We start from the raw sequence: 57671 nt of genomic DNA, 5'->3' as shown, positions 1-57671 counted from the left end.
CGTCTGGGGACGAGCGCGGTGGCGTCCGCCGGGCAGGGCGGTCTTGGCCGTCAGCCCGCGTGACTGCCAGGCGTTGTCTCGGAGTTTGAACAACGCCCAGTAGCGGGTGGGGCACAGCAGCACGACGTTCATGAACACGGCCGCGGGTGTCCCGACGAGCCATGAGTGCCACCGTTGGCGTGTGGTCAGGTCCGGCCGCATGAGCACGTACAGGCCTGCTTGGCCGTACCGGACGACGATGTACGTGCCGAGGTACACCAGCGCCACGCCGGGGTTGTGGTAGCGGCCGCCAAGTGTCAGGACCGTCATGACGACGGTCCAGGCCAGCATCACCGGGGTGATAACGAGCTGCAGCAGACCGAATGTCGGTGATATGAGCTGCTTGAAGGACAGCCGTGAGTACACAAACGGCAGCATCCACCACCAGGACCGGGCCCAACGCAGGCGCTGGCGGTATGTCTTGCGCAGGGTGGTCGGCATGTCGGTGACTACGCCGGCCTCGTTGACGGCTACGACCTCGCCGCGCATGAGGGCTCTCAGTGCGAGCCACCGGTCGTCACCTGTGCCACACTCCACCTCGTAGGCGTCCAGGTGGTCGTAGAGCAGTTCGGCCCGGTAGAGGGCCAGTGCTCCCGAGGTGGTTTCCAGGGCTCCGAGCATGGAGCGTGAGGAACGCATCATCACGCAGGATGTGCCGATGTCGATGTCCGCGGCCCGGGAGACCCAGGTCTCCTCGAAGTTACGGATGTAGATCATGCCGGTGGTGGCCTGGATCTTCGGGTTGCTCATGGCGCGGAGCTGCTGCTCCAGAGCATCCGGGAAGGGCTCGCCGTCCGAGTCGATGGTGAGGACGAAGTTGAAGTGCTTCCCCTCCTCGTGGAGGTGCCGGAGCACAGTGACCTGGGCTCCGCGTTTGCCTTTGTTGTCCTGCCGGTGCCAGAACACCCGGGGGTGGTTGAAGGGCTCCACGGGGTGTTGCCGGGAGCCGTCGTCGATCACGTGGATCTCGTCGATGGGATGTGTCTGGGCCAGGAGCGAGCGCACGGTGCGGTGCAGGTTCTCAGTGGGCTCCTCGAAGGCCGGGATGATGGCGACCGTCCGGCCGTGAGCGACAGGTAGGTGCGCGAAGGAGCGGCCCTTGAGGAACGAGAGCAGGCAGAGCAGGATCACGACCATGCCCAGCCACCAGTAGCACGTCAGGATGGGGCTCTTGGACTGTAGGTGGACCACCACGGTGGCAGCGGCGAGGGCCGCCGCCACCACTGCGGTCACCACGGTGAATCTGGCCCGTGATGCAGTGCTCAAGCGGACACCCGCCTGCTGCGGGTCGCCAGGCGGAAGACCGCCGCGCCGCTGAGCACCAGGAGCATCGCTCCCAGGACGATCCATCCCAGCCCCGTGCCGCCGGTGGCGGCCAGTGCTGCTCCTCCTGCTGCGGTGCCTATCGCGGCACCCGCACCGTTGTGTCCGTACATGTTTCCGTCCTTCTCGAGGGTGTCGAATGCGCCGTCGGCATGCCCGAGCGCGAGCCGTCCACTGCGAAAGAAGTGGGGGCTGCGTGCCCTGTGCCGTTCGTGGTTCGTGAAGTTGACCGACGACTGCATGCCGCTGCTTGGCCGGGTTGCGGTTCGCTGGGGGCGTCAGAGCCGCTCGACGTGTGGTGCGGGTGCCATGACACCGCGTGTGTCGAGCACGTAGGCGGCCTCGTCGGCGAGCTGGGTGAGGTCGAACTCGGCGTGGGATGTGAGCAGGACGACGGCATCGAAGTCGGCCACGCTCTCATCGCTCGGCGCTCCGGCGAAGGGAATCTGTCGGCGGCTGTGGTCGGGCAGATACGGATCGACGACGACGACATCGGCGCCCATGGCGCGCAGCCGGTCGATGACCTGGACAGCCGGCGACTGCCTGGTGTCGGACGTGCCCGGCTTGTAGGCCGCGCCAAGGGCGAGAATGCGTGCCCCGTGCACGCTGCGACGCAAGCGGCTGCTGAGCGCGTCCTGCAGACGCCGCACCACGTAGTCGGGCTGGCTCTCGTTGATCTCCTGGGCCAGCTCGATGAGCCTGAAGGTCTGCCCGTGCCGTGCCTTGACATGATGGCTGAGGTAGACGGGGTCGATGGGAAGACAGTGTCCGCCCACGCCGGGGCCGGGCTGGAACTTGGTGAACCCGAACGGCTTGGTCGCGGCCAGGTCCAGGGTGTGCCACACGTCCACGCCGAGCGTGTGAGCCATGCGCGCAAGCTCGTTGACCAGCGCGATGTTGACGTGCCGGTAGGTGTTCTCGAAGACCTTGGCCAGTTCGGCCTCCTCCAGCCCGGAGGCCGGAACGGTGACGTCGGTGACCGAGTCGTAGAAGGCCTTCACACGCCGCAGGCATGCCTCCGTGAGCCCCGAGACGATCTTCGGTGTGTTCTCCAGCCGCCAGTCGGGGTTGCCCGGATCGATGCGCTCGGGACTGAACCCGACATGGAAGTCCCGCCCCGCGATCAGGCCCGAGCCGTCCTCCAGCAGGGGTATGAGGACGTCGCGGGTGGTGCCGGGGTGCGTGGTGGACTCGAGCACCACGGTGGCCCCCGGCTCCAACCATCCGGCCAGCGTGCGCCCGGCCTCTCGCACGCAGGCGAGGTCCGGGGCTCTGTCGGTCAGTGGTGTCGGCACGGTGATGACCGCGACGTCGAAGCCCTTGAGGTCCTTGGGATCCGAGCTGGGCCGGTAGGCGCCCGAACGCAGTACGTCCTGAAGGTGGGCGGATGAGATGTCCTCGACATACGACACGCCGGCAGCCAGCAGGCCGCAACGCTCGTGGTCGGGTTCATAGCCGGTCACGATGTGTCCGGCCTCGGCCGCACTGAGAGCTAAGGGCAGGCCGACATAGCCCTGCCCGAGCACGCAGATGTGCATGGTGGTGGTCCCTCCCCTTGAGCCGGCCTGCGGACATGCGCAGACCGGGAAACGGCGCCCCTGAAGTGCAGCTGCCTGTTCCTGAAGCAGGCAGCCGCGGCGTCGGGTACTGCATGAACCGGTGTGTGTCAGCGACTGCGCCAAGCCCCCGTCGGGCCGGGGCAGTCACAGGTTTCGATACACCACCGTCGATCGCGGGTCTGAGGACCTCATGTCCGATGCCAGACACGCACAATGATCTTCACAATTCCCCCTTATTTGTGGACCTTAAGGATTCAATAAGCCTTCCCGATACGGAACCCTCTTTACCGAGTCGATACCCGTGAACTCTCCCTGAGGCCGCAGGACGCCCGGGCGATCCGCCAGCCCGCCCGTGATCAGCATCCTTGCGTTCAACGCTCGGTAAACGCCTGCAGCTTGGCGCTGCCCTGCATCGGTGAATGGCCTACGATCCAATGACGCAGCCGAACCGGGACCTCGCCAATCGATCTTCACAATTCCTTTTCCTGTCCGCGCCTGGTCAGGGTTGCAATAGCCGTCCCTCAAACGAAAGCGCTGTTCCCGGATCGCCACACATGGGCTGAAGCACGATTGGAGGCCGCGCGCTGTTTCGCGCGCCCCCTGTACCACCGCCCTGGCTGACTGGGTACGGCCGCTTCTCGGCCGCTGACGAGCCGTGAGCGCGCGACCGGACCAGGTCCTCTCGTCGGTGTTGGGGGTCAGAATGAGTAACGGGGGCATGCCATGACCGCACACTCCTTCAACCGAAGGTCGGCTCTGCGCCTCGCAAGAGCGTCTGGCCTTGTCGTAGCAGGGGGAGCCCTTTGGGGAAGGCCTGATGCGAGCATCACGGACCGCCGTCCCGGCTACCGCCGGGCCGTGTGGTCACAGCAGTTCCAGTCAGGCCACGGGTGGACGGTTGCCGGGGCGGGCACCGCCTCCAGCGGTCTCAGCGACACAAGGGAGTTCGCGCGCGGCAGCCAGTCGCTTCGGGTGACCACCGCCGGCAGCGGCCAGCAGTCGTACGTCCGCAGGACCGGCAGGACCGAGCTGAACCTCTCCGGCAAGATGATCCGCCTGATCTTCCGTGTGGACGACACCGCCCACCTGTCCAGGCTGGCCTTCTATGTGGGGACCGGCTCGTTCAGCAACTACTTCGTCTGGCAGTTCCACACGCACTCCGCGGCGGCGACCAACTACGTCCAGCCGGGGGAATGGGTGACGGTCCACCTTCAGTGGGCCGACGTCACCTCAGCAGCGGGCGCCTACTCGATCACCCCGACCGGGGCACCTTCCACCAAGAGCGGCTTCACCGACATGTCGTTCGCCGTGTACGACAGCGGTGGAGGCCCGGTGACGTACCGCCTGCAAGCCGTGGACCTGATCCCCGACACCTCGTCCGTGTTCCCCAAGGGCGTCGTCTCCGTCACCTTCGACGACTCCCACACCTCGGTGCACGATCTCGCGCGGCCCGTGATGGACCCCCACGGATTTCCTGCGACGAGTTACAACATCGCAGACACCATCGGTGCCGGCGGGTCCCTCACACTCGGCAAGATGCGGTCGTTGCAGAACCACTCCGGCTGGGAGATGGCGGGGCACGCGTACGCGACGCGCGCCCACACTGCGAGCTACAGCAAGCTGTCCGCCCAACAGGTCGACGACGACTTCCGCAAGCTGCGCGAGTGGCTGGTGTCGAACGGCTTCACCAGCGAGCATTTCGCCTACCCACACGGCGCTTTCGGCAAGACAACCGACGGAGTGCCAGTGGATCTCATCGCCGGCAGGCACTTCAGCACGGCCCGGTCGATCATCTCCGAGACCACCGAATCATTCGCACCAGCCATGCCGTACCGCCTCAAGGCCCTGACAGGCATCACCGACGGCAGCGGCATCGGCGGCACGCCCCTATCAAGGCTGACGACTCCCGGCGGCCGGCTCGACCGCTGCGCCGCCAGCGGCGACTGGCTCATCCTGTGTCTGCACCGGGTGGTGGCCGGGCCGCCACGCAGCAGCACCGAACTCAGCCAGAACGGCCTGGCAGCACTGATGAAGGCGATCTCCGATCGGGACATCCCCGTAGCGACAGTCAGGGAAGTGATGGAGCACTACGCGTAACGGATCCGGCAGGTCATGTGACCTGCGACGACCCTGGACCGGTTACCGCGGCGGCGGCCGGGAGTGCCAACTTAACGGCAGATCTTGGTTGTTGAGGTGGTCAGCGGTTGCTTGGGCTCAGTCGATGGCGAACATACGGGTCAGTTCGACATCTTGTAGGCCGACTTCCTCGTTCAGTTCGCGTACGCCGGTGGCGCACGGGTCGGCGTCCTGCGGCTCGGCGCCGCCGCCCATGGGCGTCCAGGTGCCCGGCGCCCAAATTCCTTCCTTCTCATCCCTCTTGTGCATGAGCGCCTCGCCAGCCGCGTTGTTGATCACCACCAAGGTGCCGTGTGGGTCGTCGGTGGCGGGTCGATCTGGCTGCGGCCGTCCCAGAGCGGTGAGGACGCGGGCCCGCAGCACCGGGTCGCCGAGCTGGGAGGGACCGCACCACTCAGCCCCCGCCACTTCCTCGGCCTGCAGCGTCACCTCGGCCGGTCCTCGGGTCCGGAAGAGGTATCGGATGTCGAAGTGTGTGTGGGCCGGTTAGGCCTTGGCGGGACGGGCCTCGATCGGGTCGACATCTATCTGGATCGGCGCGCCGGCGCAGTACGGCTCGAGCTCGGTGACGCCTGTCTCCTCGGCGATCTCCCGCCGCACGGCGTCCGACAGCGTGCGGTCGGACGGCTCGCAATGACCGCCGGGTTGGATGCGTCGCCCCGAGGCGCGGTGGTGGATCAACAGCACCTCGCCGGCGTCGTTGACCACGACGCCCGAGGTTGTGACATGACCGCCGAGTTCGGTGCGCCAGGTGAGGTCATGGCCAGCTTCGATGCGGTCGAGCAGCGGCCGGAGAAGCTCTTGCTCCTCGGGATGCCGACACAGATAGGCCGTCACAACATCCTGAGTGTGCGACGCGGGAATGCCCATGCTGCTCCTTCGTCAACTCCCCGAAGTGCCACCCGTTCACGGCCGCGCGACGGCATGCAGGCGCGTCGACTGAACGCGGCACGGATTGCACCAACAACTCCATGCTGGCGTCCGTTCTGGAAGGTGCTGATGCTAGCCGCGGACGTGCCACTTCAGAGGCCCGCCATGCCGACTGGCGCGATGGTCGACACCCCGGTTCGGGCACTTCCAGCCATCTTGGTTGGCGCTCAACTTCGCGGTGCCGCGACCTAGTTCGAGAATCCTTTCTCCGGGGTTCTTCCCAGGTCATCGGGCCACAGCATCACGGTCCGCCCGCTGTCGAACGGCCGCTCGGATTGTCCGGATCGCAGCCTGGGGCCCCGCCGATTGTCCGTGCCGTGCACGAGGGTTCCTTCCGCACCCCACACCCACGCCTCGCTGCCGTCTGGGACACGCAATCCCATTCCCCCGAGCACGGCACCGCAGATCCGGAGGACCCTGTTGACGGCCGCTACGGCGACGAAGAGTTCGTGGCATCTGCGTGCGGGAGATCGCTACCGCCGCTTCACTGAGACGGCGTGCCGCGCACCACCAGCTCCCCAGCAGCCCTGGCTACTGGCGGCCGGCGCGCTTGCCGTCCGCCACGTCGGCCGCCCGCATCAATCGCTCGACCAGGTGACGATCCCCTGAGCGAGTGATCGAACAGTGCATCACGGTCGCATCACCCAGTCCCCGCAAGGGACGCCTCGCATTTTCGAACTTTTGACCGACGCTTCGCCTGCTCTTGCCCGTAACGGCCTTTCCAGTAGTCGAGTTGTCGTGGCGCCAAGCCGCTCGACCTTCCCCGGAGGAACCATGAATCCCGTTGCCGCCCTCACCCTTGTTCCTCCTGCCTTCGAACAGCCGGTCCGGCTCTCCCCTTCCCCCCTGGCCCACCTCGGGCACGGTGTTGACGCCGCTTGCCCGTTCGCCGCGGATCCGTCACGTCCGGAACCGAGGTGGGGGGCATGAGCGTCGCAAAGCCGATTGCGCACGCTCTGCTGGCGTGGGTCCAGAACATCGTCGGCCCTGCGCACTTGGACCGCGGCATTTCCAATGGCCGCGACAACTCACGTGTGTGGCAGCTTGGTTGCGCCACCGGGTCTGTCTTCGCGAAGGTGGCGCCGAGCCCGGCGTCATTCGCCCGCGACACCCGCGCCCTGAGGGAAGTAGCGCCGGGCATGGAACCGGGCACCGCGCCTGTGCTGCTGGCGGCCGACCCCTTCCAGCAGGCCCTGTTGCTCTCCCCGGTGGCCGGCCGCATGGTGAAGGCGCTCTCCCTCACCCCCGCCGAGCAGCGCACACTGCACCGAAAGGCCGGCATCTGGCTGCGGCGCTTCCACGGCGGCACCGGCGAGCTGTCGCCCCAGGACCGTGCCGATGCCGTCGCCGAGGTCGCCCGAGCCGCCGCTGGCGCAGAGAAACACCTGGGCCGGGCCCGGGATCTGATCGCCCCGCAAGGGCACCGGACCGTACGGTGGCACGCCGCAGCGCTCGGCCGGCTCGGGCCGCTGCCTGCCGGATACATCCACGGCGACTTCCAGGAACGCAACTGGCTGCTCGATGCCCGCCCCGCAGCCCGTGTGTTCGGGGCGGTGGACCTAAAGCGGGCCCGTCCGCACGCCGCGGTCGCCGACTTCGTTCCCCTCGCCTGCGGATCCTGGGTCGGCCGCCCCGACCTTCAGGAGGCGTTCCTCGACGGGTACGGGCGCGCCCTCACCGCCGAGGAGCGGTGGGCGCTGCGCTGCCTGTCCGTGCTGGACGCCGCGAGCGCCATCGCGTGGGGCGTTGCCAACGTCGACGCTGAAATCGTGGCCCGCGGGCGGGCCCTGCCGGCCCGACTGGAGGTGCAGGCCGCGTGAGCGAGCAGCACTTGAGCCCGGCGAACGCCATGGTCCTGCTCCAGCGCGACGACGGGCGGGTCCTGGCGGTGCGGCACAACGACACGTCCGAGACCTCTGCGAACCAGGTCACCGTGATCGGCGGAAAGCTCGAGCACGGCGAGTTCCTCGACGAGGGCGCGGTGCGCGAACTGCACGAGGAGACCGGCGTCCGTGTCGCCGTAGAGGACTTGGAGATCTGCCAGACGGTGCACTACCGCGGTCCGGACGGTGTGCGGGTGATCGGTGTGGTGTTCACCACGCTGCGGTGGCAGGGCGAGCCGCGCAACGCCGAACCGGACAAGCACCAGGCCGTCCTGTGGATTGATCCCGGCAACCCGCCTACGGACTGCCACCCCTACACCCGGGAAGTCCTGGCCACCTTCATGGCCGGGCGGCTGTACGGGAACGTCACCGTCCCGGCGAGCGGCGGTGCGGCATGACGGCCACTCCTGATCCCGCCCCGCGCCGGGTCGCGGTCTGCGCTCCCCCTCAGGCCGACGAACCCCGGTCTTCGTGGCGCCACCGCCCGTACGTGCTCTACGTGGCGGGCGAGGCGACCAGTGTGGCCGGATCGTCGGTCAGCGCCGTGGCCGTGCCCTATCTGGCCGTGGTCGAGCTGAACGCCTCCACCGCTCAGGTGTCCGCGCTGGTGTTCCTGACGCAACTGCCCAGCCTGTTGTTCGCCTTGCACGCCGGGGCGCTGGCCGACCGGCATCCCAAACGACCCCTCATGGTCAGCGGTGATCTGGTCTGCGTGATCGTCCTGCTCACGCTGCCGCTTGCCGCCGCGTTCGACCGGCTCACCTTCCCGCAGCTGATGGCGGTCGCGTTCGTCCAGGCCACCGCCGGGGTGGTCCACGATGCCGCCGCCATCGCCTATCTGCCCACCCTGATGGACCGATCGCTGCTCCAGCAGGGCAACAGCCGGATCGGCGGCCTGTTCTCCCTCTCCGCCACGGCTGGCACCAGCCTCGCCGCGGTACTGGTCTCCGCTGTGGGGGCGGCCCGCGCTGTCCTCGCGGACGCCCTCTCCTACGCCGTCAGCGCCTGGTGCACGACGCGGATCCGCGTCACCGAACCGCCGCCGTCTCCTCGGACCGGACGGGCCCGGCTGCGTACGCAGATCGCGGAAGGCGTGCGGTACGTGTTCGCGGAGCCGACCCTCGCCGCCCTCACCCTCACCAACTCGAGCATGAGCTTCGCCCTCGGCGTGCTGAACACCGTGTGGGCGCTGTATCTGCTGCGTGAACTTCACTTCAGCTCGACCGCGTTCGGGCTCGTCATGGGTGGCGCCACCCTAGGCAGCTGCGCCGGCGCGCTGCTCGCCCCGCGCATGACCCGGTGGTTCGGGCCCGGCCCCATGATGCTCACCGCGCTCATCCTGACCCCGCTCGCCCAGATCCCGCTGCTGATCGCGTCCCCGGGGCGCTCCTGGCAGATCGCCATCGGCGCCGCCCTTGCGGTCCAGCTCTTTTGCGCAGCTGCGGTGGGCACCACCCAACGGTCCATCCGGCAGATGATCACCGCGGCGCGTCTGCAGGGACGCATGCAGGCGGTCAGCACGTGGCTGACAGGCGGGAGCCGCCCGTTCGCCGCACCGCTCGCCGGCGCGATGGGCACCCTGCACGGAGTGCGCAGCGCCCTGATCGTCGGCGCCTTCCTCCTCCTCGTCCCCGTCGCCGTCCTGGCTTTCTCCCCGGTGCGCTCCCTGCGCGCCCTCCCCGTGCCGGCACCCGATCCCAGTGGCGATCCCTGGGCACCGGCTGACGTTCCGGCCCCCGCCCACGAGCGTGCCCCGCTGGAGGAGGAAGGAGACAGGCCGTGACAAAAACCGCCGACCGGCTGCATGATGAGGGCGGCGAGGCCGACGACGAGACGGTGGCGCCCGCAGCCGAGGAACAGTTGGCCTTCGACCACCCCGGCGGGGACAGCATGGAGCTGGCGGACCTGCTCACCGGGCGCACCATGGCCCGTCGCCTTCCCTCGCTGATCCGCCGAACCTTCTCCCTGGCCTGGGAGGTCGAACGCAGGACCGTCGTCGCTCTGCTTGCCTGCCAGATCGCCTCCGGGATCTCGGGAGCGCTCGGCCTCTTCGCCACCACCGCAGCGCTCTTCGTGCTCATCGAAACGGCCGACGATCCGAACCGGCTGGACTCGGCGATCCCGGCCGTGGCCGTCCTGGCCGTGACGGCCGGTCTGCGGGCCCTGCTCGGCATCGCCATCCAGGCTTTGTCCAACCGGCTCTCGCCGCGGATCTGCCGCCAGGCGGAGTACAAGATGCTGGAAGCGGCCACCAACGCGGAGCAGGCCGCCTACGACCACCCGGGGTTCAACGACCGGTACGACGCCGCCGAGCGGGGCGTCGACGTCAGCCGGGACATGATCGGCCAGTCCCAGAACTACGTCTCCTGCCTCACCACCTTCATCGCCGCGGCCGTGGTCATCGCCAGCCTCTACCCGCTGCTGTTGCCTCTGCTGCTCCTGGCCGCCGTGCCGCAGGCGATTGCCGGCATCCGCGGCGAGCGCGTCACCTATCTGGCGGTGGTCGCCACCCACAAGGACCGGCGGGTGATGACCATGCTGCGCTGGCATCTGATCGCCAAAGACCAGTCCGACCAGGTCCGCACCGATACCCTCGCCCCCTACCTGCTGGCCAAGTACACGGCCAGCGCCGAGCGGGTGGAAGCCACCAGCGACACCGCCGCCTGGAACCGGGCCAAGATCGCCGTCGTCGGCGCCGCCGCCGCGGGACTGGCCTCCGCAGTGCTGTGGGCTGCGGTGTTCGGGCTGCTGACGACCGGCCGGATCTCGCCGGCCGCGGCCGGCACCGCCGTATTCGCCCTGCGCTCCGCAGCCACCGCACTGCAGGGACTCGTCGGCTACGGCCGGGATCTGCTGCGCACCGGCCTCTACCTCGACGACTGGGAGCGGTTCGTCACCGAGGCCGCCGGCCAGCGCCTCGACCGCGGCACGCTCACCCCCCTGCGCCCGCGCCACGTCGCCCTGCGCAACGTCTCCTTCCGCTATCCCGGGGCGGACGAGGACACGCTCCACGACGTCGACTTTGAGGTCCTCCAGGGCGAGATCGTGGCCGTCGTCGGGGAGAACGGCTCGGGCAAGTCGACCCTGATGAAACTGCTGTCCGGGCTGAACCTGCCGACCAGCGGCGTCGTCACCTGGGACGGCGTTAGCGTCGCCGACCTCGATCCTCACGCGATGTGGCGGCAGACCTCCATGGTCCCGCAGGACTTCGCGCGCTGGCCCATGACCGCGCGGGAGAACATCACCCTGGGTCAGCCGCGCGCCGCCGGTGAGGCGGCCGTCATCCGCGCAGCCCGGGCCAGCGGCGCCGACGACGTGATCAAGACCCTCCGTTCGGGGCTGGGCACCCTGTTGGCACGGCAGTGGTGGGGAGGCGTGGCGCTGTCGCCGGGGCAGTGGCAGCGGATCGCGGTGGCCAGGCCGGCGCACCGCGACGCGGGACTGCTCATCATGGACGAGCCCACCTCCGACCTGGACGCCCGGGCCGAACATCGGATCTTCACCGGCCTGCGCGACATGGCCGGCGACCGCGGCGTTGTCCTGGTCACACACAATCTCGCAAACACCTCCGTCGCCGACCGCATCGTCGTCATGGCCAAGGGCCGCGTGGTCCAGGAGGGCACCTTCCATCAACTGGTCAACCAGCCCGGGCTGATGCAGGAGCTGTGGCGCCTCCAGCAGGACCGAGCCGCCTACCGCACCGAAGGGAACAGCGCGTGATCGCCTCCCCCCTTGACTACTGGGAGCCCTTGCGGGCCTCCGGCCGCCGCTACCGGGAGATCACCGACATCGAGGCCCAGCTCCTGGCCGACCATCTCGGGCCCGGCCGTGGACGGCCGGCACTCGACGTGGGGTGCGGCGACAATTCCCTTACCCGACATCCACACGACCAGCTCGGCTACCGGGCCAGCGGCATCGACTGTGCACCCAGCGCCATCGCCCTCGCCACAGGTACCGCCCCGGCGGCCCACCGCCCCCACTTCCAGGTCATGGACTTCGCCACCGACCGCCTGGGCGAACTGCCGGACTCGGCATACGCGGTCATCACCTGCCGGCTCGTCTTCCGGTTCCTCACCCACAAGGACATCCTTCTAAACCGCATCCGCCAACTCCTCGTCCCCGCAGGAACGTTCTGGGTGGTCACCGAGCCCGCCGACCGACGAGCCGACGACGATCCCCTCAAGAGCCCGGGCATCACCGCGCCCGACGTCGCACTCCTCACCTCACACAGGTCCACCGTGACGGCCGCCGACCTCGACCGGCCGGCCAGCTTCGCGCTACGCCCACGACACCGCACCTCCGATCAGAGAAGACGCCTTTGAACAGCGAAGAGACCAACCGCACGGCATGGACGGCGTACGGAAGGCACCACATCGACCAAGCCACCGACGTCCCCGATGCCGCCCGTATCTCCTGGGGCTTGTGGCCGAACGGCCCGGGCGCCGAGGTCCTGGGCACCCTGCCCGGCAAACGGGTCCTCGACCTCGGCTCCGGGACCGGCAGGCACGCCGCCCACCTGGCACGGGAGCACGCCGCGGCGGTCGACGCCGTCGAGGCCTCCCCCACCCAGCACGAACGAGCCCTCGCCCGATACGGCACCCTGACGGGACTCAACCTGATCCACGCCGACGCCGTCGAGCACGTGGAAAGGGCCGATCCCTATGACGTGATCTACTCGATCCACGGCCTCGCCTACATCGACCCCCACCGACTGCTCCCGGCCCTCCGCAACGCGCTGAGGCCCGGCGGACGCCTCGCGTTCTGCGTACTTCACACAAACTCCGACGGCCGCGGCCCCTCACCAAACGCAGACGCACGCCCCGAGGTACTACCGCTTGCCGACGGCGCCCCGCTGACCGTCCACATGTGGGTACTCACACCGACATTGTGGGAGGACCTCCTCGTGGACAACGGCCTCCTCGTGGACTCGGTCGACATCCTCGACGCGCCCGAAGACGGCAACCCGGTCTCCGTCCGCCTCTACCGAGCCCACCGGCACACCTGAATCAGCAACACCGGTCACATACGAGCCCCTGCCCAACCGAAGGACCGAGCACACGACGAGATCCCCACCGGGCAGGCGGAGATCCCGTCAGGCCGACAGACCAGCAGTCTGAGGCGATTGAGACCGAACGTCGAACCCTGCAACTGAGCTTTCGATCACGCAACACAAGCCACGGAGCCAGCTTCGATCACGTTCGCTCCGGCCCGCACCAATAGATCGCTCGGAGGGATGTGACGAGTGTCACGGCTTTTGTCAGATTCGGCGAAACTCATGAAAACTACAGCACCTGCGCCGTAAACCCGCAGGTCGCACAGTCTGCTCCCCGCACCCGCGGGGATGGTGGCGGCTCTCAGGACCCTTACGCCATCTGGTCTGGCTGCTCCCCGCACCCGCGGGGATGGTCCCTACTCGCGCTCCGGGTCCAGCGGGTTGCCGTCGGCGTCGATGTACTGCTCGACGTTGGTGTAGCCCATGTTGAGGCTGTTGTGAAGTTCCCCCTTGGGGCTGGACAGCCTGATACTGGGACGGTCGGTCCCGGAGGAAGCAGTTCCAGGTAGTGAGCAAGAAGAGCAACATGAGCAAGCGGTACACGGCCGAGTTCAAGCGGGACGCGGTCGCGCTGGTCCATTCGTCGGGTAAGACGGTGACCGAGGTTGCCCGGGAGATCGGCGTGAGCCCGGAGGGGCTGCGGAACTGGGTGAACCAAGACAAGGCCGACCGGGGTCAGGGCCCGACGGGCGCGCTGACCAGCGACGAGAAAGAAGAACTGCGCCGCCTGCGACGGGAGAACCGGGAACAGCAGCAGACCATCGAGGTCCTGAAAAAAGCCGCGGCCTTCTTCGCGACGGAGTCGACGAAGTAGCCGTGCGCTACGCGTTCATCGACGCGGAGAAGGCCACCGAGAGCAACCCCGGTGGTCACAGTGTCACCCTGATGTGCAAGGTGCTGGGCGTGTCCCGTTCGGGCTACTACGCCTACCTCGCCGCCCGGCCCACGGCAGAGGAACGCGCCCGTCGGGAGGACGAACTGGTTGCCGAGATGCGGCAGATCCACACTGCGTCCCGCCGCGCATACGGTGCCCCGAGGATCACGGCGGCGCTACGCAGGAAGGGGCGGCGGATCAACCGGAAGAAGGTCGAGCGGTTGATGCGCGAGCGTGGCATCAGCGGGATCACCCGCCGCCGGCGCCGTGGCCTGACCCGGTCGGACAGGAAGGCGTCCGCGTCGCCGGACCTGGTCGGACGTGACTTCACCGCCACCGAGCCCGGCACGAAACTGGTCTCCGACATCACCTACCTGCCCACACTGGCCGGCTGGTGGTATCTCGCCACGGTGATCGACCTGGCCACTCGCGAGGTCGTCGGCTATGCGATGGCCGACCATCATCGGGCCGGGCTCGTCGTCGATGCGCTGAGGATGGCCGCCGGCCGAGGCGGGCTGAAGGCCGGCTGCATCGCGCACTCGGATCGCGGTTCGGAATACACCTCACGCGAATACCGCACTCTCGTAAGGGAGTTGGGTGTTCGGCAGAGCATGGGAAGAACGGGCTCATGCTACGATAACGCCGCAGCTGAGAGCTTTTTCGGGCTGCTGAAAGCGGAGATCGGCACCACGATCTGGGCATCCCACGAGGTAGCTCGCGCCGATGTCTTCCGCTTTATCGAGGTCGAGTACAACCGCACCCGCCTGCGGAAGCATCCCGTCTACGGATACGTCACCCCGGTCGAGACCAGGGCCCTGACGGCACAAGACCTCGCCCCCGCAGCGTAACCATCCGCTGTCCACGATCACGGGGGAACTTCAGTTGCGGCGCCGCTTGCCGATGGAGATGACGCACAGTGCCAGGCGCTTGGTCCAGGCGGCCACGTTGGCCGGGGAGACCGGCCCGATATCGCACTGGGTCAGCCAGAGCACGGGGGCGAAGCGGGAGGTGCCACCCGCAGGACACGGAGGGGCTCGTCTTCGGACGGGCCCCTCCGTACTGCCGCCCATGAAGCTCATCGTGCCAGCCACCCAGCGCAGGTCGGCGAGGATCCCCTCGAACGTGGTCGGCCCCGTCCACTGCGGCATCGTCGCCAGCGAATCATCCCGGCACAGCTCCACCCAGCGCGGGCCGGCATCGGGGAAGACGATCACGCGGGAGGTTCGGCAGTCCTCCCCCTTGCCGCAGGCCGAACACGGCCTCTCCAGGTGCAGGGCGTAGCGGGCCCTCGTCTGCGCGTGGGATGGGTCGGCCGGCGCGGGATCCAGGCGGGCCGGATCCACAGCGTGGCGGGCCAGCAGGTCCTCGACCGTGACGCGTTCGATGTCCACCCGGCCCCTCTGCCCGTCGCGCTGGCAGGACGTACTAGCCACTAGAATCGAACACGTGAACGAAGCGCGTCCGCTGACCCGTCTCGACATGCTGCGTTTCGTCCGCCGCGTCGTTGAGCAGCAGGCCACCCGGGAGCTGGCCCTCATCGACCGGTGGATTGCGGACGAGGAGCAGCGGGAGGCAGGGCAGCGAGCCGCCGTGGCGCGGAAGGCCCGGGCGGCGGACTGGCTGATCCAGTACGGCCTCAACAAGACCAACGTGGACGCCGTGCACATCGGTGACTGCTGGGCAGCGAAGAAGAGCGGGCGGTGCCGGGCTGTGACCCGGGAACAGGCGGTGGAGGCGCTTAGGCAGCAGGTGCCGGCGTGCCCGCACTGCCGCCCCGACACCGAGCTGGGCATCCTCGACTAGAGGCGCTGCGTGGTCGCCGGCCAGTCGTCTTCTTCGCGGTCGTCTTCTTCGCCGCGGCCTTCTTGGCGGGCTGCTTCTTCGCAGCGGTCTTCTTCGGCTTCGGCAGCTCGTGCACCTCGGCCTCGCCGCGGGCCGCCTTCACCTTCGACACCGACTCCTGCAGGGCGGCCATCAGGTCCAGCACCTGGGTCGGCTGTTCCGGCTCGGGCACCTCGGGCAGCGGCCTGTCCTCGCGCTTCGCCTCGATGCTCTGGGCGATCGCCTCGGTGTAGCGGTCCTGGAAGTCGGGGCCCTCCAGCCTGTCGACGGTCAGGGTGTCCATGAGGGCGAGGGCGCCCTCGATCTCCTCGTCGGACACCGGGACCGGCGGCGGAAGCAGCTCGGTGGGGTCGCGGATCTCGTCCGGCCAGCGCATGGCGTGGAGCACGAGGACGTCGTCGCGGACGCGGAGCAGGCCGAGTCTCTCCCTGCCGCTCCATGCGTACTTCGCGACGGCCACCTTGGCCGAGTGGCCGAGGGCCTGGACGAGGAGCTTGTACGGCTTGGCCGCGACCTGGCTGGACGGCTGCAGGTAGTAGCCCTCCGCGATCCGGATCGGATCGATCGATTCCAGCGGCACGAACGCGTCGATCTCGATGGCCTTCGCCGTCGGCAGCGGGAGGTTGCTCAGCTCCTCGTCCGTGATCGGGATGACCTGGGTCTTGGGTCAGCTCGTAGCCCTTGCCGATCTCGTCCTGGGAGACCTCTCGGTCCTCCAGCTCGCACACCTTGCGGTACCGGATCCGGCCCTGATCGGCCAGGTGGTACTGGTGGAAGTGGATCGAGTGGTCCTCGGTCGCGCCGACCACGTTGAGCGACCGTCTGCGAGAGGGTCCGGACCTTGCCGCACAAGGCGAGTTCCCGCTCGTCCGGGAACCGGTACTGGCGGTATCCGGTGGTGACGAGGTCGAGGTCGCGCAGGACCTTAAGGGCATTCTCGATGGTCGCTCGGCTGACCGAGAGGGAGTCGGCAAGGTCGGTCTGCGACGGGCCCTCGATCATGCGGCCGTATCTCGTGCAGGGAACGACGCACCGCTCGAGGAGGTGGACGAACAGGCCGGCGAGCCGCTGCTCGGGCCGGAGACTGCGGCGGTTGTAGACGCGCTCCGCCGTGACGAGTTGGTCCGCCAGCACCTTGCCGAGGGCGGCGCCGATTTGCCCACTGTGCTCGACGATGGAGCGCATCCGGGCCAACGGGATGCTGAGCGTAAGGGTGGAGTTGAGGCAGCGAGCCGTCGGCGCGTGGAGATCGGGGTTGAAGATCTCCGTGATGCCGAGCACGGCGCCGCTGCCGTGTATGCGCACCGTGGTGTCCTCGCCGTACGACTCCTCGTACACGCAACCGGACAGCACTATGTGCACCGCTGAGCCCACGGAGCCCCTCAACTGGGTGTTTCGGATGCTGTGTCGGGTGGACATCGCGCCGGCGAGCTCCTGGCGGGTGCTGCGGGAGAGTTCGGCCAGAAACGGGTTGAGGTCGATGAGCGCCCGCATCTCACGGGAACCGGAGAGGCCGTGGCCAACCCGGCCCGTCTCCTCGTCGAAGGCGTACACCGAGTTGCCCAGCACCATGGGCTGCAGTCCGTCCCTCGTCCGACGAACCGGCCCGAGCGTCCTCTGCGGAACGACCCTGAAAACGCCGGCCGTGCGGTCGTCGGGAAGACTCATCACGAGATCGGCGAGCAGGTAGGGCTCGGCAGCATCGGCTCGGTGCACTACCACCTGACACAGCTGGAGAAGAAGGGCGTCATCGTCCGCGAACGGTGGCAGCCGCGCAGCATCCGGCTCACGCAGTGACGCCCTGCCACCTGCCTAGGTGGCAGGGCGAGAGCATGTCACTCTTCCCGAGGGACACACGAGACCGGCCTTGCCCCCTACCCTGGCAGTGACGAAGCTGCTAGGAGGGGCAAGGCCGTGATGTCTTCAGATGCTACCCCGGACCTGTACGCCGATCCGCTGAAGTTTGGCCAGAGGGTGCAGATCCTGCGCGAGCGCCGAGGGATGACGCAGACCCAGGTCGCTGATCTTCTCGGCGTGTCGCCGCATACCTACCGCAAGATCGAGAACGGACAACAGAAGGCGCCCGGCCTGGACACAGTGCTCCGTATCGCCGAGATCCTCCGGGTGCGCGATCTGGCCGATCTCACGGGGCGGCCGGATGCACACGTGGATCTGTTCGTCGGGCCGGGCCATCCACGGCTCGCCGCCGTCAAGGCCGCCATCGACTCGTTCCCGCTCACCACGACAGTCGAGCCACCGCCCGTAGCGCACCTCGAAGCCCGGCTCCACGCTGCATGGAAAGCGCGGCACGCGTCGAAAAACCACCGAGACGCCATAGGCAAACTACTGCCCGACCTGGTCAGGGACGCCCAGGCACTCGTGCGCCACGCCGACTCTGCCGGCCAACGGCGCCAGGCGCAGGCCCTGCTCGCCCAGACGTACTCGCTCTCGCAGTTCTTCATCGCCTACCAGCCCGACAGCTCACTGCTCTGGCGCGTCGCCGAGCGCGGCATGATCGCCGCTCAGGAGAGCGAAGACCCGCACACGATCGGCGTGGCCGCATGGCTTCTCGCCCAGGCACACCGCGATACCGGCCCTCGCCACTACGACGCCGCCGACGCCGTCAACTTGGAAGCCGTCCGCTACCTGGAACCCTTGCTGCCGGACGCCAGCGACGACGTCCTCGCCATCGCCGGCGCACTGCAATTCGAGCTCGGGTACACCGCGGCCCGCCGCCAGGAGACGGGAACGGCATGGCGGTACTGGGACAGGGCGAACGACATGGCCTCCCGGCTGCCCGCCGACTACTACCACCCCGTCACCTCCTTCTCCCGGGCCGTGATGGGCGCACATGCGGTGACCGTCAGCGTCGAGCTGCGCCAGGGCGGCGAGTCGGTGCGGCAGGCCGCCCGGGCAGACCGAAGCGTCATCAAGTCCCGCCCGCGCCGCGCCCGGCACCGGATCGAGGAGGCCCGCGGCTACCAGCTGGACAACCAGCCCGACGTCGCCATCGCGTCGTTGGAGAAGGCCTTCGAAGCCGCACCCGAGACGATCCGGTACAACGGCTACGCCAGGGCGATCCTGCTGGAGGAAGTGGAGTCGACACAGGCGCCGCGCCGCCGCCGGGCGGCCGAACTCGCGAGCAAGGTCGGCATCCTCGCTGCCTGAGAGTAGCGACCGGATTACGGTCGGCGGTGACGTGTAGGCGCTCCTACGGTCGAAGCGTCAGGCCCCGACGAGGTGGTGAGACCTCGCCGGGGTGCCAACGCTGCTTGGAGCGTCGACATGTCTGAGACTACGTCCTCCACAGGGACATGCACGTCACTACCACTCTTGTCCCCGGACAACGCTGTGCAAGCGTGGCTGGCCTCCGCCCACCCCTCGCCGGACAAGGTGCGCCAGGAGTGGAGCAGCGCCGCGAAGCTCGCGCTGATTCCCCTGGGTAGCCGCTTCGATGCGGTGCGCCTGCCCGACGACATCGTGCACGCCGCGGCCGGAAGCGATGACCCCGCCATCGTGCGCGAGCGGCTCATCAATTACCGGGCTGGCGGACCGGTCATCCATGACCCGCGCGGCCGCCGGTACTACGCGCTCGTGCCGCCGGCCACCGCTGCCGACTGGACGTCCCCGGTCGTCGAGTGCCTGGGCATGGGCACCTACTTCGGCGTGCCGCGCACCGACTTCACCGCTCTCGACGAGCACACGCTGTCCTCGTACTGGGCTGTGCCGGTTTCCTTCGCCGGCGCCCTGTGCCGTCCGGCCGACGTCCTCGCGCTCGTGATGGTGGGCGGCGTCCTGGGCAGCGAGGACGAGTCATGACGGCCGCCGCGCACACGCTGCCGCTCGACTTGGAGGCGATGCGGGCGGCCGTTGACCGTCTGCTTGCCGACGATGCCGAACCGCCCATGCCCGAGGAACTGGAGACGCTCACGCTCCACCTGCGCGGGTACATCATGCTCCTCATCCCGGGAGTAGAGACAGCCGCCGGAGGCGCCGACGAGGACGGACCGCGCGAGGCCGCGCGCGCATGCATCGGAGAGGCGCGGCGTCGGCTGGACGTCGAGCCGGGGCGCACGCTGCCCGCAGGGATCGCGCATGCGCAGCGTCTCGCCCGCTCCGTCAACGCTCTGTGCGTCCACTTCGAGAACCTCGGTGCACGCACATGAGGGGCGTCTTCGGTCTGCTCGTGTACGTGGCTGCTGTCTCGGCCCCGGTCCTCGCCCTGGTGCTCGCGAGGAAGCCGCACTGACGCACCCCCATGGCGGCCGCTCCGGGTCAGGGCCGCACCCCCGAAGACGCCCGCCCCTCCGGTGTCCCGCAAGACGTCGGCGGGGCGGGTCACGTCCGTCAGACCATCAGCAACCCAACGAGGAGAGACAACGTGACCGTTGCAGACCTGCGGGAAGCCTTCCCGCTCGCACCGGAAGGCGGCCGCATCCCACACAGCACGGAGCCGCCGACGGGCCCCGACAACCGCCCGTGGATCCTTCGCTTCGCCCGCACCCCCGACGCCTCGCAGGCGGTCGTCCTGCCGCTCGCCGTGTACGACGAGGAGTTGCAGATGTCCGTCGGCCTGTACGACGGCCCGCTGCCGTACATGCAGACGCACACCCCGACCATCCCGGACGGCAGCACGACGAACCCGCCGCCGCTCGACGAGGGCACGAAGGACTGATGCCGTGATGTCCGCCGTTCTCGTGATCGCGGCCCGCGACGACTGGCCGACCGACCGGGTCGTCAAGGCGCTCACCGACGGCGGCGCGGGGGTGCTCCGCATGGACACCGCGGAGTTCCCGATGGACCTGACCCTCGCCGGGCGCATCGACGCCCGGCGAGGCTGGTCCGGCGGACTCGCCACTCCGCTCCGAGCCGTCGACCTCGCTGACATCGCCGCGGTGTACTACCGCGCCCCGAACGCCTTCGCGCTGCCCCCGACCATGTCTGAGCCCGAGCGGCGGTTCGCCGCCGCGCAGGCCCGCTCCGGTCTGGGCGGCATCATCACCGCACTCGACTGCCGGTGGGTCAGCCACCCGGCCGCCATGTCCCGCGCCGAGTACAAGCCGCTCCAGCTCGCCGCCGCGCGGGCCTGCGGGCTCGCCATCGCACCCACCCTCATCACCAACAGCGCCGATGCGGTCCGCGACTTCGTCGGCGAGATCACCGACCTCGGCGGCCAGGTCATCTGCAAGCCGGTCGCCAGCCCCGTCCTGATCGAAGACGACCAGCTCAAGACCGTTTACACTCGCCTGCTGACCGAAGACGACCTCGACGACCTGCGCGGCATCGAGACCACCGCCCACCTGTTCCAGGCCTGGGTCCCGAAGGCGTACGAGGTGCGGCTCACGGTCGTCGGGCACCGGTTGCTGGCCGCAGAGATCCACGCGGAAAGTGACGCGTCAGTCATCGACTGGCGCAGCGACTACGCGTCCCTCACCTACGAGGTCGCCAAAGTCCCTGATGCCGTCGCCGCCGGAGTGCGAAGCTACATGGACCGGCTCAACCTGCGCTTCGCCGCCATGGACTTCATCGTCGGCCCGCTCGGCGCCTGGACGTTCCTGGAGGCGAACCCCTGCGGGCAGTGGGACTGGATCGAGCACGCCACCGGCCTGCCCATCGCCCAGGCCATCGCCGACGAACTTCAAGGAGTTTCCTCATGAGCCTTTCCGCCCACGACGTGGCCCGGCCGTACATGGCCGCACTCGCCGAGGAACTCAAGGCCGCCGACGCGATTCGCACCCGGCCCTGGGCCGACGCCTTCGCCAGCGTGCCGCGCCACGCGTTCGTCCCGAAGTGGTACGCGCAGGAGACCAACGAGCGCGGGATCACCGTGTGGCGGCAGCGTAGCGCCGCCGACGAAGGAGCCCTCGCGGCCGTCTACCGCGACGTAACCCTCGTGACCGGCCTGGACCCGGCGACGGCCGATCAGGTCGACACGGACGCCTGGACCGGCATTCCCACGTCGTCCAGCACGCTGCCCAGCCTCATGGCCAGGATGCTCGAAGAGCTGGGTGTCGAGGACGGGCACCGGGTCCTGGAGGTCGGCACCGGCACCGGCTACAACGCCGCCCTGCTGTGCGCACGTCTGGGCGATGAGCGGGTGCACTCGGTGGACGTCGGCGAGGGCCTGGTCGATGTCGCGCAACAGCGTCTCAGGGACGTCGGATACGTTCCCCACCTCATGACGGGCGACGGAACGCAGGGCTTCCCCACCGGTTGGACGTTCGACCGGATCATCTCGACCTGCTCCGTGCCGTCCATCCCCGCCGCATGGATCCACCAGCTGCGCCCCGGCGGCGTCCTGCTGACCGACGTGGCACTCGGGATCGAGGGCGGCCTCGTACGGCTCTCCCGCGGCGCCGACGGCCTGGCGCGCGGCTTCTTCACCACGACGACGGGCCGCTTCATGCCCGCCCGCAGCGACGCCATGAACTACCCAGCCCCGGAACGCCCGGAGCGGCCGCCGGCGACCGGGGCCCGGCCGACGGGGCTCATGGCGGCGGAAATCCGGCGCAACTACCCGCTGCGCCTGGTCCTTGCCTTCCAGATGCCTGGCACGGAAGTCGTGTACTACGTCGACGACAGCACCGGGGAGACGTCGTTCCAGCTTCAGCGCGGTGACGGCTCATGGGCCCGCGTCCCGCTCGCCGGCGACGACCAGGGCATGGTGACCTTCGGCGGCGACGAGGGGCTGTGGAAGCAGGCCGAGGAAGCCTGGGCGTGGTGGAACAACGCCGGCCGCCCGGCCCAGGACAGTTTCGGCTACGCGCGGGAGGCGGACGGGAGCGCCTACGTCTGGCACCTCCCGGACGGATCACGCTGGAACCTCGCCAGCTGACCGCTCAGACCGGCCCCGCTCGTCTGCTTCCCCCGTGGCGGATGGGCGGGGCCTTCCCATGCGTGGGGTCAGCGCGTGAGGTCGGATACCGGGATGCCGAGAATCGTGGCGATCCTCAGTAAGTCGCTGTAGCGGGCGTCCGCCTCACCTGACTCGATGCGCTGGAGATGACTTCGGCTCAGGCCGGTGGCCTCCGAGAAGGACTCTTGCGTGTGGTGGGCTGCGGCCCTGAGGTCGCCGACGCGTTCACCCAGCTCGCGGCGCCGGTTCGTGATCCATTCAGGTACGTCGCGAGGCACTCGACAAACGGAACACCCCCGCGTCGGCGGGGAGGACGCTGCGGGTCGTGCTCGGCTGGGACAACCCGGCGGAACACCCCCGCGTCGGCGGGGAGGACGACAGTCACTGGTTCGGTTCGGGCGGGATCTCCGGAACACCCCCACGTCGGCGGGGAGGACACGGTGGCGCCTTTTGCGGCGGTCTCGGTGAGCGGAACACCCCCGCGTCGGCGGGGAGGACATGGAAATGGCCATGGCGCTCCGTGGACCCTTCGGAACACCCCCGCGTCGGCGGGGAGGACGCCCAGAGCCGCGTCACCGGCTCGGCGCACGGCGGAACACCCCCGCGTCGGCGGGGAGGACATCGGGTTCCACCCTGGCTTTGAACAGCGCGACGGAACACCCCCGCGTCGGCGGGGAGGACGTTCGCGGCCGGCCGCGAGATGTCTTCGATGTCGGAACACCCCCGCGTCGGCGGGGAGGACATTTGGGCGACGTCGTACGCCTGGATGAGTCCCGGAACACCCCCGCGTCGGCGGGGAGGACGCCATGCGCGACCGGTACGGCTCCAACGTCCGCGGAACACCCCCGCGTCGGCGGGGAGGACAGGATCTCGCCGCGAGAGGTGGAAGCCAGGGTCGGAACACCCCCGCGTCGGCGGGGAGGACCGAGCCTTGGGATCCCACACCTCGACCCGCGACGGAACACCCCCGCGTCGGCGGGGAGGACGCAGGACACTGACCTGGGGGAGCGGGCGTGGCCGGAACACCCCCGCGTCGGCGGGGAGGACCTCCGGGGCCGAATCGTTGAATCAGTCGCCGACGGAACACCCCCGCGTCGGCGGGGAGGACCTGCCGAGCTTCCCGGCCAGCCACCCCGGCAACGGAACACCCCCGCGTCGGCGGGGAGGACCACGGGGAGGCGGGGCCGATGGAAGATCCAGACGGAACACCCCCGCGTCGGCGGGGAGGACTACCACATCCGTGACGCCGAGGCCGGAACCTACTGGAACACCCCCGCGTCGGCGGGGAGGACTCACCGGCCCAGATGCTGTTCCCGTCGCGGTACGGAACACCCCCGCGTCGGCGGGGAGGACATCCGCTCGTGCTCCACGTACAGGGCGAGCAGCGGAACACCCCCGCGTCGGCGGGGAGGACTACGGCCTTGTCGTCTTCCGGGGGTCTGACTTCCGGAACACCCCCGCGTCGGCGGGGAGGACGCAGATCGCCGCCATTCTCGCCGCGCAGCAGCTGGAACACCCCCGCGTCGGCGGGGAGGACGACAGGGCCCATCACGCAGGTGACGCGGGGGCCGGAACACCCCCGCGTCGGCGGGGAGGACCCACTCCCGAGGAACTGGCCCGTTTCCGGGACCGGAACACCCCCGCGTCGGCGGGGAGGACATTGAAGTCCACCTCTCTTACGTCGTCGGTTTCGGAACACCCCCGCGTCGGCGGGGAGGACGCCGTAAGGCCCGACCTCCGGGACGCCGACAACGGAACACCCCCGCGTCGGCGGGGAGGACGTGGCCATGTAGGTGTAGCGGCTCACCAGTCACGGAACACCCCCGCGTCGGCGGGGAGGACTGCCGGGCCGGACTCCCGTCCGAGGCGTGCCACGGAACACCCCCGCGGACGCGGGGGTGTTCCGCTCCGGGCCCGGGTGCCGCTCCGGTGGCGACCGTCCTCCCCGCCGACGCGGGGGTGTTCCATCTGCCCCTTGGACTCGAAGTGCCGGAGGATCGTCCTCCCCGCCGACGCGGGGGTGTTCCGTTCCTGCCGGGGGCGTGATGTTTCTTCCTCAGGTCCTCCCCGCCGACGCGGGGGTGTTCCGGTCATCGAGGGCGGCTACCCGGGCGCCATCATGTCCTCCCCGCCGACGCGGGGGTGTTCCGCCGAGGCCGAGCGCCTGTGGGCCGAGCGTGACGTCCTCCCCGCCGACGCGGGGGTGTTCCGTAGGTGTTGCCGTACCGCGTGATGCTCCAGAAGTCGGAAGTGAGGGTCTCGCGGACCACCCGGTCCAGGGCGGTGGTGAAACCGCGCGAGTCTGCGGGCTTGAGGTCCCGCAGCAGGGCCAGATCCTGCTCCATCTGGGTTTCCACGGAACCGGAGTAGCGGCCCGTGAGCTGTGCCATGAAGAACCAGCGTGCAATGGTCGAGCGCAGCTGGTCGATGGGGACGGAGTAGTGGACGCGGCCGATGAGCCAGAGCGCGTAGCTGTAGAGAAGCGTGTTCTGACTGGAGATCATCTTCTCGCCGCGAAAGCCGGCACGCTCCAGGCAGAGGAAGAACTCGTGCCAGTGCTTGAGGTCGAGGACGTGTTCTTGTGCCTGCTGCAGCCGTGCGAAGCGTTCTTCACGCCGTGCCGGGGACAGTTTGCCGCTGGTGTCGCGGCCTCGTAGGGCGGCATACACCTGCTTGAGCACCGCGGAATCCAGGCCGACGGCTGCGACTACGCGCAACAGCTGGGGCGGCTTGGGCTTGATGTACCAGTTGAAGGGTGACGCGGCGTGGAGGGAGGGGAGCCGTGATGCACGGCAGAAGCCCTCCAGAGCGCGGCGGCCCTCGTCCCAGAACACGGAGGTGAGCGTGAGGATGAAGTCGGCCTGGTCGAGCTTTACGCCCTCGCTGTTGATCCGCACGAAGATCTCGGCGACCTGCTCCTCGTCGATGTCGGAGGAGAGCACGACTCCCTTGAAGGGGTAGCTCTCGAGGTCGTGAAGGTGGTCGAGGGCGTCCTGGATCTGGTCTTCTTCGGCCTCGAGAAGCGGGCGCTTGCCGCTCAGGCGGGCGAGGAAGTCGCGGATGACCTTCCGGCGGCCCGTGGCGCTGTCCCACAGAACGCTGATGTCGGGGAGGTATTCGGGGTCCTTCTCGATCGCCGCATCGGTGACCGCGAAGGTGGCGTCGGCGGGACGGAAGGCGAGGCGGATACGGGTGGAGCGGTAGTCCTCCCGCAGGACCGGGGTACCGGTCATGACGGCGAAGAGTGAGGTGAGGCGCTGCTGGCCGTCGACGATGAGCCGGCGAGCGGCCTCGGGTTTGTTTCCGTCGCCGATCTGCCGGGCGCCGGCTTCGACTCCGGTCTCCCAGAAGAGCAGGTAGCCGACCGGGAACCCCTTGTACATGGAGTCGAACAGCTCACGCGCCTTGGCCGGCTCCCACACGTAGGGCCGTTGCAGGTCGGGCAGAGCGATCTCGCCGCGTCGGATGTCGGTGATCAGGTCGGCCACCTGGTGGGTGGTGTCTTTGAACAGCACGGTGGCCATCGACAGGGACTCCTTTGACGCGGCAAGGACGGACTACGGAACGGGTTTCGTGCGGTTTACCGCGGGGTCAGTCGGCCACGGCGAGGAACGGGCTGGGCTGACCGGTCCAGGTGATGGCGAGTTGCTCACGTGCGCGGGTGGCGGAGACGAACAACAGGGAGCGCTCACGCTGGAGGTCACGGGCGTACTGCAGCGGGTCCTCGGCCTCGTCGACGACGGCGTTGGGCTGGGGGACGTAGTCGGCGCCGGCACCGACGATGGCCACCGCTCGGTATTCCAGGCCCTTGATGCGGTGCATCGTCAGGACGTGAACGCCGGCGTCGGCCACGGGAGCCTGCCGAGACTGGACATGCACCGCGTCGACGCCCGCCTGGGCCAGAGCCTGAACGGCAGCCAGGGCCAGGGCGTTGGTACGGGCCACGACCGCAATTTCGTGGCCCTGGATGCCCTCCTGCTTCCAGCCCTCGATGCGCGCGGCGAGCGCCTGGAGCTCGGCGGACTGCGTCGGATAACCGGCCAGGTGGGGGGTGGCTCCCTGCAGGACGGAGCGGTAGCCGCCGAGGTCCTCAGTGCCCTCGTCGAGATTGTCGAACTTCTCCTCACCCAGCAGCCGTAGCGAGGCGGCAAGGATCTGGCGGGTCGTGCGGTAGTTGAGGGTGAGCTTTTTGGAGCGGCCGACGACGTCGATGCCGTGGCTGCGCAGCGAGGTCTTGTTGTCGTAGATGCGCTGGTGTGCGTCGCCGACGATGAACAGGTCGTCTTCGCCGGCCGGGACGAGGGCGCGCAGCAGTTTCCAATGCGCGGGGTGGAGGTCTTGGGCTTCGTCGACGACGATGTGACGGTAGGGGCGGGCGTCGTCGCTCCATCCAGAAGCTATGCGGGCGGCCTGGGCGGCGAGCTGGGTGATGCCCACGGCCTTGTCGCGGTCCAGGCGCCGTTCGAATTCCTCGATGAGGCTCCATACCTGGGCCCGCTGAATCCGGTTGAGGCGTCGGCCGCGTCCGGCCCTGCTGGCGGCGAAGTACTGGTCTCGACTGCGGACGTCCTGGGCCAGGACGACCTGCCTCCACTCCGCGTCCAAGAACCGGCCGTCCCAAAGCAGCTCGTCTTGTTCCTCGGCGAGTTCCTCCCAGCGTCTGCGGATCTCGGCGTCGTTGAGGGTGTGGAAGCTCTTGGCGCCGAAGGCGTCCTTGACCGTGCCGTAGGCGACCTTGTCGATGTTGCGGACGTCGACGCGCGCGGTGAGCTGGGCGCCGCCGAGGTCCTCCAGGAGGGAGCGCAGGAGGTCGGCAAGGGTGGTGGTGTAGGTGGTGAGCAGGATGGCCTGGCCGGGGGGCAGCCGGTCGGCGAGGGCCTTGACGCGGTGGAGGGCGACGACGGTCTTGCCGGTACCGGGACCCCCGGTGACGCGTACGGGGCCCTTGTAAGGGGTCTTGCGTTCCGCGAGGGCGCGCTGTGCGGGGTGCAGGAAGACGCGCCAGGCGGACAGCGGCTCGGTCATGATGCGGCTGAGGGCGGCGACGTCGCCGGTGACGACGAAGGCCTCCTTGGTGGCGGCGCGTTCGTTGGCCGCCTCGTAGTCCTGCGTGTCGACCTCGTCCGGGGTGGCGGCGGGGGCGCTGATCTCCTCCCAGACCTTCTGCACGCTCCAGCCGTCGGCGAGGCACAGGATGACGTCGCGGGCGAGTTTGGGCAGGTGCTCTACAAAGCCGAGTATCGCCTCTTCGCTGTGGATCTCGCGCAGGGCCGGGATGATGGCCGAGTTGACGCCGAGTTTCTCGAAGTCGGCGTCGGTGACGTCGGCGAAGACGGAGGGCGCCTGTTCCGCTGCCGTGGGGGCGGGTTGGCCGCTGAGGGTGCCGGTGAGGCTGCCGAGGTTGATCACCTCGATGCCGCCGGTGACCTTGTTGATGTCGAAGATGATGTTGGAGGCGAGGTCGTAGGCCTCGTCGTGGGGCTTGACCGCCACGAGGTAGTAGATCTTCTGCGAGTGGTGCATCAGCACGGCCCGATAGTTGTCGTTGACCCGTGCGGTGCGCACCCGCGCGTCCTTGGCGCCCTTCGGGGGCTTGAGGTTGAGCCCCTTGGTGTCCTTGTTCTGCTGCATCTTCATGATGAACTGCAGCACCAGAGGCTGGACCGATCCGTCGAGCGCGTCGTAGGACTTGCCGAAGGTGTCCGCCATGATCACTGTCGCTCCGGACATCAGCATCTCTCCAAACGCTCCATCAACTCGTCCGCCGTCACGCTCTGCGCGTGCGCCACATGCCATCCGGCCGCCGCGAAGACGGCGTCGCGGTGCGCGTCTTCGTCGACGAAGACCGCCACCTTGCAGTCGGGCCAGGCCAGTTCGGCCTGGAAGGTGCCGTCGTCCCACTCGTAGCCGACTTCCGGTACGTCGATGCAGTGCCGGTGCGCCTTCTGGGCGAGCTCGGCCAGCAGTTCCTGCACATGGGGCGAGGCGTACTCCATGGCCTGGGCCCATGCTTCCGGCAGCTTCTCGGGAGCGCCTGCGGTGGTGGGCAGTGCCCCGGCGAAGAGGGCGACTGTGTGGGGGTCGACCTGATCGGCGGTGGAGAGGGCGACCTGCTGGAAGAAGCGCGGCAATTCGTCGGCGCCGCTGGGGACGAGGAGTTGCAGCAGGTTGGACCAGCGCAGCCAGTCCGCCCACCGGCCGCGGTGGTCCGGATCGGTGAGGGCGTCGGCACGGTCGTCCAGCACGGTGAACACCGACCAGGCATGCATGCTGGACCGCTTGATCGTCGGTTCGGGGCGGTAGTCGAGGAAGCCCACGATGCGCAATCCGCCGGTGGTGCGGACGTCGATCGCGCCGGCGTCCCCGGCCGTCTGGGTGGGCAGCGGGGTCGCGCCGGTCAGAATCCCGGGCAGCAGTTCACCCAGCTGCGCCCGGGTGACCGGATGTCGCAAGGTCGTCGCGTAACCGGCCAGCAGCGCCGCTGCGCGCCGCGACCACCGGGAGGGGGTGGGATCGGCGAGGAAGGCCAGCAGCGTCTCGAGGGGATTGCGCAGGGCAGGCTCGAGAATGTCGTCGGCGCCGGTCGCTCCGAGCACCTGGCGGTGCACCTTCTGGGCCGTGGTGAGCAGCGTGTTGCCGACCAGGGGGGTGGATGCGGCTTGGGCTTGGCGTCCGGGGGCGGCTTTGTCGACCGCTTCGGTCCATGCCTTGACATCTTCCCAGGTGAACTGCCACACGTACGTGCCTGCGGCGCGCAGCGCGGTCCGCTTGCCGGCGTCGTCCGCGATCCGGTTAATGTGCGTGCTGGCGTGGTATGCGTACCCGTCCAGGAAGACGGCGATGCGGGTAGCCGGCCCGTCGGTCCGGGTGAGCAGGTAGTCGGGCTCGCTAGGCTCGGTGGTGTGCTGCCGGACGTGGTCCTGCAGCAGCCAGCGGGTCGTGCCACCGCTGGAGGTGGTGAAACGCAGCTCGTACTCCAGGCCCCGCTCCCCCGCCCTCGGCGTCACCGAGCCGCACTCCTCGGACCGGCTGCCCCATTTCACGAGAGTGCGCACGAACTGTGCCTCCAGCTCGCTGTCGGCAAGCTGGTCGATGCGTACACCGGACAGGGTGTCGACACGGTCGGTGGCCCACTCCTGCAGCAGTTCCTCCAGCAGTTCCTTGGCGACCCTCAAGGAGACGTGCGGGTGCTCGCTGCTGGAGGCGTGCGGCAGCAGGCAGCGGTGGCAAGGCGTGCGCTGCCCCTCCTTCTGGCAGGGGCAGTCGCGCAGCGCGGCGTAGGCGAGGGTGAGCACGCGGTGCAGGACGGCCGGGTCGGCGAGGTGCTCGAGATAGCCGGTGCCGCCGGGCATGGAGTCGTGCATCACCAAGAACCGGCGGCGCAGGTCCTCGGTACCGGACGGCATGGAGTCCTCGACGATCCGGATGTGGTCGGGCGCTCCGCCAAAGTGCTGGGTGATGCCGAGCAGCAGGGCGGCCTTGAAAGAGGCGAGCTTGGTGTCCAGGTCCATGGCGGAGAACGGCAGCAGGATGCGCAGGGCCTGGGTGGTCAGCTCATGGGCCAGCACCAGGCGGACCACCGGCTCGGCCGTGATGCCGTCGTCCCGGTGACTGCACCAGCCACTGTGGCGTGTACCGATCCGCTCGGCGACAGGGTCCCAGGCTTGAGGGTGCGCGCCGCGTACGGCGCCGCACTCGGGGCAGGTCTCGAAGCCCGGGACCTGCTCTTCACTGCCCGCGATGCTGTGCTCCGGACCGGAGCTGGTAGCGGGGCCAAGGTTGAGTGTGCGGATGGTGGCGACGCGCGCGAACTCCACCCCGAACGGCACACTGCCGCTGCGCCGCCAGGCGCGCAGGCCCTGCGGCTGGTCCGGGTCGATATCCACCAGGGTGACCACGGCGAAGCGCCGCTGCTCACGCTCGTCCCGTTCGTCGGTCAGCCGGGCGTCCTCGCGCCGCTCACGCGCCGTGACACGCTCGGGCACGAGAACATTGTGGACTGCGCCGGGGTCGGCGATCCGGGGGGTGCGGCAGCGGGGGCAGGCCGTCACGGCCAGGCCGGTCTCCTCGGTGGCGACGAAGCCGCACTCCGGGCACAGCCGCCACTTGGCGTACGCGGTCTGGCCCTCGCCGGCGGACGAGCCGAGGTCGAGGCCGTTGACGATGTACTTGTAGCCGTCGGTGTGGAAGAAGTTGCCGGGGGCCAGCTCGGCGAGGGCCAGCCGGGCGCCGCGTCCGTACTCGGTCAGCTGCTCCTTGAACTCGCCGTCGCTGTCCTTCCACCACAAGGTGGCGTCCAACAACGTGGCGTCGTCGTGCAGGGTGTAGTTGGGCAGCAGACCGAGGCGGACCATCGCGTTGATGGAGTTCTCCGCGATCAGCGCATCCCGTCGCCTGCGCACCGACGTCTGCTCGGCATACAGCTGGCGGCGTAGCGCATCGCGGTTGGCATCGCCGGTGGCGGTGGCGAGTTCGTCGAAGGCCCGGCCGATCTGTCGCAGCCGGGCGGCCAGGGCGTCCACGCGCTTGCGCCAAGCGGTCGCGGCGGTGGCGACGGCCTGTTCCAGCCCGCCGGCTGCGAAGACCTCAACCCCCTGCTTCGCCACCGGCGTCATGGCGGGGAAGAGCGAGGTGAAGGCGTCGGCGAGTTCGGCGTGCCGGGCCTGGGCGACGTCCAGGAAGCGACGGAACCAGCCATCCTCGGCAAGACCGCGTCGGAAGAGCTCCCCGATCCGCGGCGGCATGGGCCGCTCGGGGATGGCGGTTGCGTGCCACAGACTGCGGTCGGCTGCCCGGTCCAGCAGGAAGGCCAGGTACTGGCGATGCAGGATCTCGGAGGCATCCAGGTAGCAGTCGGGCGGAATGATCCGCCCGGCCAGCATCTGCTCGGGGGCGTGCAGGTAGTACTGGTTGCGGGCGCCGCGCGGCACGAAGGTGACGGCGAGCGAGTTGCCGGTGCGGCGGCCGGCCCGGCCGATGCGCTGCGCATAGTTCGCGGGCGCGGGCGGCAGGGAGGCCAGCAGGACCGAGGACAGGTCGCCGATGTCGATCCCGAGTTCCAGGGTGGGCGTGCAAGTGAGCACGTTCGGGTCGAAGGCGGAGGCCCGGTGCTTGAACGCCTGTTCGACCTCCTCACGGCGGGTGCGGGTGAGCGCCCCGGTGTGCTCGGCCGTGAGCACGTCGCCCGGCCGGTCGACCGAGTACAGGTGCCGGTAGTAGTCCTGGGTGTAGTCGCGGTCGTCGGGCACGAAACGTCCGCCGCACTGGAAGCGCAGGCAGGGCGTGCCCAGCCAGGCGGCCTGGCGGCCGGGCGGTACGGTCTGCCGCCAGGTACAGGTGTCGCAGCGCACACCGCAGTCGTTGACGCCCGGGCCGCCGGTGCTGGTGGCGGTTGCCTCATCAGTGAGGCTGTGGATGAGGACATGGCGGGGCCGCAGTGCATAGACGGTTGCGCCGCCATCGGCCGGGTAGGTCGCCAACAGCTCACGCTGAGCAAGGAGTTTCATCGCCGCAGCGACGACGGCTCGCGCTTCCTTGCGGTCGCAGCCGAGCACCCGGTGCCCCCAGTCGGCGAACCAAGTGCCGTCGCGGTTGAGGGAGTCGAAGTCGGTCCGTCCGGTCTTGCCGGAGATCGGGAAGGTGGGGGCCGCCAGGCCGCGTGGGAAGGCCGGCATGCCGACCGGACGGCCACCCCAGATCGGCCAGCGCCGGGCACCTGCCTGCTCGATATACGTGCTCAGCCACGGGTGGTACAGGGCGCCGCGCAGCCGCATCCGCTCCAGCAGACCGCGCACGAGGACCAGGTAGTCGGCGTCGTCAGGGGGCAGGGTGATCTGCCCCGGCAGGCGCTGGTGCATCTCCCGCAGCAGGCCGCACACCGTCTCGGGTTCGGGCAGGTGCACCTCCGCGGCAGCAATGCGGGTCAACTCCAGGGTGCGGCCCAGCCGGGAGCGCAGGCCGAACTCCAGAAGGCTCTGGAAGACCATCCGGCCGTGCAGCATCTCCTCCCCCGCCTCGCTGAAGCTGTCAGAGCCGTCCAGCAGGGTGCATATCTCCGGGTTGTCGCGCAGGTCCGGCGGCACGATGGAGGCCAGTTGCGCTCTCTCGCCCTGCCCCGCGGCCTTGACCACGGCATCGGCGGCGTCGGCGGCCAAATCGTGTACGGCGACGGGCGCACCGGGCTTGAGCTGCGCGGTGAGCAGACCGCGGAAGGTGAAGCCGAAGCTGCGGTTGGCGATGAAAGCGGCCCGGTGGGTGGCGTCCTGCACCGAGTCGGTGAAGACCAGCAGCTTGCGCTCGTTGCCAGCAAGGCCCCGATCGGAGAACAGCTGGGTGGTGGTCACGGACGCCAAGGTGGCGGTCCCCGCGCCCAGGAACCGCATACCGTCGTCCAGCCCGCACGACGGGCACCGGTCACCAGTCCCGGCGGGCAGGGGGCCGAGCGGGGTGATGACGGGGACGGTCTCGTCGGTGGGGACGGTGCGCAGCGCCTGGTCCTCCGCGTGGAGGTGGACCACGGCTTGTTCCCCGGGCCGGGCGCGCAGCATCCAGCGTACGGCGCGGTTGCCCTGGGCGGAGGCTCGGTAGATCTCCAGCGGCTTGATCTTCAGCTGCTGCCACTCCAGATCCGTGGACAGCGCGGCCCATCCGGAGCGCCCGCAGTGGCGGCAGTAGACCGCGGGCAGGTGAGCCCGGTAGGCCGGTGCGACAACCCCAGAGGCGCTGCCGGCCAAGGTCGCCACGTCTGCCGCGGCGTCGACCTCGGCCGGCGGATAGACGGCAAGGTTGGCGGCGTTGGGCGGGGTGTCGCCGGTCGGGCCATCGTCGTCGAACCAACGAAAGTGCGGCTCGGGCGTGGCCGCCCGGATGACACGCCGTACCTCACGGACCCACAGTTGGGCTTCCACCCGCAGGAACGGCATCAGCCGACCGGTGTCCGCATCGAGGATGCGCGCCTCGGACACCAGGGCAAGCAGGCGCGCCAGGCCGATCGCGACCAGCGGCATATCGGTACGGGCCGCCTCGTCCCAAGCGGCACCACCGCCGCGCTTGGCGAACTCGCGGGCGATGTCGGGAACGGTGACCGGAGTCGCACCGGCGACGTCCAGCAGGGCCTTGATGAGGTTGTGTTTACGCAGCGCCAGGCCGAGGGCAACGGGGTCTGCATGGTCCAGGCCCACGACCATGCGAGCCAGCTCGTCCAGCGCGGATCGATCGTCGAGGGGGTCGGGGACGGCCGCGAGGTCCGCCGGAGCGGGAAGCGGCAGGAGGAAGTCCGGTTCGGCGACGAACTCGGCAGGCGACTGCCGGTCGTCGCCGATCAGGGCACTGTCGGCGAAGGGTGTGCCGAAGACCTTCTCCGCGAACTCCAAGAGCAGTTCCCTGTCCGACTTCTCCGGGCCATGCAGGGTCTCGTCGACGGACGGGCTGCCGCCGAGCGTGGCGGACGTGGCGACAGGCGTGATCGAGCCCAGGGGACGCTCGGGGCGGGCAGCGCGCGTAGCTGCACCCAAACGGCGCAGCAGCATGGCCACGTCGGTGCCCTGGGCCCCGTCGTAGGTGTGGAACTCGTCCAGGACGACGTACGTAAGGGAATCCGTCTGCCACAGCGGGACATCGGGGATCCGCTGGAGGAGCAGGTCCAGCATCTTGTAGTTGGTCAGCAGGATGTCCGGCGGATCGGCGCGGATCGCGTCCCGATTGGTGATCAAACGGGTGATAGTCGGGTCGCCGGCGAGCGTCGTGGAACCAGTATCGCGTCCGTATGAAGCAGGGTCGTCCCCCTCCTCGTCCACGGCGCGGCGACCGGAGGTACCGCCGATGTAGATGCCGGCGGTGACGTCCTCCAGGGCGGCGTTCTCCGTGAGCAGTTCGTCGATGCGCCGTGCCTGGTCATCCGCCAGGGCATTCATCGGGTACAGGAGCAGCGCCTTGACTCCCTTCTGGCCAACGGCGCGGGCTCGAGCGCAATGATCCAGGACCGGGATAAGGAACGACTCCGTCTTCCCGGACCCGGTGCCCGTGGTGACGATCGTCGGCTCGGGGGTGTGGCCATTCTTGGTGGAGAGGCGCCGCCAGGCAGCAGCCTGGTGGGTGTAAGGCTTGAAGCCCATGGGCCACCAGTCCAGGGCCTGCTCCCAGCCCCGCGCGGCCTCGCGGAACGGCGTCCGCACCCGTAGGTAGGGACCGCGAAAGAGCCGGCTCTCCGGCCGCTCGAGGAACGCCTCGAGTTCGTCCCGGACGTCGTCGTCAGCGAGCGCGAAACTCGTCGTCAGGTACGCGGCGAGAGCACGACGCAGATCCTCGACGGCCAAAGAGGGAAGCATGACGGCTCGTCACCTGCCTTCCAAGACGTCGCGGCTGGGGAGGGAGTCGGTGGCGAGGAGGTTGCCATGATCGCCGTGCTCGGCGGCGTAGGCGACATAGTCGCCGTACTCACTGGCCAAGAGGCGAGTGGTGAAGTCCGCATGCGCACGGGTCATCTCGACCTCGCGACTCGGCTTCGTCCAGTCCCGGGGAATGGCTGGGCTGGGATCGCCGTTACGGGCAGCCTTCACCCAGGTTCTGACGAGTTCCGTCTCCTCCTCTGTCTGGCGGGCACCAACATTGTCCTTGGATGCACCGATCCTGTGACCGTCCAACGCGAAGAACATCTCCCACTCGTACTTACGCACAGTGGCGAACTGAGAGCGATACATTGCGCACAGTTGCTCAGCGGTCAGTCCGAGCATGACGGCTACGAGAGCATCGATTTCAACCAAGGCCATCCGGCGGTCGTAGTCCGTACGGAGCGGCGTAGCCATGGACCAAGTCGGCTCGATGCCCTGTATAGACGGACGGGTAGACGACGGATCGGTCCATCTGTCGGCGAGCCAGGCGGCCTCAAACAGCTCCTCCCAAAGAGGACCGTACTCTCGAGTAAGACAGTTGAGACGGAGAGCGCGAAGCAGGAGAGGAGATGCTAGAGGATGGGAAAGAGGCGCAGGGAGATGTTTCACAAGGTCCCCGGAAATGTTCCTCTTCCCAGATACTTTGATCAAATAATCAATGGGCAGGCTCGCCCAAATGCCGCCGATCAATGCGGTGTCGCGATTGGCTGGGAGCGCCAGCGTGCAGACGCTATCAGTATGCGTCGGCCCCGGCGGAATAAGGGTCGCTTGAAGTGTGCGCTCAACGATTGGATCAACCATTCGACGCCAAGCAACGCGAAAGAACGTGTTCGCAGCCTTCCCGTTCCAGAGCGGTTGCGCAGCAGAAAAATCCTCACGTGAACACGCACGGGCATAATTCGTCCTCGGGATTTCCGATTCCGACAGATCCTCAAGTATCCACGGCGAGTAATCCTTGGGGGAACGACAGTTTGGATTCGGCTGCATGTCAAAGAGTGTGGCAATTGTGAAATGCGGACCCTGCAAAATCACATCAGGCAAAGAATCCGGCACTCCCGACTGCGGCTTGATTAGCCCAGCCCTTTCTCCGGACTTTTCCTGAAAGGAAGACGTCCACCAGAACCCATGATGCCCCAACCGGTACGCAAACCCAGACAGGGAGCGAAGGGCCTTACCAGCAGATGCCGACACGGGCAGCAGCATTCGCGCCTCCGCTGGAGCGGTTCCGTCAGCATCGACTAGGGCCGCCCAAACCGAAAGGTCGTCTGCTGTGACCTTAACGACTCGCTCCTTATGCGGCCGGAGATCCCAGCCTCCGGATTCCAACTTGATGCCAGGGATGTCCCCAAAACCGTCATGAGACAGGGAACTATCGACCGTAGACGGATGCAGCGCCCACCCGACACCAATAAAAGAGACCTCCCGCACACCTCCATAAATATTGACTGCATATTGACGCGTATTCATAATGTCAAATAGTTTCAGCTCATTCCTGTAGTGAAAATACCTCCGGAGGCGCTGATATGCAGCCGCGCGAAGCCTACCCCCTGCGGGGTCGCTGAAATGCGATTCGGGGTGAATCAACGCAACTATTCCCGAATCTTTCGCATTCCTCCAGGATTGAGTGACAAAATTCAAGTACAAATTCGTTTTCATTCCCACGAGCAGTGGGTGCTCAACTTCTGACCCGAGATGGGCGTTAACCCCTGCCCAAGAATTCAAGTCAAAAATATATCCTTGGAGCGTCCTGGATTCCTTCAATGTCGCATAGCGCCGCGCACTCCTTACATTCTCTTGAGCCTTATCGGCAAGGACAAACCACGGGTCGTACTCGGCGAGGGCAGCCCATTCGTCCCACTTCGGCTGGTGCCACGGCGGGTTTCCTACCTGCAGGTCGAATCCGCCCCGCTCCGAGATATGACCAAACTCCAGCTCCCAGTGGAAGAAGCCCTCACGGCGGCTGATCGCATCCACTTCCGCTAGCCAGCCGAAGTTCAGGGCGACCGTTGGAAGGTCGGCGCATTGGCTCAGGAGTCGGTCATTCTCGTCGTCCACTGCAAGCTGCTCAAAGTCGCCTGTATCAGCGAAGAGGCCAAGCGTATCGTCATGCCCGGCCGCACCGCCGCGTCCTCGGCTCGCCTTAGCCTTCGCCGGCGGAACGCCCAGTACCGCCTCGCAGAAGGCCAGCCACTCGTCCACGGTCGGCGGATTCGGTGTGTTCGGCTGACCGACGGGCCAGAACCACAGCGCGCACCAGGCATCCATCACCAGCTTCAGTCGGCCGAGCGGCGATCCCGGTGCCCGGAGTGCGCTCTCGACCTGCTCGCGCGACACGGCGCTGGACGACCGGGGCAGAGGCTGGTCTTCCGGGACCTGCCAGAGGTTAATGTCCCGGCGGATCTCGCGCTCGGAGACGATCAGGCGCCGCCGAGTCAGCTCCCACAGTCGTTCGACACGCATGGCGACTGCCAGTAGTCGCTTGGTCTGTGTTACCGAGGGTGCTCTGGTAACCGCCGTGCGCCAGGCGGCCAGCGCGTCGCGCTCCGCTTTCGTTAGTTCCTTGGCCTGCTTGGCATCGGCGACCGCGCCCCATCCTTTGGCTGGCAGCAGGAAGTGGTGGATCTCCTTGCCCGCCTGGAACTCACCCTCTTCGGCATCGGCCCGCAGCGGGCGGTCGGTCGGGACGGTGGTCAACCACGCTTTCTTCTTCAGCGCGGCAGCGTCATACACCGCCCGTCGCGCTCCGATCAACGAGTTGCCACGCCGCAAGTGCATGCCGAACCAGGGCGCCTTCAGGCCTTCGTGCATGGCGTTGAGCCACAGCGAGACCTCAGCCAGTTCTACGGCGGTCTGGTTGAGGTCGACGCCGTAACAGTTGTGCAGGGCCAGGTACGCCTTGGTCTTCTGCAGTTCAGCCTCATACCGGTCGGGCGGCAGTTGCTCTCCGACCTCAGCCATGCGCCGTCGCAGGTATTCCGCGGCGAGTTGGTTAATGGCTTCGTTGAGGAACGCACCCGATCCCAAGGCCGGCTCACATACCGTCAGGTCGAGGATCTCCCGAGCCGTGGTGGTCCTGCCGTCCTGGTCGAGGAGTTCGGCCAGAGCATGCTTGACCGTGCTCCGGGTGAGCACCTCTGGCGTGTAGTACGACGCGGAGCGCTGACGCTCGCGCCCGGACAGGCGGAAAACGAACGAACCCTTCTTGTGCAGGACCCGCTTGAGCACGCCGGTCAGCTCGTCCGGGCGCTTGACGAAGACATCTTCGCCATACTCGTTGTCGGCGTCCTTCACCGGTACGACCCAGGTACCGGTCAGTCCGTCCGAGTCGGGCTTGGCGACCTCGTACAGGTCCTTGTCGGCGAAGAAGCCGGTGTAGGACATCAGGCCCTCATACACCGCGCCGAGCTGGTTGATGCCGAGCTGCGCGTAGGAGATGAAGCCCTTGCCGGTGGCGCCTCCCGCCTTGGCCCCGTTCTTGCCCTGGGTCAGCATGAGGAGGTTGAGCACCCGCCACAGCACCTCGTTGCGCAGCCGGGTGTCGATGCGCTCGCCGTCGATGTTGACGGACCCGATCAGCGGGGTCGCGTCGGTCTTGAACAGGTCGCTGCGCAACGCCTCGAAGCGGAGCCCGTCCACGTCGGCGACGGTCTCGGCTGGGGCGGTCTCCTCCTCCAGGGCACGGTGCCCTTGATCGACGAGGCGGAAGAGCAGGTCCAGCGACTCGTAGAAGTGGAAGCCGTCGCGGGACTCCTCGGGGAGGTCGTAGGAAACCAGCTCTCCTAGTCGCGCCAGGCCGTATCCGTCCTGATAGGCATCATCCTTGGCCGGGAGGATACCCAGTTCCGGCCGGGCCTCTGCATAGAGGAGGAAGAGGATGCGGTACAGGTAGCGCAGCGACTCGCGCGAGAGCCGGGTGGCAAGCTCGCTGCTGTCGCCCAGCTCAGCCGGGTCTGCTCCTTGGTCTGTGATACGGGTGAGGATCTCCTCGGCGATCAGTTCGATCGAGCGTCGCAGGCCCTCGCGCAGCTCTTTGGAGACGCCCACCGCATGCTTGCGGCCCTTGTCGACCAGGCCGTCGAGAATGCCGGCGACGCCACCCTCAGTCAGCAGCGACTCAACACCGAAGAGGGCGGAGACGGCTTCAAGTTCCTCGCCGTCGGCGGAGAGGTTGCGGTCCAGGGCTTCGTCCACGCTGACGGCGAGGAACCGGCCCTCGTGCCAGGCGGTGCGGTCGGCGAGCAGCAGCGAGCCGCCCGCGAGCAGCAGCACGAAGCGTGGCGCGTAGGTGTCCTCGCAGCCGAAGAGGAAGGTGACGGCGTCGGCGGCGCCGGTGATCTGCTGCTTGCCGTCCAGGGCGATCGCATCCAGCAGGAGGGCGCCGCCGTCCTCGGGGTCGGCGACGAGAAGCTCGGCGTCAGTGCTCCAGGTGACGTCGAGGGCGACCAGTTCGGTGCCGCCGGGGCCGGTCACCGCGAAGGCGACCGGGACCTCGCGAGCCTTGTCGGCGTGGATGACCTCGAAGACCGTGCGGTGCAGGCGCGTGTGGGCGCCCTCCTCTGACTCGGGCTCCGCGGTCTGCGACGTGCCAGGGGTGACGTAGGCGAGCGCGGCCAGCAGGCGGTCGTTGAGGGCGCGCAGCTCAGCGCTGTCGGGAGCCCCGGATTCGGTGATTCGGACCTTGGCCTTGAAATACTCCCGGCCCAGTCCCTTCACGCCAGACCGTGACGACGGTGCCCCGGACCGGTCGGCAGCAGCCCAGCGCTTACGCAGGTCGGTGAGGTCCTTGGTGAACAGCTCGGCAAGGTAGTGGGCGGAAATGTACTCACCGCGGTTGATGATCGCTTCGAATGCCACGGTGTTCACGCGCCCTTCTGCTCGGTGCCGACGGCCGGGACCAGGACCCCGATCACCCGGACCATGGATTCGCCTTGGGTGGCCAGCTGCTCGATGAGCTGCTCGACCTCTATCGCCGTCTTCTGCACGCGTTGCTCGGCGTGGTGGCGGCGGACGCCGGTCGCCTGCTCGTACGCCGACTCGCTCGCGATGCGCCAGGCCGTCAGCCGCTTCTCGTACTCGTCCAGCTGCTCGAGCAGCGGTTCCTCCTCTACGGCCTGCAGCTGCACCATGTGCGCGCGCATGGCCTCGACCGCGGCTGGGACGAGTGCCTGCAGGGCGGTGAGGTCGCCGGTGAAGGGCCGGTTGAGCATCTTGGGCCTGACTCCGGCCCGCTCCAGGACGCCGACCAGGTCGTCATCAAAGCGGGGTGTGCCAGTGTGCAGGCCGGTCACGCAGGACCAGGCCAGCACGGTGGGGTGGCCTTTTGCGTTGGAGTACATGCCCTGCATCAGGAAGACGGGCTCGGTCACTTGCGCGGTGATGACGGGTGCGGTGTTGCGGGCGAGGCGGACGAGGACCTTGTCGGTGAGCCACTCCACGACCGGGTGCTGGTCGGTGAGGTAGCTGACGTCCGGCCAGCCGGAGGTCTCGGCGCGTTCCTGCTTGGTGATGGCGCCCTTGCTGCGGTTGCCGCTGAGTTCACGGGCTCGGTCCAGGCGCTGCTGGGCGAAGCCCGCATCGAAGGTGAGGCGGAGCTGTTCGAGGACGCCGCGCTCGTCGAGGTAGGACTTGGGCAGCACGAGCAGGCGGCGCTGCAGTTCCCGATCGGGGGTGAAGACGAGCATTTCGGGGTGGTCGGGATCCCAGCGCTTGTCGATCTTCTGTTCGGGGTTGCCGTAGACCTCGGCGAGCGCCTCTTCGACGAAGGCGCGGGTGGAGGCGAACAGCTGCGGCACCCGGTAGTCCTCGGCGTCGCCGGCCGGGGTGTGCTCGGCCATAAACAGCTCGAACGGGTCGGACGTCTCATCCGGCAGCACGGTGTCAAAGGAGGCCCCCGATGCGAGGCCCTCCATGATGGCGGTTTTCTCAGCCTCCTCGTCGCGCAGGCCGAGGATGGAGGCGGCCTCGCCGAGGGTTCGGTGGACCTCGTCCTCCCGGTCCAGCAGCCGCTTGGAGACCTTGCGGTCCGCCGACGGGTCGTCGGGGTCCTCGTTCTGCAGGAGCAGGAGCAGGGCTCGGATCTCCGGGGAGTGCCGCTGCCCGTAGCGGTCGATGCGGCCGTTGCGCTGCTCGATGGTGATCAGCGACCAGGGCAGGTCGTAGTGGATCATCTGGTGGCACTGGCGGTGCAGGTTGACGCCCTCGGCGGCGATGTCACCGGTGAGCAGGACCCTCAGGTCGCTGCCGGCCAGGGAGAAGTCCTTGACGATGCGCTGCTGCTCGTCGTCAGAGAGGCCGCCGTGCAGCTGGCGGACCGCGCCGGTGAGTTTGGTGCCCTGGGTGAAGCCGAGGGCGGCAGGCAGGGCGTCCTGGAGCATCCGCAGGGTGGCGCGGCGCTCCGAGAAGATCACGACGCGGGTGTCCGCGTGCGGGCCGACACCGATGGTGTTCTTCAGCTCGTGGACCAGCTGCTGGAACTTGCTGGCCTGCTCCACGTCCACCTCGGCGGCCAGCTCGCCCAGCGTGACGAGCGCGGCCCGCTCACGGGCGCGCTCCTGGGGGTTCTTGCCGCCGTCGATGGAGTCGATCCGGTTCTGCACGGTCTCCGCGAGCGCCTCGTGGGAGGAGAGGAACGCCTTCAGCAGCGTGTACGGGAAGAGCCGGGCGCCCTTGCCGGTCACGGGGGCGGGTTGCCCGTCCTGCGGGTTGATCCACACGTTGTACAGCTCGTCGAAGACGTGCTGCTCGGCGGCCGAGGCCGTGCACTCGATGGACATCGGCTTCTTGCGGGTGGCCCATTTGTGGCCGATCTCCGCGGAGACGTCCGGGGACATCTTGTGTCGGCGGATGTAGAGGTGCTCCAGCTGCTTCTCGTCGTAGTCGCTGGTGTCGGGAATGGCGGTGGGGTCCAGCAGGCTCAGCAGCTCGCCGAAGGACGCCCGATCGCCGTTGTGCGGGGTGGCGCTGGCGAGGATGAGGGCGTCGGTCTTGGGGGCGAGGAGCTGGGCGAGGCGGTTGTTCTTGGTCCCGGTGTTGATGAGCTTGTGGGACTCGTCGATGACCACGGCGTCCCAGTTCACCTGCATGAGGTGGCTGCGCCAGCGGTCGGAGCGGAGGGTGTCGATCGAGATGATCGCCCGCTTGTAGTAGGAGAAGGGGTTGCGGCCGGCCGGGATGCGCTGCTTGATCTGCTCGATGCCCGCGGAGTCCAGGCGTACCAGGGGGATCGCGAAGCGGGTCCACAGCTCGTGCTGGAACTGCTCCAGGATGTGCTTGGGCGTGACGACCAGGAGGCGTTCGCCGCGGCCGCGGCGGATCAGCTCGGACAGCAGCAGGCCGACTTCCAGGGTTTTGCCCAAGCCGACCGCGTCGGCGATCAGCAGCCGGGGGCGCAGGCCCCGCAGTGCGGCCTTGGCGGGTTCACGCTGGTAGGCGAGGTCGTCGACGAGGTGGGTGCCGATGGTGGCCAGGCGCTGCTCGGACAGCGGCAGCGGGGTTTTGCGGATGAGCGCGTCGATGAAGAGCCGGGAGCGGCGGCACTCGGGCGAGTCGTCGACGACGAGTTCGGTGTCTTCGGGGCGCAGGGGGGTGACCTGGTCGAGGTCGGGGTGGGCGAAGAACACCGCGCGCTGGTCGCGGACCAGGGGGGAGGTACCGCGTACATCGAGGCGGGTGCCGTCCTTGGCCGTTTCGGAGACCTCGACGACCAGCCAGTCCTCGTCCCTGGACCGCACCTGCATGCCAGGGGCGAACTTCGCAGCGCCTGCCGCGTCCTCTACGGCGGTCGTCACCGGCGTATCTCCTTGATCGTGCGGAATTTCGATGGTCAGCGTGGCCGCTTCGGTTTGCGTGGTTTTCGCGGCTGTCGCGGGGTGGGAGGTTTCGGCGGTTTGGGCGGCCTGGGTCGTTTGACTGCCGATGGCATCAGTGCTCAACCTCCGTAGTCACCGCGGCGCTTGTTGATCCGGCCGCGCCAGCGTTCGCTCCAGGGGTCGTCCTGCTGCGGCGGTATCGGAGGATCCGTCGCGGGCGTCTGCGTGAGAGGCCGGCGTTCCGGCTTTCTGGGTGCGGGCGGCGCGGGCAGTGAAGGGGTGGCGGGCGGCGGGTCCAGCGGGGCTGTCTGCCGCTCCAGGACGTCGGTGAGGAACGCCTTCGGCAGCGGCGGGTAGGCCTGGCTGCCCGTGGGCATGCCCTCTTCCAGCAGCCGCTCCATCGCCTCCTCGAGGACGTCGTGGGCGGTCGGCCGGTCCTCGGCCTCGTAGGCCAAGGTGTGGGTGACCAGGTCGTACAGGCGCCCTCGCGGCATCCCGGTGAGGTCCGGGGCGACGTCCAGGGTCCGCTGGGCCACCACCTGCGCGTGGAAGGGGGGATGCCCGGTCATCGCCTGGACGAGCGTCGCCCCGAGGCTGTAGACGTCGGCGGCCTCGCTGGCCTTGCGTGAGTCCTTCGCCTGTTCGGGGGCCATATAGGCGAGCGTGCCGAGGGCCGCGTCGGCGGTGGTCAGGCCGGTTGCGCCTCCGACGTGCGAGATGCCGAAGTCGATGACCCGCACTCCGTCTCCTGCGACCAGCACGTTGCTGGGCTTGAGGTCACGATGGAGCAGCCGGACGGAGTGAATGTGCATCAGGGCGTCGGCCAGGCCCGCCGCGAGCCACCACGCGCCCAGCTCGCTGACCGTTCCGTGCTCCTCGATGAGGCTGAGCAGCGAGGGGGCGTGGACGTACTCGGTGGCGATCCAGGGCTGCCCCGCGTTCGCGTCCGCATCGACCAGGGCTGCGGTGTGAAAGCCACCGACGCGGCGAATCGCCTCCAACTCCTGGGTGAAGCGGGCACGGAAGTACGGGTCGTCGGCGAGCGCGGCCTTGATGACCTTCACGGCAACCGGGCGCGTCGAGCGGTAGCCGAGGTAGACGACGCCCATCGCTCCCTGGCCGAGCCTGCCGGTCAGCCGAAAAGCGCCGATATTGCGCGGATCGGCCTCCCTGAGCGGTTCCAGCACTTTCAGCCCCGTCCCCCGGCGTCTGTGGCTCAGCAGCCCCACCATCTGCGTGCATAGTGAATCGATGGCGAGATTACCAACAGATCCGAGCCCTTCTCCCCACCTCCCCCTAACTCCTTGCTCACTTTCTTCACACCGATAAGGGCGGGCAACCCGGTGTCGGCCGTGTCGGTGCGCAAACACGACAAATCCCCCCTCGCAATGACCCGCTCGCATGCCACTCCTCTCCCTCGACAAGCCGATGCTCGGCCCCGTGTCATCCGCCGCCCACCCTTGTGCCGTCATCAGCTCGGAGGAGCCTCGGGCGGTAGCAGGACGCCGCTGGTGAGGGACTGGGTGAGCAAGCCGTCGGTTTCCTCGGTCAGCTCCACGACCTGGCGTGCCAGGGCCCGCAGCGTGTGCAGGTGACGGAACGCCAGGCCGTACCTGCGTTGCTCGTCGAGCGGCAGTAGGGGCACGCGTAGTCGCCGAGGGTCGATATGCAGCGATGTGGAGCCGGTGGTGGCGCTGTTGACGTTGTCCTCGGCCGACAGGAAGCCCGCGAGGAACCAGGGATCGAGGCGTTCGGGGTCGGGCCGGATCAGGTGGAGGTGTCGGCCGAGGAGGCATCCCGCGTCCTCGTCGTCGGCGACGCGGGCGGTGCCACCGTGGGGGGCGCGGATGCCCGGGATCAGGACGTCTCCCGCCTCGATGACGGTGGAGCCGGCCGGCAGCTGTTCATCGGTGTCTGCGGAGGCGCGGCTGCCAGTCGCCAGATCGCGTCCGGTGAGGGTACTCAGGCCCGCCTGCTCCGGCGGAAGGGAGGTGTCGTGGGAGCCGCGTGCTGCGGGCACGGCGCGGTGCACGGTCAGTGCGCCGCCCCGTGCGAGGTCGGAGACCGTCGCCGTGCGCCAGGAACGGGATTCCTCATCGGCCGCCGTCCACGCGGTGCGGGCGCCGGCTTCGGCCAGGGCGAGGGCGCTCTCCTTCAAGCGGTCCTCGAGATGACGTGCGTTCTTGGCCACCGCGGCCGGGTCGGCGCTGGGCGGGGTGACTCGGACGTGGCGGGTGGGGGTGATGTCGACGAGGTCGTCGAGGAGTTCGACGACGGGCACGGCGCATGCGGTGCCGGGGTGGTCGGTGAAGTGCGCCGGGTCCGCGGCGAACGCCTGCCAGTGATCCAGCACGGTCGTGCTCAGCGCGGCCCAGTCGAGTGGAGTCCTTCCGCCCCGCGACCGGGTGGCGGGGTTCGCGGAGCCGTGCAGGGTGGATGGGTCGTGCAGGCGCTGCTCGGCGGTGGTGTCGATGAACAGGACGGTCTGCCGGTCGCTGCCGCCCGGTTGGGGGCGCTGCAGGATCCACAGGTGCAGTCCGATGTGCAGCGGTGTCGCCGCTCCCGGCGGTAGGGAGACTATGGCGCGCAGTGCGCCACTGCGCAGCAGCTCGGCGCGGACTCTGCGGCCTGAGGCGCGGGAGGCGGTGGCGGGCGGCAGGAGCATCACCGCGAATGCCCCCGGCGTCAGATGGGCCAACGCGTGTTGTACCCAGGCGAGTTCGGACTCCGCGCGCGGCGGCAGACCGTAGGCCCAGCGGGGGTCGTAGGCGAGTTCGTCGTGGCCCCAGTCGCGATCGGCGTACGGCGGGTTGCACAGCACGGCGTCCACGGTGAGGTCCGGGAAGGCGTCCGCGCGCAGGGTGTCGCCCGCCCGTACCGCAACCTGTGCTTGGGGTGCGGCAAGTCGCAGCCGTACGGCGGTGCGTTGTGCCTGGACCGGCAAAGAGTCCTGGGCGAACAGGCCGGTGGCGCCGTGGTGGGCGGCTGCGGCGAGCAGGGCGCCGCTGCCGCATGCGGGATCCAACACCTTGGCGGGGTAGGGGCCGTCGGGGTGCGGCGTGAGCAAGCGAGCCATCAGGTCGGCCAGTTGCTCGGGGGTTTGGTAGGCGCCGCTGGCGGCGCTGTCCTCCAGTTCGCGCTCGGCCAGGACGTCGAGCGCCCCCTGTCCGCTTTCGTCGCGCACGCAGTGCAGCAGTGCGCGGAGCAGGGGGGCGTCGGCCGGGGTGTAGGTGACCGTGTCCGTGCCCGGAACAGTGTCGGCGAGTTCGGCCACCGCGTCGTGGCAGCGGGCGGCCAGTTCGCCGTCGGACAGTTCGCTCAGTGCGGTCAGCGCTTCCCGGTTGCGTTGGGCGCCGGCGAGGACGAGGGGCAGCAGCCGGGCGGGGGCGCCGCCGCTGCCGGCGTGCAGGCGCAGTGCGGCGCGCAGTTCCTCGACGGGCGTGGCGGCGGTGCTGTGGCCGCGTGAGTCGAGCCAGGCGCGGACGGCTTCGAGGTCGTACAGCGGGCTGGTGTCGGTACCGCCGGCCGGGGCCGGGAAGTCGGCGTGGCGGCGGCGCCAGTTGCTGACCGTGGCGCGCGTGACTCCGGCGAGCCGCGAGATCTCGGCCGCGGTCACCTGCGCGGAGGGCTTCGGCATGGCACTCCAGACCTCGAGGTGGGCTGACCGTCCACACCATAGCGCATCACTCTCACCGCGCATTGTGATTGACAGTGCTTTCACTGGCATGCTTATCTGCTGATGCTTCCGCTTGGCAGCGCAGCTCCAGGGCTGTGGTGTCGGCGTTCGCGTTCCGATTCCTTCTTCCACGCAAACGGGGGAACCCACGCATGTCCACGCCTCCCTGGGCCCAGCAGCCCGGTCAGCCGCAGCAGCCGTTCCCGGGGCAGGCCCCGGTACCGCCGAAGAAGAGCAAGGCCAAGACCTGTGCCGGGGCCGGCTGCCTCGGCGTCGTCGGCTTCCTGGTCCTCGGCGGGGTGATCTCCGCTGCCGGCGGCGGTAAGTCCGGCGGCAGTACCGACAAGCCGGCCGCCGCGCCCTCCCACGCGAGCAACGGCGCCAAGACCGCCGCCCCGCACTCTGCGGCCACGAAGCAGGCGCCGCAGACCGTCACCTACGTCGTCACCGGCACCAGCGGCGCCGACGTGCAGTACGGCCCGGCCGGGTCCTCCGCCCAGGGCACGGTGCCCCTGAACGTGACCAAGCCGCTCAAGAACCCGCAGTACTACTCGATCACCGCCCAGCTTCAGGGCGCAGGCCATGTCACCTGCCAGCTGAAGGTCAACGGCAAGGTCATCTCGCAGTCCACCGCGTCGGGTGGCTACAACATCGCCTCCTGCGAGATCAGCAAGGGCCTCTTCAGCGACAAGTGGACCGACACGAACGCCGGCTGACGCACCGCTGGCCCATCAGCCGGACTCCGGACGCGGCCCGAGGCGTCCGTATCCCCGCTGACCACCACCGCGCCGCCGCCTGCGCGGCTTTCGCCTCCGCCCGATCCCTGACACGAAGGACACCAGTGAACCGGCCCAAGGTCATCGCCATCACCGCCTGCGGATTGACGGTCCTGTCCGTCACCGCGGCCACGATGGACCACGTCAGCACCCACACCGCGCTCGCGGCCGCCCGCCGCCAGGAAGCCGCAGCCGACCACCGCGCCCAGCAGGCCGCATCCCGCCCGGCCAAGGTCGTCACCAAGACGGTGGACAAGCCCGTCTTCGGCCGCTCCACCCTCCTGGGCGCCTACGCGGCCGGCACCATCTCCGGAGGTGTTTACACGGACGACGGCAACCTCACCTACACCGCCAGCGAGGCCACCTGCTCCCAGCAGTACGCCGCGATCTCGCAGCAGCCCAACGGCGGCACCATCCACCGCGACGCCTTCATGAAGGCCTGCCTCGACAACGTCAACGACACCGCCAAGACCGACCCCGCGCCCTGACCGGCCGCGGGCGAAGAGCGCAGCCGTCCTCAGCGTCTGCGCTCGGGCCCGCCCCGCATTGCCCCCAGCCCTGTGCCGAACCAGACCACCACGGCAGCGGGCGCCGACCGCCACCTCTCGCTGCTCCGCCGCGAAGACGGTTCACAAGGACGAGGTCTTCAAGACGACCGGCTGCCAGAAGTGGGTCAAGGTCGGCTGACCACACAGCACCCCCGACCCGACAAAGCCACGACCATCACCCAGTGACAGAAAGAAGCACAGCTTGACCGAGTCCGGCGAGCCCGAGCTCACCGTCTACTACCGTCACCTGGCCGCACTGCTCAAGCGCAGCAACGAGGAGAACTTCCGCGCCCTGCTGGAACAGGCGCGCCGCGTCTCACGGGGCGAGTACGAAACCGGCCTGTACGACCACCAGCAGGCCTTCCGGCTCCTGTGGCACCACCTGGACCGCAGCAAGTACCTGCGCCAGGCCCACGACGACGCCCGCACCAGGCTCGCCTCCGGAGGCGCCGCTGCGGACGAGGTGGCCGATCTGGAGCTCTTCCTCACCGTCTATGCGCACGTCCGCGCCACCGCCGCCCGCACCACCTGAACCAGCGCAATGCACCGACCATCCGCCCTCGACTTGGGAGTTCTCCTTGACGTTGCCTGCGTGCCCCGAACTGGTCAGCCGCCTCGCCGAGGACTTCACCGCGCTGCAGGACGCCGCCTTGGCCCGGATGAACGGCACCGCGTCCCCGCAGACCGAAGCCGCGCTGGACCACCGGGCCCTCGCCGGAGCTGTCGCCATCGCGCTCGCCCACGCGGAGGTCCTTGCCCGGGGAGCTGTCCGGCGCGCTGAGCTTTCCGTCATGCCCGCGCAGCGGGTGCGGACGCTGCGCGAGTACGCCCGCCGGGTTCGGCGCGCCCGGTTGCAGGCTGAAGCCGTGTGCAAGGAGCAGCGTGCCCGTCGGATCCCGCAGGGGCGCATGCCGGGAACCGGTCCGCTGGACCTGCGGGTTGCGCGGGCCGCACACCCGCAGGCGTACCTGTGCGCCATGGAAGAGGAGCTCACCCACCGCGGGCTTCCTGCTGACGCTCTGAGCGTGCCGAACCACGACCGGGCCCGGTGGGCACGAGAGCGCCAGCTGATACACACCGACATCCCCTCTGCGGTCCGCGAACTGCTGGACTGCGGCGACGACTGTTTCGTCCAGGTGCTGTTGCACGACGCCCGGGAGGCGGAGAACGGCCACCTTGGACATGACGCGACCGTCGAACGGTGGAACCGGCACGCCCCTACCGCGCTGGCCTGGGGCCGTTACGCGATCGCCCAGGCCGAGCGGGCCGCGCTCGCCCGCCCCCTCACGGCCCGCAGCGTCCAGCTCGACGCGCTTGAGGATGCCTACCAGGACACCGCGATCCTCACCGCCCGTGCCCTCGAAGCCAGGCACAAAGCCGCCGATCTCCACGACCGTATTCGGGAGCTCACGTCCATTGGGTCTTTCGCCGACCTGATCGCCCAGTGCCATGCAGGGGCCATCGCGCGCTTCGCCACCGTCCATCCGGGTTTGTGGGACCACGCTCGGCTGCTGGCCGCCGAGCACCAGGCCGGCTGCCTGGAACGGGCCGAGGGCTGCCCGCGATGCCACCTCGCTCTTGCCGGGGCCCTCGCCACGGAAGTCCCTGGCACCGCTTCCTTGGACGAGGATGGCGCCCCAGGGGAGATCACCGAACCCGACGCTGTCTCAGACCGATACGCGATCCTCGACGACCTCCTCCCCCATGCGGTCGTAGCCGTTGCCGACGCCGCGGTCGGCGACGAGTCCGCCCAGTGCGGCTATGGCTGGGTCTGCGAGAACGGCACCACGGGAGATGGCGCCTCCATGGCCCACAGCAGCGGTGAGGCGGAGGTCATCGGCATCTGCAACGCCGCCCTGGAGCTTGTCCACCACAGCCCGCACTCTCCCGTCGTCATCCTGTGCGACAGCTTGGAAGCCGTCACCACCGTCAACCGGGCCCTGGAAACGGGCGACCCGGCAGTGGCCCACCGCACCGTTGTCTTCCCCGAAGGCAGGCAGCTCCTGGCCAACCTGATGCCGCATCGCGACCGAATACAGGTGCGCTGGCTCAAAGGCCACATCGGCCACGACCTCAACGAGAGCGCCGACGCCCTTGCCGCAGTAGCCCTGCGCCACGCCACCGGCCGCATCCCCGCTGCTGTCGCCCGCAAGGAGCAGGCGCACATCCTGCGCACCCTTCGATTCGCCCAGAGCGAGCCGCCCACGGCCGCCTGATCCTCAAGCCCTGACGGGTCCCAAGCCGTCTCACCCTGCCACCCGGTCATCAATCGCCAGCCGGAGCCACCCGCCGCCCGAAGGGACCGCCTGATGCTCGTCCAAGACCAGCACAAGCCCACCACCCGAATGTCGACACTCCACCGGCTCAGGTCCCTGACAGGCGCCAGGTCGAACTCCGCGAACTCCTCCAGAAAGACCGAGGGGTGCACGGCCGTGCAGGAGATAACCTGTCTGAACGCCCCTAACTACTTGCGAGTAACACGTTTCTGATAATTCTTTCGCTGGGGGGCGGGCGTATGCCCGTCGCGGCGCGCCTGCTGGGCGCCGCAAGGGAGGGAAAGCACATGGCCATCACCACGACGCGTGAGCAGGTCATCGCCGACGAACAGAAGGCAGTGGATTACGCCTACGACTGCTACACCGCACGGCTGGCCGAGATGAGCGGGACGTCGGCGGCTACGGCGTCGGCCAGCGGCAAGGACGGCATCGCCAACCGGAAGGACGCGCAGGAGCGGGCAGCGGCGTACGGCGGCCTCGGCAACGAGTCTCTCGTCTTCGCCCGCATCGACGCGCCGGAGGAGCCCGGCGGTGACGTCAGGAAGTGGTACGTCGGCCGGCGCGCCGTCTCCGATGTCCACACCCGTGACACGGTGGTCGTCCTGTGGACCAGCCCGCTGGCGAAGACGTGGTTCCAGGCGCGGCCCGACGCACCGGGCGAGGTGGTCCTGCGACGGCAACTGCGGTGTGTGCAGCGCATCGTGGAGGGCTACGTCGACGAGATCACCTCGGCGGCCCCCCTTCGTGCTCTGGCCGGCCTCCGTCCGGTGTCCACGGCGGTGCCGAAGCCTCGGTCGGCCCCGGACGACGCCACCACCGACAAGGTCCCCGCCGGGGACGTCGCGCCCGACCAGGCCCCTGCCCGGCAGGAGGCCGACGAGCGGGACAGGCCGGAGCACACGCCCGCCCACACGCCCTTCGACATCGCGCGCATCCAGCGCCGCAAGCCCCTGCAGCCGGACGAATTCCTCCTGCGCGAACTCCAGCGCTCGCGCACCGGTCGCATGCGCGACATTGTCGAGACCATCCGCCGCGACCAGATGGACCTGGTCACCAATTCCCCCTCCGACATCCTCGTCGTGCAGGGCGGCCCGGGCACCGGCAAGTCCGCGGTCGGCCTGCACCGCGTCACCTGGCTCGCCAACAACGAGCACTTCCTGGCCCAGGACATCCTCGTGGTCGGCCCCCACAAGCGCTTCCTCGACTACGTCGGCCAGGTCCTGCCCACGTTGGGCACCCGCAACGTCAACGCCGTCCAACTCGCCCGCCTGTGGGACGGCGACGTCCTGGGCATGGACACACCGGCGGCGCGGCTGGTGAAATCCGACGAGCGCATGGCCGATGTTCTGCGGCGGCGCGTCGAGCACGACTGTCGGCCCGAAGCACTCGACGAGCTCACCACTGCTGCCTCCTTCGAGGGCGACGAGCCCGCGATCATCGTGACCGCCGGCAGTACGACCCTGCGCATCCCGCGATCCGAGGTCCTCGCCCTCCTAGAGGAGGCGCGCGCCGGCGACGGCGCCTACCGCCAGCGCCGCGACCACTTCCGCAGTCTGTTCGTCGACCGCCTGCTTGGCGAGCTCGCCGCCATCGCCCCGCGTCGCGGGCGCAACGGCACGATCCGCCGCGATCTGGAACGCAACCGGCGCCTGGAGCGCCTCATCGACCGCGTCTGGCCCTCCCCGGGCGCCCGGGAGGCTTTGCGGAGCCTGTACGACTCGGCCGACCTGCTGCGGGCGTGCGCCGACGGCATCCTCGACGACGCCGAACAGGCCGCCCTTCGCCGTGACCGCGCCGACAAGGCCGACGCCGAGCCCTGGACCCTGGACGACCGAGTCTGCCTCGAAGAACTCCAGTGCCTCATCACGGGCGAAACGCCGCGGCGCTACGGGCACATCGTCGTCGACGAGGCCCAGGACCTGACTCCCATGCAGGCCCGTTCACTGCGCCGCCGCTGCGCGGTCAACGGCTCGATGACCATCCTGGGTGACCTGGCCCAGGCCACCGGCCCCCACCCCTACACCGACTGGGAGCGCCTGGGCACCGTCCTGTCCGACCACGGCGACTGGCGCGTCGCCGAGCTGAACACGAGTTACCGCGTGCCCGCCGAGATCATGAAGTTCGTGGCCCCCCTGGCCCGCAGGATCGCTCCCACGCTGCCCTATCCGCAGGCCGTGCGCGCGGTGGGCGACAGGGCCGTGCGGACGGTGGCCACCGAGCCGTGGAAGCTCCTCGACGACACCGTCACGCAGGCAATCCGCCTCATCGGCACCAGCGACGGGAGCACCTTGCGCTCCGTCGCAGTCATCGTCCCCGACGACTCCGGCTGGCTGGAGGAGATCAGCGGCCACCTGGACCGTGCCGAAGGGATCACGGCCCAGGGGCGAAAGGCGGTGTCGGTCCTGGCCGCCGCCCAGGCCAAGGGCATGGAGTACGACCACGTCCTCGTCGTCGAACCGGCCACCATCGCCGACCGCCGTCCGGCCGGCCTGCGCCAGCTCTATGTCGCCCTGACCCGCAGCACCCAGAGCCTGACCGTCCTGCACACCTCCCCGCTCCCCGAGGCCCTCACGCCAAGCAACGACACCATCGAACCGGCACCTACCAGCACCGAACCGAGCGCGACAGGCGACCTGCCCGACATAGGCACCGACATCCGCATCCAGGTCATCGGCCCGGGCCCCGGCGGCCGATACAACGTCACGGCCCTCTCCCCCGCCGTCAGCCACCCCCTGTTCCTGACCGTTCGCCACGGCGCGGCCTTGCCGCGCCCCGGCGACGAGCTGGACTGCTGGGTGTTCGCCCACGAATCGACCCACTGTCTGCTGACCGCCGACCAGCGCGGCAGACAGCCCATCTCACCCAGGATGGCGCCGCGCTACACGGCCGCGCTCGGCGTTCTGGACGAGCTGATCAAGGGCGAGAACATCGTTCCGCAGGACGCCCGGGATCGTCTGTCCGAGCTCAAGGCCATGGCCAACCGCGTCCTGCGCCGGGACCAGACGGACTGGGTCGACGTGCGGCGTGTGCTCGGATCGCCGGACAGGCACCGTCTGACCCTCCTGCGCGACCTTGCGACACACGCCCACCGCGCACTCAAGGACGATCACCTCGATGCGGATCGACTCAACGACGACCTGGAACGTGCCGGCTGGGCCGACGCTTTGCTCACCGCGCGCCACACACTCCAGCAGCGCCTGGCCACAGCCGACCCAAAGGCGGCCAGCGACACCACCCCCGCCGACCCGCACACGAGCAAGCCGAAGGATCCCGACGCCATGCCCGCCATCGCAACCGACACCCCCATGCCGACAGCAGCCGCAAACCCCAACCTCCTGCAAACCCTCAAGACGGCAGCGACGGCCGACCGCACCTGCAAGACCCACGAGGCCGTGCGCCTGGAACTGATGGCCGCGCTCCTGCGAGCCGACCTGCAGCCCACCAACACCCCGGTCATCGACGTCAGTTGCCCCACAAAGGACGGCCACTTCCTCTACGAGGTCCTCGGCGCCGGCCACTGCACCTACGCCGACCTGCGCTCGGGAGCCGTCCGCCTGATGGAAATCAACCACACCCTCCCCACCCCCGCCGACCGCCTCCACCTGATCCTGTGCCAACCCCCCACCGAAGACTGGGCAGCCGACACCCTCCACGACATCTTCAAAGTCCACGTCCTGTGGCGCACCAAGGAAGGCTGGAGCGGCCAGGACACCGAAACCGCCCTGGGCACCGAACCGACATGATCCCGCCGGCCGGCCGTACCACCCAACACCACCCACCGCTCCGTGCGCAGAAGCCACGGTGTCCGCAGCAACTTCCGCACCGCCAAAGGGGGGCCCGTGCGCCGTATCGTCTCGACTGTCGCTCTGACCGCTGTCCTGCCTCTCACCGCCTGCTCCGCAAAACCCGCTTCCCCGGCGGCTCCGGCCGTCACCGTGACGCGCACCCTGCGGGCCTCCGTGCCGCCCACCGCGACGCCCCCAACCGCCAGCCCTACGCCGACGCCCGCGCCGCCGACCACGACGGCCACCGTGCCCACGACGGCACCCCGGGCCGCTCCTCGACCGCATCTGACCAACGCCTCGGCGGTGGTCTCGCAGTACTACCAGGACATCACCGATCACGACTATGCGGCCGCCTGGGCGCTCGGCGGCTCGAACATCTCCGGCACTACCTACGACCGGTGGGTGGCCGGGTTCGCCACCACCCAGAGCATCACCCTGGGCACCATCAGCGAATTCGGAGCCTTGCGCGTCCACGCCGTCCTGTATGCCACCCAGACCGACGGCACGCTCAAGACGTATACCGGCGACTACACCGTCACCGATGGCATCCTCGTCGGCGCCTCCATCCGCCAGACCAGCTGACGGTCAGCGGGTGCTCGTCCCGTCAGGCTCCGCTGAGGGCGAGACCCAGTTGCCATGGAAAGGCGGCGAGCTGTCCGTGCTCGTCGTAGGCATCGACGATCGCCTCGCCGCCACGGCGGTCGACCACCCCGTCCGGCACGCCGAGGTGATCTGCTCCCAAGGGCGATGTCGCCGCATACGAGGCCGCGCCTTGAACAGGTCCCGCGGCCGACACCAAGACATGACCAACATCGACTGGCGCAGCCGGGGCTGCAACCGGCGCCCCCAGCTCCACGATTCGGCCGCCGGTGAAACGCGAGTGCTGTTCACCGAGTGCCACTTTGCCGATCCTGGACCCACCCGGGGTAGGGGCAACGGTGCCATGTGCGTGGGCCTGCGCGCGCTGCTTGGTTGCGGTCTGCTCCTATTCGGCGGGCCGCGGCGGCGCCTCCTTCTCGGCAAGGAGCCACGTCCACCAAAACCCACCGACGTCCCGGGCGGGTCCGGATGTGGTGCGCCATCCGGCCATCCAGCCACCGCCGCCGTGGTTGCGGGCCTGGCAGGAACATGTGCAATACGGCCCTGACGCGTTCTTGCATGACGCAGTGCAGGCCTCTGCACGGTTGAACTCGCGCGCCACGGCCACACGCGGATAGCGTCGCAGCAGTCCCTCGGCCAGTGCGGTGAAGTGCCCGCGAGAGACCATCCAGCACTCGAGCTCGTCGTCCCAGTCCGGGCGCACTCGTACCGCCAGGATCTCGTTGATCAGCCGGAGGATGGCCCGGCGCCGCACCGGTATCCAGACCGCCATGCGTTCTTGGCCCGCCGGAAGCGCGATGGACGGCATCGACTGGCCCTCCCATTCGGGAAACCACAGCGGCACGTTCTGTGGCATGTGCGCCCGGACCATCGGCTTCAACGCCCGCAAACTTTGCGCCGTCGACCTGACGGGCCTCGTCGTCGCAGTCTGTGCAGGTCCACGCCGACTGCCCGGACACGGTCCGCTGCTGCCACGGGCGGGGTGGACGGTGACCTTGCCCTCGTACAGGCCCAGAGTCCGACCACACGCCCTGCACGTCCCCTTCGGATACTGCCTCTTGTTCACACCCACCCCCAACGATCACTTCCTTCAACAGTGTCTGAATCCCAGGCTGGACCTGCGGAGCCCCCACCGCCAACAGGCGATGACGCGCTGTTAGGCGATCCGTTGCGCTCGTGTCGTCTCAAGCCAGCAGGTCGGCAGCCGCGGTGCGCAGCAGACGGACAAGGTCTGGTGTGTCAGCCATGGGGTGGTGCGCGTACAGGAGGTTGCTGGCGAGCATGGCGCGCTGCGCGGTCGTGCCCTGTTGGAAGTCCGGCGAGGTGGCCAGTTGCGCTGCCCAGGCCGGGATGGCGGCCTGCCACTGGGCCCGCTGTCGCTCGAGGAGGATGTCGGCCCGCTTCGCATCTGCGTTGGCAAGGGCGTGCTGGATGTCATGCGAGTGAATCGGGCAGTCGGAGCCGAACATGCTGCGGGCGAGGTTCCGGCCCCTGCTGTCCTGGTCTTGGGATGTTTCGGCCGCCATGAACTGATCGTCGTCGACCAGGGCCTGGTAGAGCTGCTGGCCCCACTGCTTGAGGTGCGGGAATCGGGTCTGCTCCTCGCGCACGGCCCTCACGCGCATCTCCCAGTCGTCCAGGCACTCGTCCAGTTCCTGGGCCCAGTCGGCGCTCACCTGGTAGTGGTGCACCACGTCACCGGAGCGGAACGTGGCGGTGAAGCCGCTCAGTTCGCCATCGCGCCGGGATGCTTCGACCCGCACCCGCTCCAGGCCCTGCAGCCGGGGATGCTTCAGGTCTTCTGCCCCCTCAAGGCGCTGTTCCCAGCCGCCTTGGTATCGCTCGAGGCGTACGCTGTCCGGCACGTCCGCGGCGACTGCCTGCAGGAAGGCTTCCCGGTCGCCCCAGTTGACGATCGAGGTGCAAGCGCCGCCGTCCGGGGCCGTTACCGGCCGATGCGGGTGGGGGTGCGCGATGGTGTCGATGCGGGGATGGTCGCGGCCTGGATGCGCGGTCGCCAGATCGTCCACCAGGCCCTCAAGTCCGGCCAGCAGTAGCTCGAGCTTTTCTGCCGGCGGCCGTTGGTCCTCGAGCCACTGCTGGGCGTGGTCGCTGGCGCGGGCCTGCACGCTGAAACTGTCGCCGCTGCCGTGGAAGTCGGAGGCCGGGATGCATCCGTAGTCGGCGAGTTCTTCGGTGGCCGTCTTGATGACCTGGGCATCCCGGTCGGCCGGCGAGCCGGCAGGAATCGTGGCGGGCACCGAGAAGGTCAGCGTGTCCACGTAAGCGGCGTTGCCCGGCAAGCCCAGATCGTCGTACAGCTCGATGGAGTACTCCCCCGCGCCAACATGGGTGATGTAGGCGCTCACCCATCCGTAGACGCCGCGAGCGTCCTCGCCGTCGTCTTCGCCTTTGTCTTCGCCGTCGCAGCCCTCGTCCGCCTCTGCGTCCTCGTCCTGCCCTTCGTAGAAGGAACCCTCCACGGAGTCCTTCGCCCACTGCCTGAAGGCCTCGTCCGCATCGCCGCCCGCGGCCTGCAGATAATGGTTGGGGTCGGCCAGATCGTGAAAGGCGGCGGCGGAGGCGAAGCCCACGGCGTCGCAGGCATGGGCTCCGACGATGTCAGGATCGATGCCTGCATTCACGAGCGTGTCGGCCTCCTCGGGGCTGCACCCCGCCTGAAGGAACCGCGCCCTGGCCGCTTCCTCGTCGTACACGTACACGATCTCCTTGTCTGATGCGCAGCCTGGGCGGTGGACCCGACGAGCCGGCTTCCGCCCGGCAGGCAGGGCGGGCACGTCAGTCGGTCGGGACCTCGTTCGTTACTCACTTTCGGGTGAACCCGGCCGCGAACAGTGAGGGGCAATGGTCGGCGGGTGGTCGCCGCAGCTCAGTGCTCCCAAGGACAGGGGGCACAACAGGTACGCCACACCAGGGGCTGCCGGTTCAGTCCACAGCCAGCGCGCCGCAAGAGCGGTGCGAGCAACTGAAAGACCTTGGACGTGTCCTGGTGCCCGGCCTGGCCGGTGGACTGGCAACGCGCCTTCTACCTGCTCCGGCAACACCTCGGGGCCGGCCAGCGTGCCGATAAGAAGTCCTTCCCGCGGAAATCGGCGAGAACGGCCGCAGCATCTCAGCCGTATCTCACAGGCCGCGCGCCCTGTTCCAGTTGTTGATGCGCACCGCGTAGAGGATGTTGCCGATGCCCCCCGTGAAGCAGAACTGAGCTGCACCCCGTTTCGTGGAGTCCCTGAAGCCAGGCTTATGATCCTGGCCCGAAGGAGAACCACGAGCAGTGCCAGCACCACGTAAGTACCC

At 68.7% G+C, this 57671-nt stretch carries 40 protein-coding genes, 3 pseudogenes and 1 CRISPR repeat array (1 of these 44 running past the window's edge); of the genes and pseudogenes, 24 read left to right on the top strand and 19 right to left on the bottom strand.

Annotated elements, in window-relative coordinates:
- The 3 genes from ACZ5NH_RS40425 to ACZ5NH_RS40415 form a co-directional block, all read right to left on the bottom strand.
- Window positions 1-1272, bottom strand: partial view of a glycosyltransferase family 2 protein gene (locus tag ACZ5NH_RS40425; protein WP_468782758.1) — the 5' portion only. The gene continues 6 nt to the left of window position 1, outside the view; the window shows 1272 of its 1278 coding nt (coding positions 1-1272); its start codon is at window positions 1270-1272; its stop codon lies beyond the left edge, outside the window.
- Between the two features lie 29 nt (window positions 1273-1301).
- Entirely contained in the window at window positions 1302-1475 is a 174-nt protein-coding gene (locus ACZ5NH_RS40420) for a hypothetical protein (protein ID WP_468782756.1), read from the bottom strand.
- 165 nt (window positions 1476-1640) lie between these two features.
- Entirely contained in the window at window positions 1641-2900 is a 1260-nt protein-coding gene (locus tag ACZ5NH_RS40415) for a nucleotide sugar dehydrogenase (protein WP_468782754.1), read from the bottom strand.
- Window positions 2901-3779: 879 nt separating this feature from the next.
- Between ACZ5NH_RS40415 and ACZ5NH_RS40410 the strand changes: the two genes are divergently transcribed.
- Entirely contained in the window at window positions 3780-5018 is a 1239-nt protein-coding gene (locus ACZ5NH_RS40410) for a polysaccharide deacetylase family protein (protein ID WP_468782752.1), read from the top strand.
- A gap of 117 nt (window positions 5019-5135) precedes the next feature.
- Here ACZ5NH_RS40410 and ACZ5NH_RS40405 read toward each other — a convergent pair whose 3' ends face one another.
- Complete coding sequence (locus ACZ5NH_RS40405; RefSeq protein WP_468782750.1) at window positions 5136-5486, bottom strand: NUDIX domain-containing protein; 351 nt, start codon at window positions 5484-5486, stop codon at window positions 5136-5138.
- Between the two features lie 57 nt (window positions 5487-5543).
- Window positions 5544-5927 (bottom strand): NUDIX domain-containing protein, encoded by a 384-nt coding sequence (locus tag ACZ5NH_RS40400; RefSeq protein ID WP_468782748.1) that lies wholly within the window; start codon window positions 5925-5927, stop codon window positions 5544-5546.
- A 986-nt stretch (window positions 5928-6913) separates the two neighbouring features.
- Here ACZ5NH_RS40400 and ACZ5NH_RS40395 point away from each other — a divergent pair.
- From ACZ5NH_RS40395 to ACZ5NH_RS40360, 8 genes are all read left to right on the top strand, one after another.
- On the top strand, window positions 6914-7807 hold the full coding sequence (locus ACZ5NH_RS40395) for an aminoglycoside phosphotransferase family protein (protein WP_468782746.1): 894 nt from the start codon (window positions 6914-6916) through the stop codon (window positions 7805-7807).
- On the top strand, window positions 7804-8268 hold the full coding sequence (locus ACZ5NH_RS40390) for an NUDIX domain-containing protein (RefSeq protein WP_468782744.1): 465 nt from the start codon (window positions 7804-7806) through the stop codon (window positions 8266-8268). Before ACZ5NH_RS40395 ends, ACZ5NH_RS40390 begins: the two co-directional genes overlap by 4 nt.
- Window positions 8265-9653: an MFS transporter gene (locus ACZ5NH_RS40385; protein ID WP_468782742.1), complete on the top strand. Its 1389-nt coding sequence runs from the start codon at window positions 8265-8267 to the stop codon at window positions 9651-9653. Before ACZ5NH_RS40390 ends, ACZ5NH_RS40385 begins: the two co-directional genes overlap by 4 nt.
- On the top strand, window positions 9650-11590 hold the full coding sequence (locus ACZ5NH_RS40380) for an ABC transporter ATP-binding protein (protein WP_468782740.1): 1941 nt from the start codon (window positions 9650-9652) through the stop codon (window positions 11588-11590). Before ACZ5NH_RS40385 ends, ACZ5NH_RS40380 begins: the two co-directional genes overlap by 4 nt.
- Complete coding sequence (locus tag ACZ5NH_RS40375) at window positions 11587-12192, top strand: class I SAM-dependent methyltransferase (RefSeq protein WP_468782738.1); 606 nt, start codon at window positions 11587-11589, stop codon at window positions 12190-12192. Before ACZ5NH_RS40380 ends, ACZ5NH_RS40375 begins: the two co-directional genes overlap by 4 nt.
- On the top strand, window positions 12189-12875 hold the full coding sequence (locus tag ACZ5NH_RS40370) for a class I SAM-dependent methyltransferase (RefSeq protein WP_468782736.1): 687 nt from the start codon (window positions 12189-12191) through the stop codon (window positions 12873-12875). Before ACZ5NH_RS40375 ends, ACZ5NH_RS40370 begins: the two co-directional genes overlap by 4 nt.
- 574 nt (window positions 12876-13449) lie before the next feature.
- Entirely contained in the window at window positions 13450-13737 is a 288-nt protein-coding gene (locus tag ACZ5NH_RS40365) for a transposase (protein ID WP_468782734.1), read from the top strand.
- Window positions 13738-13739: 2 nt separating this feature from the next.
- Window positions 13740-14645: an IS3 family transposase gene (locus ACZ5NH_RS40360; protein ID WP_468782732.1), complete on the top strand. Its 906-nt coding sequence runs from the start codon at window positions 13740-13742 to the stop codon at window positions 14643-14645.
- Between the two features lie 30 nt (window positions 14646-14675).
- Here the strand turns inward: ACZ5NH_RS40360 and ACZ5NH_RS40355 are convergent, their stop codons facing one another.
- Entirely contained in the window at window positions 14676-15188 is a 513-nt protein-coding gene (locus ACZ5NH_RS40355) for a hypothetical protein (protein WP_468782730.1), read from the bottom strand.
- A gap of 55 nt (window positions 15189-15243) precedes the next feature.
- Here ACZ5NH_RS40355 and ACZ5NH_RS40350 point away from each other — a divergent pair, with 55 nt between their 5' ends.
- The gene (locus tag ACZ5NH_RS40350; RefSeq protein WP_468782728.1) at window positions 15244-15600 is read left to right on the top strand and encodes a DUF6233 domain-containing protein; all 357 of its coding nucleotides are present in this window, start codon (window positions 15244-15246) and stop codon (window positions 15598-15600) included.
- Here the strand turns inward: ACZ5NH_RS40350 and ku are convergent.
- Both ku and ACZ5NH_RS40340 read right to left on the bottom strand, forming a co-directional pair.
- Window positions 15536-16448 (bottom strand): annotated as a pseudogene (ku, locus tag ACZ5NH_RS40345) (non-homologous end joining protein Ku). The gene ACZ5NH_RS40350 and the pseudogene ku sit on opposite strands and share 65 nt — an antisense overlap.
- A 55-nt stretch (window positions 16449-16503) precedes the next feature.
- Window positions 16504-16824 (bottom strand): annotated as a pseudogene (locus ACZ5NH_RS40340) (helix-turn-helix domain-containing protein); the annotation flags it as partial.
- 330 nt (window positions 16825-17154) lie between these two features.
- Here ACZ5NH_RS40340 and ACZ5NH_RS40335 point away from each other — a divergent pair.
- From ACZ5NH_RS40335 to ACZ5NH_RS40305, 7 genes are all read left to right on the top strand, one after another.
- Window positions 17155-17436 carry a LexA family protein gene (locus tag ACZ5NH_RS40335; protein ID WP_468782727.1) on the top strand — a complete coding sequence of 94 codons (282 nt, stop codon included), beginning with the start codon at window positions 17155-17157 and terminating at the stop codon, window positions 17434-17436.
- Between the two features lie 120 nt (window positions 17437-17556).
- Window positions 17557-18807 (top strand): helix-turn-helix domain-containing protein, encoded by a 1251-nt coding sequence (locus ACZ5NH_RS40330; protein ID WP_468782725.1) that lies wholly within the window; start codon window positions 17557-17559, stop codon window positions 18805-18807.
- 183 nt (window positions 18808-18990) lie between these two features.
- Entirely contained in the window at window positions 18991-19458 is a 468-nt protein-coding gene (locus ACZ5NH_RS40325; protein WP_468782723.1) for a hypothetical protein, read from the top strand.
- On the top strand, window positions 19455-19805 hold the full coding sequence (locus tag ACZ5NH_RS40320; RefSeq protein WP_468782721.1) for a DUF6415 family natural product biosynthesis protein: 351 nt from the start codon (window positions 19455-19457) through the stop codon (window positions 19803-19805). Before ACZ5NH_RS40325 ends, ACZ5NH_RS40320 begins: the two co-directional genes overlap by 4 nt.
- Window positions 19806-20020: 215 nt before the next feature.
- Complete coding sequence (gene tgmA / locus ACZ5NH_RS40315) at window positions 20021-20314, top strand: putative ATP-grasp-modified RiPP (RefSeq protein WP_468782719.1); 294 nt, start codon at window positions 20021-20023, stop codon at window positions 20312-20314.
- A gap of 7 nt (window positions 20315-20321) precedes the next feature.
- A complete protein-coding gene (gene tgmB / locus ACZ5NH_RS40310) occupies window positions 20322-21296 on the top strand; it encodes an ATP-grasp ribosomal peptide maturase (RefSeq protein ID WP_468782717.1) in 975 nt (324 codons plus the stop codon).
- Window positions 21293-22474: a methyltransferase domain-containing protein gene (locus ACZ5NH_RS40305; RefSeq protein ID WP_468782715.1), complete on the top strand. Its 1182-nt coding sequence runs from the start codon at window positions 21293-21295 to the stop codon at window positions 22472-22474. Before tgmB ends, ACZ5NH_RS40305 begins: the two co-directional genes overlap by 4 nt.
- A 68-nt stretch (window positions 22475-22542) precedes the next feature.
- Here the strand turns inward: ACZ5NH_RS40305 and ACZ5NH_RS40300 are convergent, their stop codons facing one another.
- The gene (locus ACZ5NH_RS40300; RefSeq protein WP_468782780.1) at window positions 22543-22995 is read right to left on the bottom strand and encodes a helix-turn-helix domain-containing protein; all 453 of its coding nucleotides are present in this window, start codon (window positions 22993-22995) and stop codon (window positions 22543-22545) included.
- Between the two features lie 1377 nt (window positions 22996-24372).
- A CRISPR array of direct repeats spans window positions 24373-24706; the repeat unit is 29 nt; unit sequence GTCCTCCCCGCCGACGCGGGGGTGTTCCG.
- A 230-nt stretch (window positions 24707-24936) separates the two neighbouring features.
- Here ACZ5NH_RS40300 and ACZ5NH_RS40295 point away from each other — a divergent pair.
- Entirely contained in the window at window positions 24937-25152 is a 216-nt protein-coding gene (locus tag ACZ5NH_RS40295; RefSeq protein ID WP_468782713.1) for a hypothetical protein, read from the top strand.
- Between the two features lie 249 nt (window positions 25153-25401).
- Here ACZ5NH_RS40295 and ACZ5NH_RS40290 read toward each other — a convergent pair.
- The 7 genes and pseudogenes from ACZ5NH_RS40290 to ACZ5NH_RS40260 form a co-directional block, all read right to left on the bottom strand.
- Window positions 25402-26019 (bottom strand): annotated as a pseudogene (locus tag ACZ5NH_RS40290) (DUF262 domain-containing protein); the annotation flags it as partial.
- A 67-nt stretch (window positions 26020-26086) separates the two neighbouring features.
- Entirely contained in the window at window positions 26087-28225 is a 2139-nt protein-coding gene (locus tag ACZ5NH_RS40285; RefSeq protein ID WP_468782711.1) for a UvrD-helicase domain-containing protein, read from the bottom strand.
- The gene (locus ACZ5NH_RS40280; RefSeq protein ID WP_468782709.1) at window positions 28225-34821 is read right to left on the bottom strand and encodes a DEAD/DEAH box helicase; all 6597 of its coding nucleotides are present in this window, start codon (window positions 34819-34821) and stop codon (window positions 28225-28227) included. The genes ACZ5NH_RS40285 and ACZ5NH_RS40280 overlap by 1 nt, the downstream gene beginning before the upstream one ends.
- Window positions 34822-34830: 9 nt before the next feature.
- Complete coding sequence (locus ACZ5NH_RS40275) at window positions 34831-39747, bottom strand: Eco57I restriction-modification methylase domain-containing protein (RefSeq protein ID WP_468782707.1); 4917 nt, start codon at window positions 39745-39747, stop codon at window positions 34831-34833.
- Window positions 39744-42671, bottom strand: coding sequence for a helicase-related protein (locus ACZ5NH_RS40270; protein ID WP_468782705.1), 2928 nt, complete (start codon window positions 42669-42671; stop codon window positions 39744-39746). Before ACZ5NH_RS40270 ends, ACZ5NH_RS40275 begins: the two co-directional genes overlap by 4 nt.
- A gap of 140 nt (window positions 42672-42811) precedes the next feature.
- The gene (locus ACZ5NH_RS40265; protein WP_468782703.1) at window positions 42812-43879 is read right to left on the bottom strand and encodes a serine/threonine-protein kinase; all 1068 of its coding nucleotides are present in this window, start codon (window positions 43877-43879) and stop codon (window positions 42812-42814) included.
- Between the two features lie 284 nt (window positions 43880-44163).
- Window positions 44164-46329, bottom strand: a complete 2166-nt coding sequence (locus ACZ5NH_RS40260) for an N-6 DNA methylase (RefSeq protein WP_468782701.1) — start codon at window positions 46327-46329, stop codon at window positions 44164-44166.
- Between the two features lie 191 nt (window positions 46330-46520).
- On the opposite strand from ACZ5NH_RS40260, the gene ACZ5NH_RS40255 reads away from it, so the two are divergent.
- From ACZ5NH_RS40255 to ACZ5NH_RS40230, 6 genes are all read left to right on the top strand, one after another.
- Window positions 46521-47084 carry a hypothetical protein gene (locus ACZ5NH_RS40255; RefSeq protein ID WP_468782699.1) on the top strand — a complete coding sequence of 188 codons (564 nt, stop codon included), beginning with the start codon at window positions 46521-46523 and terminating at the stop codon, window positions 47082-47084.
- A 125-nt stretch (window positions 47085-47209) separates the two neighbouring features.
- Entirely contained in the window at window positions 47210-47632 is a 423-nt protein-coding gene (locus ACZ5NH_RS40250; protein ID WP_468782697.1) for a hypothetical protein, read from the top strand.
- Between the two features lie 262 nt (window positions 47633-47894).
- Complete coding sequence (locus ACZ5NH_RS40245) at window positions 47895-48224, top strand: hypothetical protein (RefSeq protein WP_468782695.1); 330 nt, start codon at window positions 47895-47897, stop codon at window positions 48222-48224.
- Between the two features lie 46 nt (window positions 48225-48270).
- Window positions 48271-49908, top strand: coding sequence for an RNase H family protein (locus tag ACZ5NH_RS40240; RefSeq protein WP_468782693.1), 1638 nt, complete (start codon window positions 48271-48273; stop codon window positions 49906-49908).
- 347 nt (window positions 49909-50255) lie between these two features.
- Window positions 50256-53711 (top strand): HelD family protein, encoded by a 3456-nt coding sequence (locus ACZ5NH_RS40235; RefSeq protein WP_468782691.1) that lies wholly within the window; start codon window positions 50256-50258, stop codon window positions 53709-53711.
- Between the two features lie 96 nt (window positions 53712-53807).
- Entirely contained in the window at window positions 53808-54335 is a 528-nt protein-coding gene (locus ACZ5NH_RS40230; protein WP_468782689.1) for a hypothetical protein, read from the top strand.
- Between the two features lie 22 nt (window positions 54336-54357).
- On the opposite strand, the gene ACZ5NH_RS40225 is transcribed toward ACZ5NH_RS40230, so the two are convergent.
- The 3 genes from ACZ5NH_RS40225 to ACZ5NH_RS40215 form a co-directional block, all read right to left on the bottom strand.
- The gene (locus ACZ5NH_RS40225; protein ID WP_468782687.1) at window positions 54358-54495 is read right to left on the bottom strand and encodes a hypothetical protein; all 138 of its coding nucleotides are present in this window, start codon (window positions 54493-54495) and stop codon (window positions 54358-54360) included.
- A 243-nt stretch (window positions 54496-54738) separates the two neighbouring features.
- Window positions 54739-55209 carry a hypothetical protein gene (locus ACZ5NH_RS40220; protein WP_468782685.1) on the bottom strand — a complete coding sequence of 157 codons (471 nt, stop codon included), beginning with the start codon at window positions 55207-55209 and terminating at the stop codon, window positions 54739-54741.
- A gap of 328 nt (window positions 55210-55537) precedes the next feature.
- A complete protein-coding gene (locus tag ACZ5NH_RS40215; protein WP_468782683.1) occupies window positions 55538-57070 on the bottom strand; it encodes a hypothetical protein in 1533 nt (510 codons plus the stop codon).
- Window positions 57071-57671 lie beyond the last annotated feature (601 nt).

The organism is Streptomyces sp. NPDC031426, assembly GCF_055581585.1.
Note: the sequence above shows the minus strand (reverse complement) of the source record. Positions and strands in the feature narration are given on the sequence as shown.

Excerpts from the sequence above, each read along its gene's own strand:
- ACZ5NH_RS40420 (WP_468782756.1), bottom strand. The coding sequence starts at position 1,475 with ATGTACGGACACAACGGTGCGGGTGCCGCGATAGGCACCGCAGCAGGA.
- ACZ5NH_RS40415 (WP_468782754.1), bottom strand. The coding sequence starts at position 2,900 with ATGCACATCTGCGTGCTCGGGCAGGGCTATGTCGGCCTGCCCTTAGCT.
- ACZ5NH_RS40400 (WP_468782748.1), bottom strand. The coding sequence starts at position 5,927 with ATGGGCATTCCCGCGTCGCACACTCAGGATGTTGTGACGGCCTATCTG.
- ACZ5NH_RS40395 (WP_468782746.1), top strand. The coding sequence starts at position 6,914 with ATGAGCGTCGCAAAGCCGATTGCGCACGCTCTGCTGGCGTGGGTCCAG.
- ACZ5NH_RS40385 (WP_468782742.1), top strand. The coding sequence starts at position 8,265 with ATGACGGCCACTCCTGATCCCGCCCCGCGCCGGGTCGCGGTCTGCGCT.
- ACZ5NH_RS40365 (WP_468782734.1), top strand. The coding sequence starts at position 13,450 with ATGAGCAAGCGGTACACGGCCGAGTTCAAGCGGGACGCGGTCGCGCTG.
- ACZ5NH_RS40330 (WP_468782725.1), top strand. The coding sequence starts at position 17,557 with ATGTCTTCAGATGCTACCCCGGACCTGTACGCCGATCCGCTGAAGTTT.
- ACZ5NH_RS40320 (WP_468782721.1), top strand. The coding sequence starts at position 19,455 with ATGACGGCCGCCGCGCACACGCTGCCGCTCGACTTGGAGGCGATGCGG.
- tgmB (WP_468782717.1), top strand. The coding sequence starts at position 20,322 with ATGTCCGCCGTTCTCGTGATCGCGGCCCGCGACGACTGGCCGACCGAC.
- ACZ5NH_RS40305 (WP_468782715.1), top strand. The coding sequence starts at position 21,293 with ATGAGCCTTTCCGCCCACGACGTGGCCCGGCCGTACATGGCCGCACTC.
- ACZ5NH_RS40300 (WP_468782780.1), bottom strand. The coding sequence starts at position 22,995 with ATGTCCTCCCCGCCGACGCGGGGGTGTTCCGCTCACCGAGACCGCCGC.
- ACZ5NH_RS40285 (WP_468782711.1), bottom strand. The coding sequence starts at position 28,225 with ATGTCCGGAGCGACAGTGATCATGGCGGACACCTTCGGCAAGTCCTAC.
- ACZ5NH_RS40280 (WP_468782709.1), bottom strand. The coding sequence starts at position 34,821 with ATGCTTCCCTCTTTGGCCGTCGAGGATCTGCGTCGTGCTCTCGCCGCG.
- ACZ5NH_RS40260 (WP_468782701.1), bottom strand. The coding sequence starts at position 46,329 with ATGCCGAAGCCCTCCGCGCAGGTGACCGCGGCCGAGATCTCGCGGCTC.
- ACZ5NH_RS40255 (WP_468782699.1), top strand. The coding sequence starts at position 46,521 with ATGTCCACGCCTCCCTGGGCCCAGCAGCCCGGTCAGCCGCAGCAGCCG.
- ACZ5NH_RS40235 (WP_468782691.1), top strand. The coding sequence starts at position 50,256 with ATGGCCATCACCACGACGCGTGAGCAGGTCATCGCCGACGAACAGAAG.
- ACZ5NH_RS40220 (WP_468782685.1), bottom strand. The coding sequence starts at position 55,209 with ATGCCACAGAACGTGCCGCTGTGGTTTCCCGAATGGGAGGGCCAGTCG.